Here is a 54,652-nt window from a genome sequence, read left to right on the forward strand (position 1 = left end):
GGACCGGTGGGCCTCATCGGGCACACCAAGTCCGACGCCATGGAGACGGTCGCGCACGTGCTCAACGACCAGGCGTCCTGGTGGACGCCCGAGCACCCCGAGGAGGCGGCCGTGGTCGCCCTGCTCGAGGAGCGGGAGATCGCCTACACGGATCTCGACGGCTGGCACCGGCTGGACGAGCACGAGATGGCGCTCGGCGAGCCCGAGGGCCGTGCGCGCGTGAAGGTCGTGCCGCGTGAGGACATGATCGCGATCTCGCGGGCGGAGCCGGCCGCTCTCTGACGCGCGCTCTCCGAACGGCCCTCCGGTGCGCTCCGGAGGGCCGTTCGTCGTTCCGGCGCGGACGCCGCGCGCCTCCTCTAGGCTTCGGGCACCGCTCTGGACGGAGACAGCATGACCACGGCCGCGCCCCACGACGTCATCCGGGTGCGCGGTGCGCGCCAGAACAACCTCCGGGGGATCGACGTCGACATCCCGAAGCGGAAGATCACCGTGTTCACCGGGGTCTCGGGCTCCGGCAAGTCGTCGCTCGTCTTCGGCACCATCGCGGCCGAGTCCCAGCGCCTCATCAACGAGACCTACTCCGCCTTCGTGCAGCAGTTCATGGGGTCGCCGGCCCGCCCGGATGTGGAGTCGCTCGACGGGCTGTCGGCGACGATCGTCGTCGACCAGGAGCGGATGGGGTCGAACGGCCGGTCCACGGTCGGCACGGCGACCGACGCGTACACGATGCTGCGCATCCTCTTCAGCCGTCTCGGCGACCCGCACGCGGGCACGAGCGGTGCGTTCTCCTTCAACCTGCCGGAGGGGATGTGCCCCCGGTGCGAGGGGACGGGCCGGGTGTCGAGCATCGACCTCGACGCGCTGATCGACCGCTCGAAGTCGCTCGAGGGCGGCGCTCTCGACGCGATCCCGAACTTCGTCGTCGGCGGCTGGTACTGGAAGGGCCTCGCCGAGTCGGGCCTGTACCCGGCCGATGTGCCGATCGCGGACTTCACGCCCGAGCAGATGGACGCGTTCCTCCACCGTCCGGCCACCAAGATGGCCATCGCTGGGATGACCATGACCTACGAGGGCCTCCTGGTCAAGGTCACCCGCCTCTACCTGGCGAAGGAGGCGGCGCAGCCGCACATCCGCGCCTTCGCCGAGCGGGTGGCCACCTTCGCCGCCTGTCCCGAGTGCGGAGGCGGTCGGCTGACTCGCGCGGCGCTGGGGTCGCGCATCGAGGGTCGGAACATCGCCGAGTGCGCCGCACTCCAGGCGACCGACCTCGCCGCGTGGCTCCGCGGGCTGCACGCGCCGTCGGTCGCTCCGATCGTCGAGACCCTCCTCGGGACGCTCGACGCCCTCGTCCAGGTCGGCCTCGGCTACCTCTCGCTCGATCGCGAGTCGGGCACCCTCTCGGGAGGGGAGGCGCAGCGGGTCAAGATGGTGCGGCATCTGGGGTCGAGCCTCACGGACGTCACCTACGTCTTCGACGAGCCGACGGCGGGCCTGCATCCGCACGACGTCTCGCGGATGATCGAGCTGCTGCGCCGCCTGCGCGACAAGGGCAACACCGTCCTGGTCGTCGAGCACAAGCCGGAGATCATCGAGATCGCCGATCACGTGGTCGACCTCGGTCCGAGGGCCGGTGCGCACGGCGGCGAGCTGCGGTTCGAGGGAACGGTGGCGGAGCTGCGCACGTCCGACACTCTGACGGGCCGTCATCTCGGTCACCGCGTCCCGCTGAAGGAGGCCGTGCGCCGTCCGACCGGGGCGGTCGAGATCCGCGGAGCCGCCACGCACAACCTGCGCGGCGTCGACGTGGATGTTCCGCTCGGCGTGCTGACCGTCGTCACCGGAGTCGCCGGGTCGGGCAAGTCGTCGCTCCTGCACGGCTCGCTCGCGGGTCGGCCCGGCGTGGTGGTGGCCGACCAGTCGCCGATCCGCGGCTCGAGGCGCAGCAATCCGGCGACCTACACCGGGGTCCTCGACGCGATCCGAGCGGCTTTCGCGAAGGCGAACGGCGTGAGACCGGCGCTCTTCAGCGCCAACTCCGCCGGCGCGTGCCCGGTCTGCAAGGGGGCCGGGATGATCTTCACCGAGCTGGGCCCCGCCGCGACGGTCTCATCGGTCTGCGAGGAGTGCGACGGCAAGAGGTTCACGGCGGAGGTGCTCGAGTACCGCCTCCGCGGGAGGAACATCCACGAGGTGCTCTCGATGCCGATCGTCGACGCCGCGGAGTTCTTCGCGACGGGACCGGCGCACACCGTGCTCGCCCGTCTCGTCGACGTCGGTCTCGGCTACCTCACGCTCGGACAGCCGTTGAACACGCTGTCCGGGGGCGAGCGCCAGCGCCTCAAGCTCGCGATCAACATGGCCTCGTCCGGATCGGTCTACCTGCTCGACGAGCCGACCACGGGCCTGCACCTCGCGGACGTCGACACGCTGCTCGGCCTGCTCGACCGGCTGGTCGACTCCGGGAACTCGGTCGTGGTGATCGAGCACCACCGCGCCCTGATGGCCCACGCCGACTGGATCATCGACGTGGGGCCCGGCGCCGGCCACGACGGAGGGACGATCGTCTTCGAGGGGACTCCGGTCCGGCTCGCCGCGGCCGACACGCTGACCGGACGCGCCCTCGCCGAGTACGCGCGCTGACGCTCCCGGAGCCGCGACTCCCGAGCGTCAGCGCGAGAACGGGCCGGACAGGGCCGCCCACTGCAGGAGCATGATCGTCTTCGCATCGACGATCTGCACGCCGATCTGGGTCAGCGCCTCGTCGAACGAGAGCTCGACGACCTCGATGTCCTCGCCCTCGTCGGCGAGTCCCGCGAACGCTCCTTCACGGGTGCCCGCGCGGTAGCGCCCGGCGTAGAAGTGCAGCTTCTCGGTGACCGAGCCGGGGCTCATGAACGCGTCGAACACGTGCTCGAGCCGGCCGACCTCGAGTCCCGTCTCCTCGGATGCCTCGCGGCGGGCGCCCTCCTCGGGCCCGTCCTCGTCGAGGAGGCCGGCGGGGACTTCGAGGAGCATCCCGTCCAGGTCGCCGTTCACGTACGCGGGGTAGCGGAACTGCCGGATCAGGACGACCGTCCGCGCCTCGGCGTCGTAGAGCAGCACGGCCGCGCCGTTCCCGCGGTCGTAGGTCTCGCGCTGCTCGCTGGTCCAGCTGCCGTCGCGGTGCCGGTAGTCGAAGCGGGTGGTGCGGAGGACGTACCAGTCGCTCGAGAGGAGGGTGACCTCCTTCACGACCACGTCGGGGTTGCCGACGAGGTCGAGGCCCTCCCGGTCGAGCCCGGTGCGGCCCCGCCGGTCGGGCTCGTCGACGCCGGCGGTCACGCGCGTGCTCCCGTGTGCGCCATCCCTCAGCGGAAGTTGACGAACTGGAGGTCGAGCTCGAGGTCGGCCCCGCGGAGGAGCGCCATGGTCGCCTGGAGGTCGTCGCGGCTCTTCGAGGAGACGCGGAGCTCGTCGCCCTGGATCTGCGACTTGACCGACTTCGGTGCCTCGTCGCGGATGAGCTTGTTGATCTTCTTCGCGTGCTCCTGGTCGATGCCCTCCTTGAGGGTGGCCTCGATCCGGTACTCCTTGCCGGACGCGAAGGGCTCGCCCGCGTCGAGGCTCTTGAGGCTGATGCCGCGCTTGATCAGCTTCGACTGGAAGACGTCGAGGATGGCGTTCGCCCGCTCCTCGGTGTTGGCCTTGATCAGGATCTTCTCGCCGCTCCAGGCGATCGAGGCGCCGACGTTCTTGAAGTCGTAGCGCTGCTCGACCTCCTTGTGGGCCTGGTTCAGGGCGTTGTCCGCCTCCATCTTGTCGATCTTGCTGACGACGTCGAACGTTGAATCTGCCATGACTCCGAGTTTAGCTTTCAGGCGTGGCGGAGCCCGGCCCCAGGCGTGCCTGGTACCTCTGAGGGGTGCGCCGCCTCCCCGTCCTCGTCCTCGTCCCGCTCGCAGGCCTCCTCCTCGCCGGCTGCGGCCAGCGGCCGCCCGCGCTGACGGTCGAGGAGGGCCTGTCCACCGTCCCTCCCGCGGCGACCGCTCCCGTCGCAGCAGACCCCGTCGTGCTGGAGGATCCCGAGCAGGCCGCAGCGACGCCTGTGCGCCTGCTCGCCGACGAGGCGTGGCTGGGCGCGGCGTCCGAGGGGAGCGGCATCCCTCTGCGCGCGCTCACCGCCTACGCGGGCACGGCCCTCCTCACGGCGTCGGTCGATCCCGACTGCCGGCTCGACTGGGCGACCCTCGCCGGCATCGGCTACGTCGAGAGCAGGCACGGCACGATCGACGGCGGCGAGCTGGGCGAGGACGGCCGGCCGACGGAGCCGATCTACGGCCCGCGCCTGGACGGCACGCGCTTCGACCGGGTCGCGGACAACGACGGCGGGGCGCTGGACGGCGACGCCGAGGTCGACCGGGCGATGGGTCCGCTGCAGATCATCCCGGCGACCTGGATGGCGTGGGCCTCGAGCGGATGGGATCCGCAGAACGTGGACCAGCAGGCGGTGACCGCGGCGCGGTACCTCTGCGACGCCGGCGGCGACCTCTCGACGGAGTCGGGCTGGCGGGCGGCGATCGCGGCCTACAACCCGGCCGGGAGCTACGCGGGGAAGGTCGCGGAGGCGGCCTCCCGCTACGCGGCGGAGGCGGACTGAGCCCTCGCGGCACCGATTTCCGATCCGCCCGTCGCGTGGGTATCCTTGCTGAGCGCCTCCGGTTGTGAACACGCGGTCGGGTGCGCCACGGCGAGTTACCCTAGCGGCCAAAGGGATCTGACTGTAAATCAGACGGCGTAGCCTTCGGGGGTTCGAATCCCTCACTCGCCACCGAGCAGGAGCACCGAGCAGACGCCCCGGCATCATCAGATGCGCGGGGCGTTCCGCATGTCGGGGGAGCGCCGTTCCGGGGGAGCGCCGGCGCCGGTCTCCTCTGCCCGATCAGCCCCGCGCCGTCGCCTCAGCCCCGCACCTCCTGCTCCAGGAACCCCGCGAGGGAGAGCGGCGGCCGTCCGGTCAGCCGCTCGACGTCGCCCGAGACGTGCTCCAGCTGCCCGGCGGCGATCGCGGAGTAGGTGCTGACCCAGGCGTCCAGCTGCCAGTCCGGTGCGTTCCAGCGACGGCGCGACGCGTACGCCTCCTCGAGGGTCTCGTCCACGAACACGGCGGGACGGACCGCCGCCGTCAGGGTCGCTGCGACCTCGTCGAGGGTGAGCGCCTCGGGCCCGGTCAGCTCGTAGACGGCTCCGCGGTGCTCCGCGGGGGAGCGGAGGACCGCGGCGGCGGCGCGGGCCACGTCCTCGCGCGCGACGACGGCGGCCCGGCCCGAACCCGCGGGTCCGCGGATCGCGCCGTCCTCGCCGAGCATCGCGGGCAGGAAGTCGAGGTAGAGGTTGTCGCGGAGGAACGTCCAGCCCATGCCGGAGCGGCGGATCGCGTCCTCGGTGGCCGCGTGGTCGCGGGCGAGGGTGAAGACCGCGTCGGGTGCGGCTCCGGCGAAGGAGGTGTAGACGACGTGCTCGACGCCGGCGGCGGCGGCCGAGTCGACGAACGCGAGGTGCTCGGCGCGGCGCTCCTCGTTCTCGGAGGCGGAGACCATCAGGAGGAGGCGCACCCCCTCGAGCGAGTCGCTCGCGTCGGCGAAGGAGGAGCGCACCACCTCGGCCCCGGGGAGCTCGGGAGCGCGGGACGGGTCCCGGACCAGCAGACGGAGGCCGTGACCGGCATCGGCGAGCTCGCGCGCCACGCGGCCGCCCACGGCTCCGGTGACTCCGGTGAGGGCGAGAGAAGTGCTCATCCCCCCATGATGGGCCCGATCCCTAGGCTGGGGCCATGAGCGACAACGCCCCCCTCCTCGCCATCGCCCGCTCGATCGCCGTCGAGGCGGCGCACCTCGCCCGCCAGCGGCGGCAGGACGGTGTCGAGATCGCCGCGTCGAAGTCGTCCCCGGAGGACGTGGTGACGGCCGCGGACCGGGAGGTCGAGCAGCTGATCCGCCGGCGTCTGGCCGAGGCGCGGCCGGACGACGGCTTCCTCGGCGAGGAGTCGGGATCGGGGGGCGGCACGAGCGGGCTGACCTGGGTCGTCGATCCGATCGACGGGACCGTCAACTACCTCTACGGCATCCCCTCCTACGCGGTGAGCATCGCGGTGGTGGAGGGGGAGCCGGATCCCGCGACCTGGACCGCGCTCGCCGGTGCGGTCGTGAACGGAGCGACGGGCGAGGTCACGACGGCGAGCCGCGGCGGGGGAGCCGAGCGGGACGGCGTCGCGCTGCAGGTCTCCGCCCCCTCCTCCCTCTCTCTCGCGCTGGTGGGCACCGGCTTCGGCTACGACGCCGGCCGGCGGATGCGCCAGGGCGCCGTGGTGCAGGAGCTGCTCGGCTCGGTCCGCGACATCCGCCGCATCGGCTCAGCGGCGCTCGATCTCTGCTCGGTGGCCACCGGGCAGCTGAACGCGTATTACGAGCGTGGCCTGAACCCGTGGGACCTCGCCGCCGGCGCCCTCATCGCCGAGGAGGCGGGCGCGCGGGTCGCGGGACTCGACGGCGCGCCCTTCGGCGCCGGGCTGCTCATCGCTGCGCCGGATCCCCTCTTCGCCGAGCTGGAGGATCTGCTGCGCCGCCTGCGCGCGGACGAGGTGTAACCGCTCTCCCGCACCGAGCCGGCACGGGTTTTGTGCGCCGGAGAGCGGATCGGCGCAGGATCCCTCCGTGGCTCGCCGCGCGCCGTGCCCCGATCGCGCCTGTGCGCGGCGGCCTCTGGCCGGATCCCGTCGGCCGTGGTTATCCTTTATGAATTCGTGATGTTCGCACAGGCTGCGCTCACGGAGCCGAGCGCTGCCTCTCCCCGGAGGCCCGCTCGTCCCCTGCCCCCGACGGAAGACATCGATTTCGTGAGCCCCGATTCGCCCGCCCCCGCTGCCCCTGCATCGACCCCCGGCGAATCGACTCCACCCCTCTCCCGTCGCGAGCTCCGTGAGCGCGAGCGCGCCCTGGCCCTCGCCTCCGACGTCTCGCTGGCGAGCGGCTCCGACGACCTCCTCGCGGCTCCCACGGCGGAGCAGCTGCGCGAGGCGGAGCGCCGCGTCGCCTCGGTCCGCAACGCCCCGGCACCCGTCCCCGCACCGCGCGCGACGCCGCTCCGGCCCGTGCGCCGCGCCCGGGTCGGCGGACTCGTCGCCCTCTCGTTCGTCGCGGCCATCGTGGCGGCGACCTCGCTGCCGGCCACGTCGCTCCTGACCGCGGAGGACGTGCAGGCGCAGAGTCTGACGACCCCCTTCGGCGCCGACGCGCGCCGCGGCGCGCAGTCCTTCGTCGCCGGCGAGGTCAGCGCCGAGACGATCGCCCGCGACGGCTTCGGCGTGCAGGAGCGCAAGACGCAGACCAATGTCGCCGACATCGTCCGCACCTCCGACACCGGCTTCACGAACGACCCGAACGCGTCGATCCAGTGGCCCTTCGCCGTCGGAGTGCCGGTGGGCGACCGCTTCGGCTACCGCAACTGCGCGGGCTGCTCGGTGAACCACGGCGGCACCGACTTCAACCCGGGCGACGGCTCGCCCATCCAGGCGATCGCCGACGGCGTCGTGCGCACGGTCATCGACGGCGAGGGCTCGCTCGGCGTCCACGTGATCGTCGACCACGAGATCGACGGGCAGCTCGTCTCGAGCGTGTACGCGCACATGCAGCACGGCTCGGCGGCCGTGAACGAGGGCGACCCGGTGAAGGTCGGCCAGCTGCTCGGGCTGGTGGGCACGACCGGCATGTCGACCGGCCCGCACCTGCACTTCGAGATCCGCCTCGACGGCGTGACGAAGGTCGACTCCTACCTCTGGCTCAAGGCCAACGCCGGGCGCTGACCCGGCGGCGGGACGCAGGAGCCGCCGGGCCGACCCCGCGGCCCGCTAGTCCGCGCGGAGCCAGACCGTGGTGTCGGCGGGCAGCGCCGGCTCGTGCAGCTCCTCCGAGGACAGCACCACGGAGCCCACGGGCAGCTCGACCGGAGCCTCGCCGAGGTTCGCGATCACGGTGACGGGACCGTTCCGGAAGGCCACCACGTCCTCCGGGTAGCCCTCGAGCCACTCGACGGAGCCCGAGCCCAGGTCCTCGGCGCGGCGCACCGCGAGCAGGGACCGGTACAGCTCGAGCGTCGAGCCCGCGACACCGCGCTGGCGGTCGCGGGCGAGCGGCGCCCAATCGCCGGGCTGCGGCAGCCAGGAGTCGCCGGTGCCGCTGAAGCCGTACGCGGGAGCGTCCGCCTCCCACGGGATCGGCACCCGGCAGCCGTCGCGACCGTAGCGCTCGCCGCCGGTGCGGAACCAGGTCGGGTCCTGACGCGCCGAGTCCGGCAGGTCGATCGCCTCGGGGAGCCCGAGCTCCTCGCCCTGGTAGACGTAGGCGGAGCCGGGGAGCGCGAGCATGAGGGCGGTCGCGGCGCGAGCGCGGCGCAGCCCCAGGACGGGGTCGGGGAGTCCGGGCGTGCGCGGGCCGATGCCGTAGCCCTGCGGGTTGTCGGACGTGAGCGCCAGGCGGCTCGCGTGCCGCACGACGTCGTGGTTCGACAGCACCCAGGTCGACGGGGCGCCCACGGCGGCGAAGGCCTCGACGGAGGAGTCGATGATGTCGCGCAGAGCGGGCGCGCTCCACGGGGTCTCGAGGTAGGCGAAGTTGAAGGCCTGGTGCATCTCGTCGGGGCGGACCCAGCGGGCGAGCTTCGAGAGCGGCTGCACCCACGCCTCGGCGCAGAGCACGCGGTCGTCCGGGTACTCGGCGAGGAGGGAGTGCCAGTCGCGGTAGATCTCGTGGACGCCGTCCTGCGCCCAGTAGGGGGCGGTGGCGGGCTCCTCGCCGTCGGCGGGCGCGACTCCGCCCATCGACCCGCTGTCGGCGGGCGGCGTGTAGTCGGGCAGCCCCTCGGCTTTGATCATCCCGTGCGCCACGTCGACGCGGAAGCCGTCGACGCCGCGGTCGAGCCAGAAGCGGAGGACCTCGCGGAAGCGCTCGCGCACCCACTCGTTCGTCCAGTCGAAGTCGGGCTGCGAGGTGTCGAAGAGGTGCAGGTACCACTGGCCGGCCGAGCCGTCGGGCTCCATGACGCGGGTCCACGCGGGACCGCCGAAGACCGACTCCCAGTTGTTCGGGGGCAGCTCGCCCGACTCGCCCCGGCCGTCGCGGAACAGGTAGCGCGCCCGCTCGGCGCTGCCCGCGGGAGCGGCGAGCGCCTCCTGGAACCAGCGGTGGGCGCTGGAGGAGTGGTTGGGGACGAGGTCGACGATGATCCGGATGCCCAGGGCGTGAGCGCGGGCCAGCATCGCGTCGAAGTCGGCGAGGGTGCCGAAGAGCGGATCGACGTCGCAGTAGTCGGCGACGTCGTAGCCCGCGTCCTTCTGGGGGGAGGTCATGAAGGGCGAGAGCCAGATCGCGTCCACGCCGAGCTCGGCGAGGCTCTCGAGGCGCGAGGCGATGCCGGGCAGATCGCCGATGCCGTCGCCGTCCGCGTCCGCGAAGGAGCGCGGGTAGATCTGGTAGATGACGGCGGTGCGCCACCACTCGGCTCCCCGGCGGTGCTCGGCCTCGGAGGCGGGGCCGGGGGAGTTCTCGGGCGCGCCGGAGAGAGCGGAGTCCAGGGTCATGCGGATGAGTTTATCGGGCGGCTCGGGGGCGCCGGGGGCGCGCCCTCCGCCGTCCCGTACAGTCGACGGGTGATCGATGAGACGCCGGACGAGGCCCGAGCCCGACGCCGACGGGCCCTGCTCTGGGTGGTGCCGCTCCTGGTGCTGCTCGTCGGCGGCCTGGTCGCCGCCACCCTCGCGATCGGCGGCTTCGCGCTGCGCAGCATGACCGGCGCCACCGCCGTGCAGCTCGTCCTGGCCGCCTAGGCGGTCGCGGCGGGGCCGTCCTCGTCCTCGGGCGCCGGCGTCGAGGAGGTGCGCGCCCGCTCCTCGGACGCGTGGCCGGTCTCGGGGCCGGTCGCGCGGGCCTGCTCATCCGCGCGGGTGACCGCCTCGGCGAGCTCGTCGGCGACGAGGCGGCCCATGGAGACGGCCTCGGCCCGGTAGGCGGCACGGCCGAGCATGTGCGCCGAGACGGGCACGGTCAGCAGCTGGAAGCCGATCACCAGCACGACCGTCCCGGCGGCGGCGAACCCGGGGTTCCGGATGGCGACCGCGAGCATCACGCAGATCAGTCCGAGCACCTGCGGCTTGGTGCCCGCGTGCATCCGGGACAGCAGATCGTCGAAGCGCAGCAGGCCGACGGCGGCGACCAGCGAGAGCAGCGCGCCGACGATGAGCAGCACGGCCGTCAGGACGTCGAAGAACAGGTCCATGTCAGTCCTCCTCGCGGTTGGCCATGAACTTGGCGACGCTGATCGAGCCGAAGACGGCGAACAGCGCCAGCCCGAGGGCGACGGGCAGGGTCCGCGCGTGGTGGTTCACGGCCATCTCGGCGCCGATCCCGCAGATGATCGTCGCGACGAGCACGTCGGCCGCGATGACGCGGTCGAGCACCGAGGGACCGCGCAGGATCCGCACGAGCGCGAGGAGGCAGGCGGCACCGAAGACGGGCACCAGGATCCAGATCAGCCAGTCGATCATCGGACCCTCCCCGCTCCGGCCTCGAGCGGCCGGTTCACGCGCTGCACGTCCTCACGCGAGCCGATGGCGCGGACGATGCGCGCTTCCGTCTCGAGCACCGTCCGGCGCACCTCCTCGATGCGCTCGCCCTCGTCGTGGAGGACTCCGAGCACGTGGAGGTAGAGCACGTTCTTCTGCGGATCGACGTCGATGACGAGGGAGCCGGGCACGAGGGTCACGGCCTCGGTCGTCCAGACCAGCATCCCCTCGGAGCGGCTGCGCAGGTGGACGGCGACGATGGCGTTGTGCACCGGCACCGGCAGAGTGAGGATCTGCCACGAGACCCGGACCGACGCGACCGTGATGTCGTAGAGGAGACGGAGCAGGAAGACCAGCACGAACCACGGATTGATGCGGTTCGAGAACTCGACCGGCGGCAGGTAGAACACCCGGGTGATCAGCAGGGCGACCAGGAAGCCGGTGACGATCGACAGCACCGAGACGTCGTCCCAGAGCAGCACCCAGATGCCGACGAGGGTCACGAACATCGCGACGCGGTTCCAGATGTCGACGCGGCGGCGGGGGCTCATCGGGGCCCCTCCTCTCCGAAGGACGAGTCGCGGTAGACGGTCGCGATGTAGGTCGCGGGATCGGCGACCGCGCTCGCCGCGCGCTCGCTCGCGTCGTAGAGGGGGCCGGCGCCGACGGTCAGCACGACGCCGACCACGACCATCCCCGCGGTGGCGAGCACCATCATCGGCGGCGAGTGGCGGGTGCGGATGCTGCCCGTGTCGTGGGGGTCCTCCTGCAGCTGGTCGATCAGCGGCGACTCGTAGCCGGGCACCTCCTCCTGGCGGCGCCAGAAGACCATGTTCCAGACCCGCGCGACGGCGTAGAGGGTCAGGAGCGAGGTCACGGCCCCGGCGGCGATGACGGCCCAGATGAGCCACGAGGGCTGGTCGACGGCCGACTCCGTGCCGGCGACGAAGAGCCCCACCTTGCCGAGGAAGCCGGTGAACGGCGGGATCCCGCCGAGGTTCATCGCGGGGATGAAGTAGAGCAGCGCCAGCAGCGGCGAGGCCTTGAGCAGCCCGCCGAGGCGCAGGATCGAGGTGGTGCCGCCGACGCGCTCGATCAGGCCGGTCGCGAGGAACAGCGTCGTCTGCACCGTGATGTGGTGGATGACGTAGAAGATCGTCGCCGCGTAGCCGGCCGGGGTGCCCACGGCGATGCCGAAGACCATGTAGCCGATGTGCGAGACCAGCGTGAAGGACAGCATCCGCTTGATGTCGGCCTGCGCGACCGCGCCGAGGATGCCGACGATCAGCGTCAGCAGCGCCACCACCAGCAGCACCTCGCTCAGCCTCCCGCCCGGGAAGAGCAGGGTCTCGGTGCGGATCAGCGCGTACACGCCGACCTTGGTGAGGAGTCCGGCGAAGACGGCGGTGACCGGCGCCGGAGCCGTGGGGTACGAGTCCGGGAGCCAGAACGACAGCGGGAACACGGCCGCCTTGATCCCGAAGCCCAGCAGCAGGACCACGTGGAGCACCAGCTGCACGTCGGCGGGGAGCTCGGCGATGCGGATCGAGAGCTGCGCCATGTTGACAGTGCCGGTGGCGCCGTAGAGCAGGCCGATGGCCGAGAGGAAGAAGACGCTCGAGACCAGGCTCACGACCACGTAGGTCGTGCCGGCGCGGATCCGCGGCGCGGTGCCGCCCAGGGTGATCAGCACGTAGCTCGCGGCCAGCAGGATCTCGAAGCCGACGTAGAGGTTGAAGAGGTCGCCCGCGACGAAGGCGTTGAGGATGCCCGCCGACAGGATCAGGTAGGTCGGGTGGAAGATCGTGACCGGCGTCTCGCGGTTGCCGTCGACCAGGCCCTGGCCGACCGAGAACAGCAGGACGCCCAGCAGGGTGATCGAGGTGATCACGAGCATCAGCGCGGCGAGCGGATCGACGACCAGCACGATGCCCCACGGCGGCTCCCAGCCGCCCACGTAGACGGCGCTGCCGCCGCCGTCGCCGGTGAGGACCAGCACGAGCATCACCGAGGAGATCACCAGCACGCTCGAGAGCGTCACGATGTTCACGGTGATCTGCGCGCGCCGGTGGCGTCCGAGGATCAGCGCGACGGCCGCTCCCAGGAGGGGGAGGGTGACGACGAGCGGGATCAGCGCGTTCATCGGTCCTCCTTCCTGTCGTCGGTCATGGCGCTCTCCCCGTGCTTGGCGGCGGTGCCCTCGTCGCTGGACTCGAGCAGGACGTCGAGCGCCCGGTCGTCGGCGGTGGTCTGGGCCGAGATGCCCGCCGCGTCCTCGCGGACGGAGGCGTCGGTCTCGTCGTCCTCCACCTGGTCGGCGTTGGCGAGGCGCCAGCGCCGGTAGATCATGGCGAGGAGGAAGGCGGACACCCCGAAGGTGATCACGATCGCGGTGAGGATCAGCGCCTGCGGCAGCGGGTCGGCCATCTCGGCGGCGATCTGCTCGTAGGAGCGCCCGTCGTCGGTGACGAACGGGGCGATGCCCGAGCGGCCGGCCATCAGCAGGATGAGGATGTTGGTCGCGTTCCCGACGAGCAGGAACCCGATCAGGATGCGGGTGAGGCTGCGCTCGAGCATCTGGTAGACGCCGGCCGCGTACATCACCGCCATCACGACGACCAGGACGAGGGTGATGCTCATGCGCCGTCCCCCCTGCCTGGTCCGCCGACGACCGTGGAGCCGGTGGGGAGCGAGGTCTCGAGCCCGTCGACGGTGCCCTGCCCGGGGCCGGGGGTGCTGTCCGTCGAGTGCGTGACGCCGTCGCCCGAGGGGGAGCCCTGCTCGGCCTCCTCGCCGTGGCGGTCGACCTCGCCGCCGAGGCTGCGGAGGATGTCGAGGGCGAGGCCGATCACGATCAGGTACACCCCGATGTCGAAGAGGGTGGATGTGCCCAGGTGGAGCTCGCCCAGCACCGGCACCTCGAGGTCGAGCCAGCTCGACTCGAGGACCTCGAGGCCGAAGGCGAGGGAGGAGACGGCGGTGCCGACGGCGAAGAAGAGGCCGAGTCCGAGGACCTTGCCGGCGTCGATCGGCGCGGCCTCGCCGAGCTCGAAGCGGCCGCCGGCGAGGTAGCGCGCGACGAGGGCGAGTCCGGCGAGCAGGCCGCCGGCGAAGCCTCCGCCCGGGGTGTTGTGGCCGGTGAAGAGCAGGTAGACGGACACGATCATCGCGGGGTGGAAGAGCAGGCGCACCAGCACCTCGAGCACGATCGAGCGGTTCTCCGGCCGGAGCGTGCGGCCGGCGACGAGCCAGGACCCGCGGTCGCCGTCGCGCTCGGCGTCGGCGGAGGAGGCGGTCAGGTCCATCGCGCGCTCGCGGCGGTCGTCCGCGCTCTGCGACTCGAGGCGGGGCGCGCCTCCGGCCCGGCTGGAGAGGAAGATCAGGCTCGCGACACCGGTGGCGACCACGACGAGGACCGAGATCTCGCCCATCGTGTCCCAGGCGCGGATGTCGACGAGAAGGACGTTGACGATGTTGCGGCCCTTGCCCTCCTCGTAGGCGAGGCGGGGCAGCTCGGCCGAGATCGGCGTCGCGGTCCGGGCGCCGAGGGCGATGGTGGCGGCGAGGGCCATGACCGCGCCGACCGCGATGCCGATGACGGCGCGCAGGCGCTTGCGCATCGGCTGGTGCTTCGCGGCGATGCGGGTCGGGAGGCGGCGCAGGACCAGGACGAAGACCACGAGGGTCACCGTCTCGATCAGCGCCTGGGTGAGGGCGAGGTCCGGCGCGCCCTGCAGGGCGAAGAGGGCCACCATCCCGTACCCGGTGGCGCCGGCGAGCAGCACGGCGGCGACGCGGTTGCGGGCGACGGCGCAGAGCACCGCCGCGAGGATCATCACGGCCGCGACCGCGAGCTGGCCCGGGCTGTCCCAGAAGACGAGATCGCCCGGCCAGGTGCGGTTGAGGGCGGCCGCACCGCCCACGCCGAGGACGAAGACCGCGAAGATCACCGTCAGGTAGCGGGGGAGCGAGCCGCGCTGCACGAACTCGGTGACCGTGCTGGCGACGCGGTCGAGCCAGCGGACCGTGGCCCAGTAGCCCTCGGCCGAGTCGATCCGGTTGGGCAGCATCGACTGGGCGCGCGCGACGGCGACGCGCTTGGCGAAGAGCAGGAGTCCGACGGCGATCACGAGGGCGCTGAGTCCCAGCGCGGGCTCGAAGCCGTGCCAGAGGGCGAGGTGGTAGCCGCCGTGGTCGGAGGCCTCCGCGGCGGCGGCGAGCTCGGGGTCGGCGTCCGGGGCGGCGTAGCGGAGGGTGTCCGCGTAGACGGCGACGAGGGGGTCGAGGACGGAGGCGGCGATCCCCCCGATCACGCTGGCGGCTGCCAGCAGCACCGGGGCGGCGGTGAAGGTCCACGGCTCGGCGTGCAGGTGCGTGTCCTCGAGCCCCTTCTTGCGGGCGAAGGCGCCCCAGAAGAAGCGGGCGGAGTAGGCCACGGTGAGGATCGAGCCGAGGACGAGGCCGACGAGCGCGACCCAGGCCCAGAACGAGCCCTGCTCGATCGCCGAGATCAGGCTCGTGAACACGGCCTCCTTGGCGACGAACCCCAGCAGGGGCGGGATGCCCGCCATCGACAGCACGCCGACGAGGGCGGCGCCCGCGAGCACCGGCGACTGCCGGCCCAGGCCGCTGAGCTTGCGGAGGTCGCGCGTGCCGGCGCGGTGGTCGACGATGCCGACGGTGAGGAAGAGCAGCGCCTTGAAGAGGGCGTGGGCGACGAGGAGGGTCAGCCCGGCCAGCGCGGCGTCGCGCGAGCCGAAGCCGACGGCGACGGTCAGGAAGCCGAGCTGGCTGACGGTGCCGTACGCCAGCACGAGCTTGAGGTCGTACTGTCGGAGCGAGCGCCAGCCGCCGACGAGCATGGTCCAGACGCCGACGCTCACCACCACGGGCAGCCAGACGGAGTCGTCGGCGAAGCCCGGCGCGAGCCGCGCGACGAGGTAGATGCCCGCCTTCACCATCGCGGCGGCGTGCAGGTAGGCGCTGACCGGCGTGGGAGCGGCCATCGCGGCCGGCAGCCAGAAGTGGAACGGCACCAGGGCCGACTTCGAGAACGCGCCGAGCAGCACGAGCACCAGCGCCGTCGACACGATCGGGCCGGAGGGGGCGGCGGCGACGATCCCGGAGAGGCTGGTGGTGCCGGCCTGCACGATCAGGATCACGATGCCGACCAGCATCGCCAGGCCGCCGAGGGTCGTGACCAGGAGCGCCTGGAGCCCGGCACCCCGGCTCTCCTTGCGCCCGCTGTAGTGGCCGATGAGGAGGTAGGAGAGGACGCTCGTCGCCTCCCAGAAGACGAAGAGGATGATCACGTCGTCGGCCGTGACCAGCCCGTACATCACTCCGGCGAACGCGGACAGGAGCGCCGCGAACCGGCCCAGCGAGGGCTCGTCGCGGCTGAAGTACGTCGCGCAGTAGGCGAGGACCAGGGCGCCGACTCCGCTGACCACGAGGGCGAGGACGATCGAGAGCGCGTCCAGGCGGAAGGAGAGGGCGATGTCCAGCGCGGGGATCCACGGCACGGTCTCGCGGATCTCGCCGCCGTCGAGGATCGTCGGCAGGGCGGTCGCGGTGGCGACGAAGCTCGCGGCCGGGATCAGCGCCAGCGCGTAGAACGTCTTCGGCCCGAATCGGTCCACCAGCCAGGGGGTTACCACGGCGATCGCGAACGAGATCACGAGGATGAGGAGCATCACATGTTCCTCCCAAGGTGTACCCAGCGCATAAGTCGGTCAAGAATAACGGAGGGCCCTCCCTCGGAACCTGAGTGCGCGGAGGCTTGACGGCCCCGTCACGATCCGCCAGGGCTCTACCGTGGGGAGCATGGCCCGCTCGCTCCTGCCCGACCAGCTCTGCCGACTCCGCGTCCACGACCTCGCGACGGGGGAGTCGACGACCGTGTTCGAGTCCGACTCCGTCCTCGTGGAGGCGCCGAACTGGACTCCGGACGGGTCCGCCCTGATCGTCAACGGGGACGGCGGCCTCTTCCGGCTGCCGCTCGAGGGGACGGCCGCGCTCGAGCCGATCCCGCTCGACGGGGTGCCGGCCGAGCTCAACAACGATCACGTGCTCGCCCCGTCCGGCCGGCTCGCCTACGTCTCGGCCCGCGACGGCCACCTCTACGCGGTCGAGCTCGACGGCTCCGCCCCCGCCCGCCGCCTGACCGCCGAGCGCGAGGGCGCGCGCTTCAAGCACTACCTGCACGGCGTCTCGCCCGACGGGGGGACGCTCGCGCTGATCGGCGGCGGCGACGCCTCCGGGCTGTGGCGGACCGACGTCTACACGATGCCGGCCGGCGGAGGCGCGCTGACCGCCCTGACCGACGACGAGCCGGCCGACGACGGGGTCGACGTCTCGGCCGACGGCCGCACCCTCGTCTTCAACTCCGAGCGGGCCGGAGGGGGAGCGCAGCTCTTCCGCATCGGCCTCGACGGCTCCGGGCTCTCCCGCCTGGTCGAGTCGGACACGGTCGACTGGTTCCCGCACGAGTCGCCCGACGGCGCGCACCTGCTCTACCTCGCCTATCCGGAGGGGACGGCCGGGCATCCCGAGAACGTCGACGTCGAGCTGCGGCTGCTCGACCTCCCGGGGCGCGCGACGCTCGAGCCCGGCCGGGTGCTCGAGCGCCTCCACGGCGGGCAGGGGACGATCAACGTCTCCGGCTGGGCGCCGGACTCGACGCGCTTCGCCTACGCCGACTACCCGCGGCGCTGACAGCCTGAGTCCTTGCCGCGCATGCGCGGGAGGGGGATCGATCGGGACGGGGAGCGGGTCTTGAATCAGGGGATGAGCATCGACAGCGCAGCATCCTCCTCCGTCACCCGCTCGCCGCTCGGCGACTCCGGCATCGACGTCTTCCCGCTCTCGCTCGGCGGCAACGTCTTCGGCTGGACCGCGGGGCGGCAGACCTCCTTCGACGTCCTCGACGGCTACACGGCCGCGGGCGGCGACTTCATCGACACCGCCGACGCCTACTCCGCCTGGGTCCCCGGCAACACGGGCGGCGAGTCCGAGACGATCATCGGCGAGTGGCTCGCTCAGCGCTCCGGGAACCGCGACGACGTGGTGATCGCGACGAAGGCGGGCCGCCACCCGCAGTTCACCGGCCTCGCGCCCGACACCGTGCGCGCGGCCGCCCGCGCCTCCCTCGAGCGCCTCGGGACCGACCGGATCGACCTCTACTACGCCCACTTCGACGACGAGGCCGTGCCGATGGCCGAGATCGCCGCCGTGTTCTCGGAGCTCGTCGACCAGGGCCTGGTCCGCGCGATCGGAGTGTCGAACTTCAGCTCCGAGCGCGTCGCGGAGTGGCTGCGCGTCGCGGGCGAGGAGGGATTGCACGCACCCGTCGCGCTGCAGCCGCACTACAACCTCGTGGAGCGGGGGATCGAGGCCGACCTGCTCCCCCTCGCCCGCGAGGCGGGGCTGGCCGTCGTCCCCTACTCCGCCCTGGCGTCCGGCTTCCTGACCGGCAAGTACCGCGACGGCTCGACGCCCGAGGGCCCGCGCGCCGACGGCGCCGCCCGGTACCTCGACGGCCGCGGCCGCCGGGTGCTGGCGGCTCTCGACGCGGCGGCGGAGGCGCACGGCGCCGAGGTGGCGACGGTGGCGCTCGCGTGGCTGCGCTCGCAGCCCGGAGTGGTCGCACCGATCGCCAGCGCCCGGGTGATGGAGCAGCTGCCGGCTCTGATCGCCTCGGCCTCCCTCGAGCTGAGCGCCGAGGACCTCGCCGCGCTCGACGAGGCGAGCCGGGCGTAGCCGCAGACGGGTGGCCGCGGGGCGCGTCCCCCGCGGTCATCGACGCTCCGCGGAGGTGCTATCGTCTAACGGTGCCAAATCGCGGGCACGCCCCGAGAGGGGCTGTCAGACCCGCAGGTGCGCCCCCTTAGCTCATTGGTAGAGCACTTCCTTGGTAAGGAAGAGGTAGTGGGTCCGATTCCCACAGGGGGCTCCGTTCCCCGCAGGCCAGGCCTGCGAAGAACGCGCGGCGGGGTAGCTCAGGTGGTTAGAGCACACGGCTCATAATCGTGGTGTCGCGGGTTCAAGTCCCGCTCCCGCTACAGCGAGAAGGCCCCGGTTCGCGCGTCGAGCCGGGGCCTTCGGCGTTCCCGGGCCCGCCGATCGCCCCGAGGAGTGGTCGCGGACGGTCCCCGGGAGAAGGTGCGGCGTCCGCGCGAAGTCGGCGCTCGATCGCCGGAGGCGCGCGGCGCGCGCCGCGTCACGGCCGGGCCGCGGCATCCGGCACCCCTCGTCCGCGGGAGAGGGGTCAGACCGCGCAGCCAGCGAACAGCACGTCGTCGGAGGAGACCAGGTCCTCCAGGGTCAGCAGGCGGTCGAGGTCGTGGCCGGCGGCCAGGGCGTTCGCGCGCTCCGGTGCGGTCTGCGGAGCGAGGCGGCCCTCCATCACGCCGCCGAGGGCGCGGACGGCGCACGCGGCGACCACTCCCTCCGGAGTGCCGCCCACGCCGAGGACGAGGTCGACGCGGCCCGCGGGGTCGGCCGCCTCGATCGCGACCGACACGTCGCCCTCGCCGCGCAGCTCGAGCGCGACTCCGGCCGCGCGCAGAGCCGCGATCAGCCCGGCGTGCCGCGGCTTGTCGAGCACGACGACGACCAGCTCGGCGACGGGCTTCCCGAGTGCCGCCGCCAGCCGTGCGGCGTTCTCGGCCGGAGGGAGGTCGAGCGAGACGGCGCCCCGGCCCGCCCCCGAGCAGACCAGCTTGTCCATGTAGAACACGTCGCGCGGGTCGAACAGCGTGCCGCGCGGGGCGAGCGCGATCACGCTCACCGAGCCGGGCAGCCCCTCCGCCGTGAGCCGGGTGCCGTCGAGGGGATCGACCGCCACATCGCAGGAGGGAGCGGCGGCGCGGCCGAGGCGCTCGCCGTTCGCGAGCATCGGGGCCTCGTCCTTCTCGCCCTCGCCGATCACGACGACGCCGTCGAACGGAGCGTCGGCCAGCACGGCGCGCATCGCCGCGACGGACGCCTCGTCCGCGGCGATCTTGTCGCCGCGCCCGTACCAGCCGCGCGCCGCCTCGGCCGCCGCGCGCACGGCGGCGGCCACCGCCTCCTGCAGCTCGGCCGGGTAGGCGGGCGACGCGATCCGCCGCAGGCCGCTCATGCGCGGGCGGGCTGAGCGGTCGCGGTGCGGACCAGCCGCTCCAGGGTGCGCAGGCCGTCGGAGGAGAGCACCGACTCCAGGTGCCCCTGCACCGACGCGACGTGCTCGCCCCGCAGCGCGTTCACCACTCCCGTCTCCGGGTCGACCGAGACCTCGAGCCCCAGCCGGGGCGTGCGCTCGACGCCGGGGGCCACGGAGGAGAAGGTGTTGTAGAAGCCGATCGCCGCGTCCTCGCCGAACACGTCCACCGCCAGCCGCACGCCCTGGCGGGGTGCGGGCAGCGGCTCGACCGGGAGCCCCGCCAGCAGCGACAGCATCTGGTGGCTGAGGCAGACGGCGAGCATCGGCCGCTCCGCCTCGAGGCGCGCGGTCATCAGCTCGCGCAGGTGCGCGATCCGCGGCTCGGAGGCGTCGCGCGGGTCGCCCGGGCCGGGGCCGAAGACGACGAGGTCGTCGCTCAGAACGTCGGCGACCTCGGACCAGCGCTCGACCCGGGCGTCCATCCCGAGGTGGCGCAGCTGGTGGGCGAGCATCGTCGTGAACTGGTCCTCGTTGTCGACGATCAGCGCGGTGTGCCCGGCGAGACCGGCGATGTGCTCGGGTGCCTGGGGCCGTAGCCAGAACGAGGCGAGCCGCTCGTTGCGCGCCTCGAGCGCCTCCTGCACGCCCGGCTGCGCGTTCAGGTCGATCGCCGGCGGCACGTCGCGGTGCGGCAGCAGGCCCAGGGCGGAGAGGACGCCCGACGCCTTCGCGCGCGTCTCGGCGACCTCGCCCTCGGGAGTGGAGTGGCGCACGAGCGTCGCACCCGCCGGCACGGTGAGCCGGCCGTCGGAGCGGAGGTAGGCGGTGCGGATCAGGATGGGGGCGTCGACCGTGTAGCCGTGCTCCTCCGGCTCGAACAGGGCGAGCACGCCGGAGTAGTAGCCGCGCGGCTCCTTCTCGTACTCGGCGATCACGGCGCACGCGTTCTCCATCGGCGAGCCGGTGACCGTGGGCGCGAACATCGTCAGCCGCAGGACCTCGCGCACGTCGAGGCCGGTGCGGCCCTCGAGCAGGTACTCGGTGTGGCTGAGCCGCGACATCTGCTTGAGGAACGGGCCGAGGATGCGGCCGCCGTCCGGGCAGACCGCGCTCATCATCTTCATCTCCTCGTCCACCACCATGAAGAGCTCCTCGCTCTCCTTGACGTCGGCGAGGAACGCGAGCACCTCCTCCCCGGTGGGCCCGGCCGCGGGGTGGCGGAAGGTGCCGCTGATCGGGTTCATCATGGCGACGCCGTCGCGCACCGAGACGTGGCGCTCGGGCGTCGCGCCGACGGCGGTGACCGTCTGCGCGCCGTCGACGCCGGGGGTGTGGATCGCGAAGGTCCAGTACGCGCCGGACTCGTCGGTGAGCAGGCGGCGGAACCAGGCCAGGACAGCCTCGACGGGCGGCGCGTCGGTCTGCGCGACGAAGGCGCGGTTGATGACGAAGTTCGCGCCCTCGCCGCGGCCGATCTCGTTCTCGATCACCCGGCGGACGATGTCGGCGTACTCGTCGTCCGGCACGTCGAAGCCGCGCTCCTCCACCGGGATCTCCCGCTCGGGCAGCAGCCGCAGCACCTCCGCCAGCGGGACGCTCTCGCGCTCGCGCACCACGAGGTTGCGCAGCGGGGCTCCGTCGTCCTTCGCCGCGAACCCGCGCTCGCGCACCTGCCGGTAGGGCACCAGGGTCAGCACGTCGTCACCGTCGAGCGGGATGTCGGCCAGGCCCTCGACGTCGAGCACGTCGCCCGTGAACACGTCGACGGCGTCGCGGCCCTGGCGGAGGACCACCGCGAACGGCAGCGTGCCGTCGGAGGCGAGGATGCGGGAGAGGAGCGAGGTCATCGTGGTCCTTGAATCGGGTCGTGCCCCACCCGGGCCCTGACATGCAGAACGACCGCCCGGAGGAGGCGGTCGCGTGCGAGGGGTCTGCGCGTCGGTCCGCCTAGGAGGCGGGCCACCAGGGGCTTCGGATCGACGTGCGCACGCGGCGAGTCTAGGGGAGAGCCGGGCGGCGGCCAAGCGGTGTCAGGCGGCCGGCCGCTCGGTCGGCTCGCCCCGCAGGGTCCGGAGCAGGAGGGTCGCGCCGGCCGTCGCAGCGGGGGTGGCGACGACCGCGCCCCCGGGGATCAGGAACGCCAGGTAGACGGCCATGCCGAAGCCGAGGGAGACCGCGCGGTGCTCGCCGAGGAGGAGGCGGCGGTCGCGGAGGGAGAGGCCCCGGGCGTCGCCCGCGAACCCGGTGAGTTCCAGCGCGAGGGCCCTCCCGCCGACCAGGGCGCCCGCGACGAGGCCGACGATCGAGCCGACCACCGGCACCAGGCCCAGCACCACCAGGACCACCCCGATCCCGAGGGAGGTGGCGACCAGCACGGCGGAGTCGCGGAGGCCGCGGCCGACCCCCTGCCAGAAGGTGCTCTCGCGCTCGTCGGGCACGCCGCCGAGGTCGTCCTCGACCCGTCGCCAGATCCGCTCGTAGAAGGGGTCGCCGACGAGCAGGGTCACCGCGGCGAAGAGGACCACCCCGAGGGCGAGCACCGCCCCGACCACCGCGATCGAGAGCACCAGGCGGACGGTGGAGGCCGTGCCCTCGTCCCAGCCGTCGGCGAACGGCGTGAGCGCGGTCACCGCGTCCTGCACCCGCGTGAGCACGAGGATCAGCACGCCGACGAAGACCAGGCCGACGATCAGGGGCGGGATCGCGCCGAGGAGCATCGCCCGCGGCGAGCGGACCCAGGTGCGGAAGCCGCGGAGGAAGAGCCGGGCACCGAGGCCGAGATCGCGGAGGACGCTCATCCTCCGATCCTCGCAGGTCGGCCCGGACCGGCGGACCGGCGAGACGCCCGACCGCACGGACCGGCGCGGAGCCTCAGGCCCGCTCGAACGGAGCGAGCAGCCCCGCCATCGCCTTCGTCCGCGGCGCCGCGTACTCGTCGCGCCGCGAGGTGCTGACGCCCATCGCGACGAGCCCCTCCACCAGGCGCACCGCTGATGCGACGCCGTCGATCACGGGCACGCCCAGCTCCCGCGAGAGGTCGCGGCAGAGGTCGGCCATCCCCGCGCAGCCCAGCACGATCGAGTCGGACCCGTCGACGGCCAGTGCCTCGGCGCACTCCGCCAGGATCGCGCGACGCGCGTCGGAGCGGGGGTCGTCGAGTTCGAGCACCGGGATGTCGCAGGCGCGCACCCGGCGGCAGGCGTCGCCGAACCCGGCGCGGCGGGCGATGTCCCAGGCGCGGCCGCTGGTGCGCGAGAGCGTGGTGACCACGCTGAAGCCCCGACCGACGAGCGCGGCCATGTGCATGGCCGCCTCGGCGATCCCCACCACCGGGCCGCTCGCGATCTCGCGCGCGGCGTCGACGCCCGGGTCGCCGAAGCACGCGATGACCGCGCCGTCGCTGCCGGCCGCCTCCGCCCGGGCGATCTCGTGCAGGACGCCGGGCACGGCGAGCGCTTCGTCGTAGTGGCTCTCGATCGACGCCGGGCCCATCGGCGGAGTGACGGCCGTGATCTCGGTGCCGGGTGACGCCGCGGAGCGGGCGGCCCGGCCGATCGCGGCGGTCATCGCGGTGCTGGTGTTCGGGTTGACGACGGTGATGCGCATGGTGGTTCCTCGGTTCGGGTGCCGGGCGGGGGAGGGGCCCGCCCGGCCGTCGGTCCGCGCGGTGCGGAGCGGCCGGGGCGGATCCCTCCTCCGTTCCGGCCGGATCAGACGGTCGAGCCGTCGCTGACGTGCTCGAGGTCCTCGTCGAGGCGCCCGATCCGCGGCGCGCGGCGCTCGAGCACGGCCATCGCGACGAACCCGAGCCCGCAGCCGAGGAACCAGCTGTAGTCGCCGAGCCAGGTGAACTCCGCGCCTCCCGCCTCCGCGATCCAGCGCGGAACGAGCACCGAGGCCACGGAGGGGACTCCGCCGATCACGGTCGCCCAGACGGCGTTGGGGTTGAAGCCGCGCGAGAACCAGTAGCGGCCCTTCTCGCTCATCGTGTAGAGGTCGTCCACCCAGACGCGCTGGCGGCTGATCAGGTAGTAGCCCGCGATGAGGACGCCGAACAGCGGTCCGATCAGCGCGCCGAGGATGCCGAGCGTGTAGTGGATGGCTGTGTCGTTCGAGTACCAGTTCCACGGGGTGAGCAGCACCGAGCCGACAGCGGCGATCATGCCGCCCATCCGCCAGCTGATCTTCTTCGGGTTGACGTTCGAGAAGTCGAACGCGGAGGAGATGAAGTTGGCGACGATGTTGATGCCGATCGTCGCGATGACGAAGGTGAGCCCGCCGAGGAGAACGGCGAACCAGGTGTCGATCCGCTCGACGGTCTCGATCGGGTCGGTGATCAGCTCGCCGAAGACCGGCACGGTCGCCGACGCGGTGATCACCGTGAGGAGCGAGAAGAACAGGAAGTTGATCGGGAGGCCGAGCAGGTTGCCGCGCTTCACGGCGCCGTAGCTGCGGGCGTACCGCGAGAAGTCGCCGAAGTTGAGCATCGGGCCCGAGAAGTAGGAGACGACCAGAGCGACGGCCGAGATCATCACCGGCACCGCGGCGGCGAGGTCGAGCGGCTCGCCGGAGCCGAGGGTGAGCGAGATGTTCTCCCAGCCCGCCTGCGACACCAGGTAGACGGCCAGCACGAGCATCACCACGTAGACCGCCGGTCCCGCCCAGTCGATGAAGCGGCGGATCGACTCCATGCCCCGCCAGAACAGCGCGGCCTGCGCGACCCAGAGGATCGCGTAGGAGAGGTAGCCCAGAGCCGAGAGGCCGAGGAACGACGCCTCGGGCGTGTTCAGGGCGGCCATGCCCGGGAAGAACTTGAGGAAGACGATGTTCAGCGACTGCGCCGCCAGGTAGGTCTGCACGCCGTACCAGGCGATCGCGATCAGTCCGCGGATGATCGCCGGGATGTTCGCGCCGCGGATGCCGAAGATCGCGCGGTTGATGACGGGGTAGGGCACGCCGGTGACCTGGCTGGGCTTGGCGACGAGGTTGCAGAAGACCTGCACGATCACGATGCCCACCACCAGGGCGACGAGCACCTGCCAGCCGGCCAGGCCCAGCGCGAAGAGGGAGCCCGCGGTCACGTACCCGCCGACGCTGTGCACGTCCGACATCCAGAACGCGAAGATGTTGTAGCTCGACCAGCGCTGCTTCCGGAGCGGGGCGAGGTCCTCGTTGGAGAGGCGGTCGTCGTAGCCGGCGCTCGCCGCGGCGGCGGGATCCGGATCGACGGGGGGTGCGGTGACTCGGGGTGCGGTGACGCGGTCGGACATGGGTGGATCCACCTCTCGGGCGGTCGTGCGCAGAGCGGCACGGAGCGGATGTGTCAGGGTGGTCGGGACGTCCGGCCGAGGTGGCGGGGCGTCGCGGAGAGCGTTCCGAGTGAAGTCATCGCTTCACGCGTGCCACGCTACGAGTCGGGAGACCGCCGCTCGTTTCGGCTCCGTTACGGCTGTGTGACGATCCGCGAGAGGGGACGGGCCATGCCCTCCGACAACACCGCGCCCGACGAGGCGGCCGCCCGCGCGAGCGCGGACGGGGCAGGCCTCGGCGCACGGCTGCGGGAGCTGCGGCTCTCGGCGGGCCTGTCGCTGAAGGCCCTCGCCGGACGCCTCGGCATCTCCGTGAGCGCCGTCTCGCAGATCGAGCGCGGAGCGATGCAGCCCTCGGTCGGCCGGCTGATCGCGCTCGTGGACGCGCTGGGGGTCCCGCTGTCCGCCGTGTTCGACCAGGGCGCGTCGGCACCGGTCGAGACCGCGGTCGTCCGGGCGCGAGAGTCGGCGCCCGTGGCGCTCGAGGGCGGCGTGCTGTTCCGCCGCCTGGCGCCGCGTCCGCTGGACGCCGTCGACTTCTTCGAGTCGACCTACCCGCCGGGCTCGACCTCGACAGCGCACCGGCAGCTGCTCCGCCACGACGGGTTCGAGATGGGGACCGTGACGCTCGGGGAGCTGACGGTGGAGTTCGAGGACGAGACGGTCGTCCTCGGACCGGGCGACGCGATCACGTTCCCGTGCGAGCGGCCGCACCGCATGGTCAACACGGGCTCGACCACGGCGATCGCGACCTGGCTGATCGTCCACCGCTGACACCGCGCCGGTGCTTCGCGCCGGACCCCGGACAGCACCATCTGCGTATGGGACCCTGGTCCCCGCTCCTCCACAGCGGGCGGACGACCGTCTCCTGTCCACACCCCGGTCGGGATCGGGGCGCGGCGGGCCCTCGGTGTCGGTACCGCCTGGTGGGCTGGTCTCCTCGACCGAGGGGTGCGGAATGTGGAGGAGCGGATGGACGGCAGGAACGACGAGGGGTGCCCGCGCTGGTGCGCGGGCGAGCACGACGAGCTGGTCGCGGTGGGGGAGCGGCTGCACCGCTCCGCGGCGAGCTCGCTCCCGGTGGTGCTCTGGGCGGGCGGAGGCGCGGCCGCGGGCGCGACGGTGCACGTCTCCCTGTGCCGCCCGGGGGAGTCGGGGGAGGACAGGCTCCGCCTGGAGGCCGACGGGCTCGGCGAGGTCGACCTCGACCTCAGCTCGGGGTCGCGGCTGGCCGGCGCGGTGCTGCGGCTACTCGGCGCTCCGTGAGGTGCGCGGCGGGTCGGGCGGCAGGAGGTCCGTCAGCTCGATCTCGAGCGCCTCGCAGAGCGCGAGGAGGGTGTGCAGCGTGGGGTTCGCGGGCGAGCCGGGCTTCGACTCGCCCTTCTCGAACTTCTGGTAGGTGTAGCCCGCGAGTCCCGCCGCATGGGCGATCCGCTCCTGGCTGGCGCCCTTGGCGATGCGGGCCCGGTGCATGTTGGTGCCGAGCTCGCGGGCGTAGGTCGCCCAGTCGCGCTCGGGAGTGGGTGTCGACATGACCGCCAGCTTCGGAGAACTTCGGCCGCGGGTCAGCCATACAGGGATGGGAAATTCCCGGTGGTCATACCCGGGTGACCACCGGCGGTGCGTCCGGAGCCCCGAGGGCCCCCTGGCGGCAGCGCCTAGTATGGCCGGGTGCCAGTGAACCCCGAACTCGTCGGGCGCGTCTTCGCGCCCACGGAGCCCTATCAGGTGGGGCGGGAGAAGGTGCGCGAGTTCGCCCGCGCCGTCTCCGCGACCTCCCCCCTGCACCACGACGTCGAAGCCGCCCGCGCCGCCGGGCACCCCGACCTCGTCGCTCCGCCCACCTTCGCCGTCGTCGTGCAGGAGTTCACGCTCCAGCAGCTGCTCGCCGAGCCCGACGGCGGGATCGACTTCAGCCGCGTGGTGCACGGCGACCAGCGCTTCGTGCTGTCCCGTCCGGTCGTCGCCGGCGACGAGCTGACCGCGACCCTCTCGGTCGCCTCCATCAAGAAGCTCGGCGCCCACTCGATGGTCACCACCGAGTCCCGCATGGTCGACGCGAGCGGCGAGCACGTCGTCACCGCGATCTCGACCCTCGTGGTCAGGGGAGACGAATGAGCACCGCACTGCCCGCCCTCGACGAGCTGAGCGTCGGCCGGGTCGTCGCCGAGGGCCGCTTCCCGATCGACCGCGGCACCCTGGTGCGCTACGCGGGCGCCTCGGGCGACTTCAACCCCATCCACTACCGCGATGACGTCGCCGCCGAGGTGGGCCTGCCCGGCGTGCTCGCGCACGGCATGCTCACGATGGGCACCGCGGTGCAGGTCGTCGTCGACTGGGTCGGCGACCCCGGACGCGTGGTCGACTACCAGGTGCGCTTCACCCGCCCCGTCGTGGTGGACCCGCGCGACGGCGCCGCGATCGACGTGATCGCCACGATCGGTGCCGTGAACGCCGAGGAGGGCTGGGTCCGCGTCGACCTCGCCGTCTCGGTCGAGGGCCAGTCCGTCCTCGGCAAGGCCCAGGCCCGGGTCCGACTCGCGTGACCTCCGCGCCGCTGCTCTCCGCCCTGACCACCCTCCGCGTCGGCGGACCCGCCGAGCGCCTCGTCGAGCCCGCCACGGAGGCGGAGCTGGTCGAGACGCTCGTCGGCCTGTGGTCGGACGACGAGCCGTGGCTGCTGCTGGGCGGCGGCTCCAACCTCCTCGTGGGCGACGACGGGGTCGAGGGCACGGTCGTGCGCGTGCGCACCACCGGCGTCGAGCGGCTCCCCTCCGGCGAGCCGGGGCGCGTGCTCCTGCGGGTGCAGGCCGGCGAGTCGTGGGACGGCCTCGTCGCGACGACCGTGGAGCGCGGCTGGGCGGGCCTCGAGGCCCTCAGCGGCATCCCCGGGACGGTCGGAGCGTCGCCGGTGCAGAACATCGGCGCCTACGGTCAGGAGCTCTCGGACACGCTGGTCGCGGTGGACTTCCTCGACGAGGGCGCCCGTGAGCCCGTCCGGCTGACGGCGGAGGAGCTGCAGTTCGCCTACCGCACCTCCGTGATCAAGCAGGGCCGACGGGGCGCGGTGCTGGCCGTCGAATTCGCGCTCGAGGAGGTCGGCGCCGAGGGCGACGGCACTCCCGTCGCCTACGGTCAGCTGGCATCGGCGCTCGGAGTCGCTCTGGGCGACCGCGTGCCGCTCGCGCGGGTGCGCGAGACCGTCCTGGCGCTCCGAGCGGGCAAGGGCATGGTCCTCGATCCGGAGGACCCCGACACCGCGAGCGCGGGCTCCTTCTTCACCAACCCCCTCGTCACGAGCGCGTTCGCGGACTCCCTGCCGCCCGAGGCGCCGCGCTGGCCGGTCGAGCCGACGGCGGAGGCTCCCGTCATCACTCCGCTCGCCGCGGTCGAGGCCGGAGCGCCCGTCGGGCTGCCCGTCCCTCCCCGCGCCGACGGCCTGGTGAAGCTCAGCGCCGCGTGGCTGATCGAGCACGCCGGCGTCTCGCGCGGCTTCGCCCTTCCCGGCTCGCGGGCCGCCGTGTCGAGCAAGCACACGCTCGCCCTGACCAACCGCGGAGGAGCGACGGCCGAGCAGGTCGCCGAGCTCGCCCGGTACGTCCAGGGGCGGGTCCTGGCGGAGTTCGGCGTGCTGCTGCACCCCGAGCCCGTGGTGGTCGGCACCACCGTCTGAGTCCGCGGGGCCTGAGAGCGCAGGCCCTGAGAGCGCGCGCCCCGCGGCACTGAGGACGCGAGCCCTCCGGACGCGTGCCCTCCGGCCGCGGCCCCACCCGGCTCAGCTGTCGCGGCGGATCCAGCGGAAGCCGAAGCGGCAGGCGATGAGGCCCACGACGAGCCAGATCCCGAGCACGAGCGCGACGCCGCCGAGGTCCCACGATCCGTTGACCTCCGCCTCCTCGAAACCGCTCGGCAGGAACACGGCGCGCATGCCCTGCGCGATCCACTTGAGCGGGAAGACGCTCGCCGTGTTCTGCAGCCAGTCCGGCAGCGTGGTGAACGACAGGTACGACCCCGAGATGAACTGCAGCACGAGCAGCGGCGGCACGATCACGGCGGTCGCGCTCTTGCCCGAGCGGGGCAGGGCTGAGATGGCGATGCCGAGGATGGCCGACGTCGCGACTCCCGCCAGGTAGACCCAGGAGAAGGTCGCCCAGCGCCCGCTGTCGGTGGGCAGCTCGACCGAGAAGACCGTGGCCGCGATGAGGAGCAGCAGGGCGGTCTGCGCGAGGCTCGTGACGAGCACCTGGCCGAACTTGCCGATGAAGTAGCTGAAGACCGGCAGAGGTGACCCGGCGAGGCGCTTGAGCGTGCCGTCGCCGCGCTCGACCGCGATGTCGGTGCCCAGGTTCTGGACGCCCGAGAGCAGGATCCCGGCCGCGGCCAGGCCCGGCACGTAGTACTCCGCCATCGGGATGCCCGGGTCCTGCGGGTTCGCCTGCATCACCGCGGTGTCGCCGAACGCGACCGAGAAGATCGTCAGGAGGAGCACCGGGAAGAGGAAGGTGAAGAACACCTGGTCCGGAGCGCGGAAGTACGAGCGGATCTCGTAGCGGGCCCGGGCGAGTCCGAGGCGGACGGTGCGTCCGGGACCGGTGGAGAGGGTGCGGGGGCGGGTGGCGACGGCGGTCACGCGGGCTCTCCGATCAGATCGACCGCGTCGCGGTCCTCGCGGATGAGGTCGAGGTAGATGTCCTCGAGGCTGGGGCGGACGACCTCGAGGGCCGTCGGCTCCCCGATCCGGGAGTGCAGCTCGGCGACGGTACGGGCGGGCTCGGTGGTGCGCAGCCGGTGCAGCGCGCCGTCCTCGCGCCACTGCACGATCGGGACGCGCGCCTCGTCCCCTCCGATCGTGCTCATCGGGCCGATCGCCAGGAGCCGCCCGCCGGAGATCACGGCGGCGCGGTCGCCGAGGCGGGCCGCCTCGTCGAGGTAGTGCGTGGTGAGCAGGATGGTCGTGCCCTCGCTCTTGAGCAGGGCGATCAGGTCCCAGAACGAATGGCGGGCCTCGGGGTCGAAGCCGGTCGTGGGCTCGTCGAGGAACACCAGCTCGGGGCGGCCGATGATGCCGAGGGCGACGTCGACGCGACGGCGCTGTCCTCCCGAGAGGCGGCCGATGCGCGAGCGGGCCTTGGACGTCAGCCCGACGGCCTCGATGGTCTCGTCGACGTCGCGCGGTCGGGGGTAGAGGCCGGCGAAGTGCGCGATCTGCTCGCGGACCGTCGCATTGCCGGACTCGCCGCTGGACTGCAGGACGATGCCCAGACGCGCCTTCCACGCCAGGTCGCCGTGGCGCGGGTCGACGCCGAGGACCGACACCTCGCCGCCGGAGCGGTCGCGGTAGCCCTCGAGGATCTCGATGGTCGTCGACTTGCCGGCGCCGTTCGGGCCGAGGAGCGCGAAGGTCTCGCCCCGGTGGATGTCGAAGGAGACTCCCGCGACCGCCGGAGCGCCCCCGTAGTCCTTCCGCAGGTCGCGGACTCGGACGGCGTGGTCTTCGCTCATCCTCACAGCGTGCACTGTCGCACCCCTCCGGCGACAGTGATCCCCGATTTCCGCCTCCCTCTTGCCCTCCCCGCCCCGAGATGCCAGGCACCCCTCAGCTGTCGGACAGGCCGCAGGGTGCCGGATCTCCGAGGACGGCCGGGACGGCGCAGGAGGGAGAGAGGCTACGCGGTCCGGAAAAGCTGCTGCAGCCGCCGCACGCCCTCGAGGAGCGCGTCGTCGCCGAGGGCGTAGGAGAGGCGGAGGTAGCCGCTCGGTCCGAAGGCCTCGCCGGGGACGGTGGCGACCTCGGCCTGCTCGAGGATGAGGTCGGCGAGCTCGAGGGAGGTCGTCGGGGTGGTGCCGTTCCACTCGCGGTTCAGCAGTCCGTTCACGTCGGGGTAGACGTAGAACGCGCCGCCGGGGGTGGGGCACTCGATCCCGTCGATCGCGTTCAGCTCGGCGACGATCGTGCGACGGCGGCGGTCGAAGGCCAGGCGCATCTCCTCGGCCGGCTCCTGCGGGCCGGTGAGGGCGGCGATCGCGGCGCGCTGCGAGATGTTCGAGACGTTGCTCGAGAGGTGCGACTGCAGGTTCGAGGCGCCCTTGATCGCATCGGCCGGGCCGACCATCCATCCGACCCTCCAGCCGGTCATCGCGTAGGTCTTCGCGACGCCGTTGACGAGGATCGTGCGGTCGCGCAGGGCCGGCACCGCCTCGACGATCGAGGTCGCGCGCTCCAGCGGGCTCGCGTCGTCCTGGTCGCCGGTGGAGTAGACGAGGTTCTGGTAGATCTCGTCGGCGATGATCCAGAGACCGTGCTCCTCGGCCCACTCGCCGATCTCGCGGGTCTGCTCGGCCGAGTAGACGGCGCCGGTGGGGTTGGAGGGGGAGACGAACAGGAGCACCTTCGTGCGCTCGGTGCGCGCGGCCTCCAGCTGCTCGACCGTGACGAGGTAGCCCTGGTCGGCTCCCGCGAACACGTCCACCTGCACGCCGCCGGCGAGCTTGATCGCCTCGGGGTAGGTGGTCCAGTACGGCGTCGGCACCAGCACCTCGTCGCCGTCGTCGAGGAGGGTCTGGAACGCCTGGTAGACGGCCTGCTTGCCGCCGTTGGTGACCACGACCTGCGAGGGGTCGACGGCCCATCCGGAGTCGCGCGCCGTCTTCTCCGCGATGGCCGCGCGGAGGTCGGGGAGGCCCGCGGCGGGGGTGTAGCGGTAGTTCCTCGGGTCGAGCACGGCGGCCGAGGCGGCCTCGACGATGTGCTCGGGAGTGAGGAAGTCGGGCTCGCCGGCGGCGCAGGACACGACCGGGCGGCCCTGGGCCTGGAGGGCCTTCGCCTTGGCGTCGACCTTCAGAGTGGCGGACTCGGCGATGGCGGCGATGCGGGCGGAGATGCGCGTGGTGGAGGACACGACGGCCAGCGTATCCTGCGCGCGCACGGGGCTCCGAGGCCCCCCGCCGCTCGGCTGGACACGCCCTGCGGGTCCACGTACACTCGTCCGAGGTAGTCGATCTCTGCCCTCGTCCACAGCGCCCGCGAGGGTCGCGTCGGCGGGGCGGCGGGTCGGTCTCCTCCTCGGATGCTCGCAACGGCATCCATAGGGCGGTGGCTCAATTGGTAGAGCAGCGGTCTCCAAAACCGCAGGTTGCAGGTTCGAGCCCTGTCCGCCCTGCACATCGATGCCCGTCGCACGCGGTCCCCGCGACGCTGCGGTCATCGGTCCAGGGCCGCCCATGACGGGCGGTCGGCCACACCGGAGGTTCCGGTGCGGGAAAGGTGCGTGCAGGTGGCCGGGAAAGCAGTCGACGAGCCGAGCGAGGACGTCGTCGCGATCGCCAATCAGCAGCGAGCCGCGCGGCGCAACCCGTTCGCGCGCATCGCCCTCTTCATCCGGCAGGTCATCGCCGAGCTGAAAAAGGTCGTGACGCCCACCCGCAAGGAGCTGGGCAACTACGTCGTGGTCGTGCTGATCTTCGTCGTCATCATGATGGCGCTGGTGTCCTTCCTCGACTGGGTGTTCGCCCTGGCCGTGACGTACGTGTTCGGCACACCCGCCGCCTGACCCGAGAGCATCCGGGCCGCGCGAGCGGAGGGTGCCGGCGACAGCGGGACGCGCCCCGAGGGGTGCGACCGATCGATCGAGAGAGAGTTGTGACGAGTGTCTGACAGAAACCGCGACGACGTCGACTGGGCGACGGCTGCCGAGCAGTCGTCGGAGGTCGAGGAGGAGCAGGAGGGCGACGTCCAGTCGCAGGCTGAGGACGCCGTCGAGCCCGCCGAGCAGGGTGCGCTGAGCATCATCGACGAGAACGAGTCCGAGGACGACCTCGCCTCCGACCTCGAGGCCGCGCTGGACGCCATCGGCTCCATCGACGACCCCGAGGCCGACTCCGCGGTCGACGAGGCCGCGCACATCGACACCGTCGAGGAGGCCGAAGCGGCCCTCGAGGCCGTCGAGGACGAGGCCGAGGTCGCCGCCGAGGACGCCGAGGCCGCAGGCGAGGACCTCGCCGACATCGACCCGTACGAGGCCTTCCGGACCGAGCTGCGCGGCAAGCCGGGCAAGTGGTACGTCATCCACTCCTACGCCGGCTTCGAGAAGCGCGTGAAGTCCAACATCGAGAACCGCAAGGTCTCGCTCGAGGCCGAGGACTACATCTTCGAGGTCCAGGTCCCGATGGAGGACGTGGTCGAGATCAAGAACGGCCAGCGCAAGATGGTCACCCGCGTGCGCATCCCCGGCTACGTGCTGGTGCGCATGGACCTCAACGAGGACTCGTGGTCGGTGGTCCGCCACACCCCGGGCGTCACCGGCTTCGTGGGCAACGCCCACAACCCGACTCCGCTGCGCTTCGAGGAGGCCTTCACGATGCTGAAGAGCCTCGTCGAGATCAAGGACGTCGCCCCCTCCAAGACCGCCGGCGCCAAGGGCCAGAAGCAGGCCCAGCGCGTACTGCCCGCCGAGGTCGACTTCGAGATCGGCGAGACCATCACGATCAAGGAGGGCTCGTTCGCGGGTCTTCCCGGCTCGATCAGCGAGATCAAGCCCGAGAGCGGCAAGCTCACCGTGCTCGTCTCGCTCTTCGAGCGCGAGACCCCGGTCGAGCTGTCGTTCGACCAGGTCACCAAGCTCTGACGCGACGCGTCCGCGCCGCGTGAACGCCCCCTCCGCACGTCGGAGGGGGCGTTCGCCGTTCCGGGCGTCGTGGCCGGGGGCGCCTGCGCGACCTGCGACGAGTGCGATCTGCAGGTGTTCCGCGCGACCGGTGCGATCTGCAGGCGTCCCGTGCGTGGGAGCGCTCTCCTCCGCCTGAACGGTCGGCCGTGGTCGAGATCCCCTGCAGACGGCACAGCCAGCCCCCTGCATAACGCACATACCCCTGCAGATCGCACGCACCCCTGCGGATCGGACAGGTGCCTGCGGAGGGCGCCGCGGGCGGACGGTGCCCGCGCCCTGTCGGGGGTGGCCCCGCTCGTGTAAGCTCGTACGGGTTTTCGTGTCGGCGCCCGCCTCTGTGCGCGCCGGACGACCCTCCTCCACCGCGATCCGGCACCGTCGGATGCGCGGGAGAGCGGCCGGGAGCCCCCGACCGCTCGAACCCTGAGAAAAGGAATCAGAATGGCCCCCAAGAAGAAGGTCACCGGCCTGATCAAGCTCCAGATCAAGGCCGGCGCGGCCAACCCCGCGCCCCCGATCGGTCCGGCGCTCGGTCAGCACGGCGTCAACATCATGGAGTTCTGCAAGGCGTACAACGCGCAGACCGAGTCGCAGCGCGGCAACGTCATCCCCGTCGAGATCACCGTCTACGAGGACCGCTCGTTCACCTTCGTGCTGAAGACCCCGCCCGCGGCGGAGCTCATCAAGAAGGCCGCCGGCGTCGCCAAGGGCTCCTCGACCCCGCACACCGTGAAGGTCGCGAAGCTCACCCAGGCGCAGGTCCGCGAGATCGCCGAGGCGAAGCAGGTCGACCTGAACGCCAACGACATCGACGCCGCCGCGAAGATCATCGCCGGCACCGCCCGCTCGATGGGCATCACGGTCGAGTAGCGCGGAGCGCTGCTCGGCGGCGGCAGCCCGCGCTCACCAGCGCGGACTCACCGCGGAAGCCTCGAGAACGCAACGGCGGCCCCTCACCGGGGTCGCACGATGCACCTCGAGAACCTCCCGCGAGCAGCACTCACGGCCGCGATCGCGGCACCACCAGAACTCCATCACCCCCGTGGGAGAGCCCGCCAGGCTCTAGAACCACATTCTCGTTTCAAGGAGAAACAACATGGCACAGAAGTCGAAGGCCTACCGGGCCGCCGCGGCCAAGCTCGAAGAGGGCAAGTTCTACACGGCCGACGAGGCCGTCGCTCTCGCCCGCGAGACCGGTTCCGCCAAGTTCAACAGCACCGTCGAGGTCGCCCTCAAGCTCGGTGTCGACCCCCGCAAGGCCGACCAGATGGTCCGCGGCACGGTCATCCTGCCCCACGGCACGGGCAAGACCGCCCGCGTCATCGTGTTCGCGACCGGTCCGGCCGCCGAGGCCGCGCTGGCCGCCGGCGCCGACGAGGTCGGCGGCGCCGAGCTCATCGAGAAGGTCGCGGGCGGGTACACCTCGTTCGACTCCGCCGTCTCGACCCCGGAGCTCATGGGCCAGGTCGGCCGTCTCGGAAAGGTGCTCGGCCCCCGCGGCCTCATGCCCAACCCGAAGACCGGCACCGTGACCCCGGACGTGGCGAAGGCCGTGACCGAGATCAAGGGCGGAAAGATCGAGTTCCGCGTCGACAAGCACGCCAACGTGCACCTCGTCGTGGGCAAGGCCGCGTTCACCGAGGAGCAGCTCCAGGAGAACTTCAAGACCGCGCTCGACGAGATCCTCCGCCTCAAGCCGTCCTCCTCGAAGGGCCGCTACATCCAGAAGGCCGCCGTCTCGACGACCTTCGGCCCCGGCATCCCGCTGGACGTCAACGTCCTGGCCTGAGCCGGGTACGCACTGACGAAGGAGGGGGTCCGCTTCGGCGGGCCCCCTCCTTCGTCGTCCCGGCATACTGGAGCGGTGATCCGCCGCTCCGCTCCGCCGCGTCTCCCGTGACCGTCCGCAGGTCGTCCCCAGCCGATGCCGCCGCTCTGGCCGAGCTGGCCGCCGCGACCTTCCCGCTGGCCTGCCCGCCGCACACCACCGCGGAGGCGAAGGCCGAGTTCGTGCGCACCGTGCTCTCGATCGAGCGCTTCCGCGACCACCTCGTCGATCCGCTCCGCTCGCTCCTGGTCGACGACGACTCCGGCGCGCTGACCGGCTACGCGATGCTCGTGCGCGGGGAGCCCGCCGACGCCGACGTCGTCGCGGCGATCCGGTTGCGACCGACCGTCGAGCTCAGCAAGTTCTACCTCCTCCCCGGCCGGCACGGCTCCGGAGCGGCCGCCGGGCTGATGGCCGCGACCCTCGAGGAGGCGCGGGCGCACGGAGCCACCGGCGTCTGGCTCGGCGTCAACGAGGAGAACGCGCGCGCTCAGCGCTTCTACGCCAAGCACGGCTTCGCGGTCGTCGGCCGCAAGCGCTTCCTCGTCGGCGACCGCTGGGAGGACGACTTCGTCCTCGAGCGCCCGCTCGCCTGACCCCCCCCCGCAGATGCCACTTCGGTACGCGACACGCCGCGCGTCGCGTACCGAAGTGGCATCTCGCGGGGGGTCAGCCCTCGGAGACGGTGAGGACGATCTTGCCGCGGGTGTGGCCCGTCTCGAGCTGCTCGTGCGCCTCGCAGGCGCGGGCGAGCGGGAAGATGCCGTCGATGAAGACGCGGACGTCGCCCGACTCGAGCAGGCGCGAGACCACGCCGAGGGTCGCCCCGTCGGGTGCGACGCGGTAGGTGGAGGCGCGCACGCCCGCAGCGGCCGCCTCCTGGAAGAACCCGGGCCAGCTCCCGGTGGGCGCGTTCACGATCAGGCCCCCGGGACGGAGGACCGTCAGGGAGCGCGAGCCCGTGTCGTCGTGCACGTTGCCGACCAGGTCGATGACCACGTCGACGCCGGACAGCAGCTCGTCGAAGCGCTCGGCCGTGTGGTCGATCACCTGCGCGGCGCCGAGCTCGCGCAGCCACTGCAGGTTGCGGGTCGAGCCGGTCGCGATCACGGACGCGCCGAAGTAGGCGGCGAACTGCACCGCGAAGTGGCCGACTCCGCCCGACCCGGCGTGGATCAGGATCCGCTGGCCCTCGTGCGCCTTGGCGAGCTCCACGACCATGCCCCAGGCGGTGAGCGCCGCGAGCGGGACGCCGGCCGCCTCTACGTGCGAGAGCGTCGACGGCTTCCGCGCGATCGAGACACTCGGAACGCTGACGTACTCGGCGTAGGAGCCCGAGTAGCGCGGCACCATGACGAAGCCGTACACCTCGTCGCCCGGACGCAGCGGATGCGCCGGGTAGGGGCTCGAGACGACGACGCCCGAGAAGTCGTGGCCGAGGACGGCCGGGTAGGAGGCGATCTGCGAGGCGACCCCCTGGCCCGCCCGCGTCTTCGCGTCGAGCGGATTCACGCCGGCCGCGACCACCTTCACGGTGAACTCGGCGTTGATGGCGGCGGGGGTCGGCACGGTCGCGAGGTGCAGGGCGGAGGCGTCGCCCGGCGCGTCGATCACCGCCGCCGTCATCGTGTCGGGGAGGACGACCTCCTCCGGGATCTCGCCGATCGCGAGGCCGTGCCCGAGCGCGCTGGTGTGCATCGTCGCCTTTCCTGTCGCTGAGGCGTGCGGGTGGAGCGTGCCGAGGACGTCGCCCCCGATCCCGCATCCGACGCCGCGACCAGTCAACCGAGGCAATGAGTCGGCGCTGTTACGGGGGTGTCACCCTCGGGAGAAGATTGGCGAGCGGAGGCGCGGGCGCCCGGTCTGGCACGATGAGGGGATGCGACGCCGACGATCCCTGCTGGTCGGCGGTGCCCTCCTGGTCCTGGCCGGGCTCGTGGTCCTCCTGGCCGCGCGGATCAGCATCGGCACCAGCCGCTGGGTCTACGTCAGCGAGATGGGTGCGCCGGACCTGCCGACGGCCGGCGCCTTCGAGGCCGCTCTGCTGCTCGTGGCGGCCGGCGGCGCGCTGATCGCCGCGGGCGCCTGGGCGGTGCGCGCCCGCCTCCTGCCCGCCCTCCGCCCGGCCGGAGCGATCCTCCTGGCGGCCGCCTGCTTCGCGCTCGCCTCGCAGGTGACCTGCACGGCGGGCTGCCCGCTGCCGGTCGGGCCGGCCTTCCGCTGGCAGGACCTCATCCACACCTCGGCCGCCGTGCTCGGCTTCGCGGCCGCCTGCGCCGCGATGCTCCAGCTGGCGACGGTGCGGGGGCGCCCGGCGGTCGCGCGGCTCTCGCTCGCCGCCGGGATCTCGGTGGCGGTCGTCGCCGGGACCGGCGGGATCCTGTCGCTCCTGCGCGTGTGGCTGCGGCTCGGCGGGACGCTCGAGTTCGTGGCGACCGCGATCGCGGTGCTCTGGCTCGCGTTCGTCGGCCTGGTGCTCGCGCTCGAGGACCTCAGCGCCGAGCGAGCCAGCCGCGGACGTGCCCGCGGATCCGGTCCTGCTGAGCGGCGAAGCCCGCGTCCCGAGACGGCACGCGCTCGTAGTCCGCATCCGGAAGAGCCCTAGCCCACGCCTCCGCGACCTCGACCGGATGCACGGGGTCGCGCTCGGCCGCGATCACCAGGGTGCGCGCGATGACCTCGCTGAGCTCTCCGGAGTCGCGGTAGGCGGCGTTCCGGGGGATCTGGGCGAGCCGGACGGCGCGCTCGGCCGCCCGCGGGGAGCGGAACTGCTGCGTCAGCGCCTCCGCCGACGCGGGGGACACCTCGGCGGCGCGCGCGAACAGGCCCGAGGCCCGGAACATCCGCTCGCCGCGCTTCGCGCCGTGGTCGTGCAGCATCTGCGCGATGACGGGGAACACGGTGAGGTTCTCGGGCAGCGGCTCGGCGGTGAAGGCGGGGCGCACGAAGACGGCGCGGTCGATCGGAAGCACGCGTCGCACGGCGAGGCGCAGGGCGATCGCGGCGCCCATCGAGATGCCGAGCACCGTGAGCGGCTTGTGCGCGGCTCCGGCCCGCACGACCTCCTCCGTCACCTCGTCGGCCAGCGCCTCGAGGGCGAAGTCGCCGGGCGCGCCGAGCAGCTCGGAGGCGCCGTGGGCGCGGACGTCCGGGGCGATGACCTCGCTGCCGGCGGGGAGGGCGGAGCGCAGCAGCCCGAGCGGCTGGGAGCGGTCGCCGCCCAGGCCGTGCAGGAGGAGGACCGTCACCGCGCGCGCGTCCGCTCGTGCAGCTCGGCCATCAGCATCCCCGCCAGCCGCACGAGGATGTGGATCTCGTCCTCGTCGCGGTCGACCCAGCGGGAGTGGGGCTCGCCCTCGATCGGCACGAAGTCGCGGTGCTGCTCCCAGACGACGAGCGTGCGCTCGGCGCCGAGGACGTACTGCTGCCAGAAGACCTGCCGCAGGTAGTGGCGCGGGATGCTCCGCCACGGCTTCGTCGTGGTCTTGATCTCGCAGAGCTCGAGCCGGCCGTCCTCGCGGAGGCCGATGCCGTCGGGAGTGGCGAGGTGGCGCCGCTCCTGGCTCGCGTGGAAGAGGGTGCTGCTGGGCTCGATCGCGTGCTCGTTCCGCACCCAGGCCGCGATCTCGGGCTCGCGGGCGCGGCCGTGGTCGGTGAAGGCGTTGCCGCCGAAGCCGGTGCCGTAGAGCTTGTCGAGCGCGGCCTTGCCGATCGCGGCGGGGGAGGAGAGGCGGGCGACGTCGGTCGCGGTGATGCCGCGCGAGCGGGCGCGGAGCCAGGCGACGCGGTCCGAGGAGTCGGCGACGACCCTCCGGAGGTGCGGGGGCTCGGCGTCCGTGAAGACGGGCTGCGTCTCCCAGGGGAAGGAGAGCTGCAGGTCGGGCACCGATTCATTCTCTGCCCCCTGCGGCGCCCGGTCGAATCGGCACGCCGACCCGCGGCGTCTCGCCAGGGCGCGATCGCACGTGCCGACGGCTCAGGCGTCGAGGAAGGCGTCGACGTGCGCGGGGGAGAGGAGGTGGCGCCGGACCATCAGGGCGGCCCCGCGGACGCCTCCGCCGTGGGCCGCGGCCTGCACGATGTCGAGCGCGCGGGTCGCCAGCGGGAGGGAGCGGCGGTAGACGACCTCGCGGACCCCGGCGAGGACCTCGTGGCTGGCCTGGGCGATGCTGCCGCCGACGACGATGACGGAGGGGTTCAGCAGGTTCACGCAGGTGGCGAGCACCTCGCCGATATCGCGGCCGGCGGCGCGGGTGAGCTCGACGGTGGTGGGGTCCCCCTCCGTCAGCAGCGTGACGACGTCGGAGGTGCTGGCGGCGTCGATCCCGGACTCGGTCAGCCGGCGGGCGATCGCCGAGCCGCTGGCGATCGCCTCGAGGTCGGCCTCGCCGCGGTCGCCGGGGACCTGCACGTGGCCCAGGTCGCCCGCGGCCCCGAGGGCTCCGCGCTGCAGGGAACCGCCGCTGACGATCCCGGCTCCGATTCCGGTGGACACCTTCACGTAGAGGAGGTCGTCGACGTCGGCGTAGTGGTCGGCGTGCTCGCCGAGCGCCAGCAGGTTCACGTCGTTGTCGACGAGGACGGGCACGGGGAGGCGGCGGCCGACGAACTCGGGGATGTCGAAGCGGTCCCAGCCGGGCATGATCGGCGGCTTCACCGGACGGCCGGTCGCGTGCTCGACGGGGCCGGGGACGCCGACGCCGACTCCCGCGAGCGGGCCGGCCGCCGGGGTCCGGCCGAGCAGGGCCGCGGCGACGTCGAGGGCGTGGCCGAGGACGGCGAGAGGGCCGTCGGCGATGGCGATCCTCTCGCGGCGGCGGGCGAGGACCGTGCCGTCGAGGTCGGTCAGGGCGACGACGGCGTGCGCCGCGCCGAGGTCGACGGCGAGCAGGCTGCGCGCCCGGGGGTCGAAGGCCACGCGGGCGGCGGGGCGGCCGCCGGACGAGGGGGCGTCGTCCTGCCGGGCGACCAGGCCGGAGGCGGTCAGGACGTCGAGCTGGGCGGAGACGGCCGCGCGCGGCAGGCCCGTCTCGGCGACCACGTCGGCCCGTGTCCGGGGCGCCCCGTCGGCCAGCAGGAGCAGCAGCTCGCCGACCGCGCTGACGGTGATGCGGCGGCGCGGGGACATGGCCAGAGTCAACCACAGCGCCCGTGCTTCTGTGCGGCGGGCGCCCGACTTGACGGGCGTTCAGGGCTAGTTTTGCTTGTCCGTGAGCAAAAGTCCGCGTAGGGTTCGAGGCACACCTTCCGATGCGATCAGGAGCCCCACCGGTGGCCACACCCCCAGACCTCTCTGTCCAGCTGTACTCGGTGCGCGAGCCGCTCGCGGCCGATCTGCCCGCCACCCTCGACCGCCTCGCGGCGATCGGCTTCACCACGGTCGAGCTCTTCGGGTTCGTCGACCTGGCCGACGCCTACCGCGCGGCGCTCCCGGCCAGCGGACTGCGCGCTCCCAGCGCACACGCGCGCCTCCTCGGCCCGCAGGGGGACGCCACCGTCGACGAGATCCTCGACACGGCCGTCTCGCTCGGCGTCGAGACCGTGATCGACCCCTTCGTCGATCCGACCCGCTGGACCACCGCGGACGACGTCGCCCGCATCGCCGACGAGCTGAACGCGCTGGTCGACTCCGCCGCCGCGCGCGGCCTGGTGCTCGGCTACCACAACCACGCCTTCGAGTTCGAGAACCGCGTCGACGGCCGCAGCGCCTTCGAGCACCTCGCGGGCCTCCTCGACCCGCGCATGGTCCTCGAGCTCGACACCTACTGGGCGGCCGTCGGCGGCGACGACCCGGTCGAGGTGCTCGGCCGCCTCGGCGACCAGGTGCGCTTCCTGCACGTGAAGGACGGTCCGATCTCGGCCGACACCCAGGAGCAGCTGCCCGCGGGCGAGGGCGCGATGGACGTCCCGGCGATCCTCGCCGCCGCTCCGCAGGCACTGCCCGTGCTGGAGTTCGACGCCTACGCCGGCGACATCTTCGAGGGCCTGGAGTCGGCCCACCGCTACGTCTCGGGACTCGGCGCATGAGCGGCACCGGCCGCGTGGGCGTCGGCGTCATCGGCGCCGGCAACATCAGCACGCAGTACCTGACCAACCTCACCGTCTTCCCCGACCTCGAGGTGCTCTTCGTCGCCGACATCGACCTCGAGCGGGCGAGGACCCAGGCCGAGGCGTTCGGCGTCCCCGCCTCCGGCACCGTCGAGGAGCTCTTCGCGCACGAGGGCATCGAGATCGTCGTGAACCTCACGATCCCGGCCGCCCACGTCGAGGTCGCGCGCCGCGCGGTCGAGGCGGGCAAGCACGTGTGGACCGAGAAGCCCTTCTCGCTCGACCGCGACAGCGGGATCGAGCTGCTCGCGCTGGCAAAGGAGAAGGGGCTGCGCGTCGCGACCGCTCCCGACACCTTCCTCGGCGCGGGCCTCCAGACCGCTCAGCGCGTCATCGAGAGCGGAGCCATCGGCACGCCGCTGTCGGCCCTCACCCTCTTCCAGGGTCCCGGCCCCGAGTCGTGGCACCCGGACCCGGAGTTCTTCTTCGCCGAGGGCGGCGGACCGCTGCTGGACATGGGCCCGTACTACATCACGACGCTCGTGCAGAACCTCGGCCCCGTCGAGAGCGTCACCGCCGTCTCGTCGCAGGCCCGCGCCACCCGCGTGGTGGGCTCCGGCCCGAAGGAGGGCACCGAGTTCCCGGTGACCATCCCGACGCACATCGGCGGACTGCTCCGCTTCGAGTCCGGGGCCTCGGCCCAGGGCGTGTGGAGCTTCGAGTCGAGCCTGCCGCGGACCGGCTTCGTCGAGATCAACGGCTCCGAGGGCACCCTCGTCCTCCCCGACCCGAACCAGCACGACGGCGAGATCACCCTGCACCGCCGCGGGTCCGCCGAGCCGGAGGTCATCGCGGCGACCGGCTCGACCGCCTCCCGCGGCACCGGCGTGCTCGAGCTCGCCCGCGCGATCCGGGCCGACCGCCCCGAGGCCGCCTCCGGGGACCTGGCGTACCACGTCACCGACGTGATGCTCTCGCTCCTCGAGGCCGCCGAGACCGGCGAGAAGGTCCTCGTCACGAGCTCCGTGACGCCCCGACCCGCACTGCCCGAGAGCTGGGACCCGACCGAAGCGACCCTCTCCTGATGCCCGCGCCCCTGCGCGTCGGCGTGCTCGGCGGCGGCTTCATGGCGGCCGTGCACAGCCGCGCGGCCCGCAGCGCCGGAGCGGTGCTCGCCGGAGTCGCCTCCTCCACCCCGGAGAAGGGCGAGCGGGCGGCGGCCGAGCTCGGCGTCGAGCGCGCCTACCCGGACGCCCGCGCCCTGATCGAGGACGAGAGCATCGACCTCGTGCACGTCTGCACCCCGAACGCCACGCACGCCGCACTCGCGCTCGCGGCGATCGAGGCGGGCAAGCACGTGGTCTGCGAGAAGCCGCTCGCCGCGACGCTGCGGGAGGCGGAGTGCCTCGCCGCGGCCGCGTCCTCCGCCGGCGTGGTGGCGACCGTCCCGTTCGCCTACCGCTTCCACCCGATGGTGCGCGAGGCCCGCGCCCGCGTCGCCTCCGGCGAGACCGGCCGCCTGGTCACGGTCCGCGGGAGCTACCTCCAGGACTGGCTGCTGGGCGCCTCCGACGACAACTGGCGCGTCGACCCGGCCGCCGGCGGCCGCTCGCGCGCCTTCGGCGACATCGGCTCGCACCTGGTCGACCTGCTGGAGTTCGTCACCGGCGACCGGATCGACTCGCTCGCCGCGATCACGAGCACCGTCCACGCCGAGCGCGGCGGCCGCCCGGTGAGCACCGAGGACGTGGCCGGCCTGATCGTCCGGCTCGAGGGCGGCGCCGTCGGCACGCTCCTCGTCTCGCAGGTCACCGCGGGCCACCGCAACGAGCTGGTGCTCGAGGTCTCCGGGCTGGAGGAGTCGCTCCGCTTCGAGCAGGAGCTCCCCGAGACGCTGTGGGTCGGCCGGCGCGACAGCGCCCTGCTGGTGCCGCGCGACGCCTCGATCCTCGCGCCCGACGCGGCCCGGCTCTCGATCGTGCCGAGCGGTCATCCGATGGGCTACCAGGACGCCTTCGCGGCGTTCGCCCGCGACACCTACGCCGCCGTGGCGGGCGCCGACGTGGAGGGTCTGCCGACCTTCGCCGACGGCCTCCGCGCGGCGCGCATCACCGAGGCCGTGCTCGACGCGGCCGAGACAGGCGCCTGGGTGGCCGTGCCCGCCGCCGACGACCGGACGGAGATCGCCGCATGAGCGATGAGAAGACGTACCCCGCCACTCACCCCGTGACGCTGTTCACCGGGCAGTGGGCCGATCTGCCCTTCGAGGAGGTCGCCCGCCTCGCCGCCGAGTGGGGCTACGACGGGCTCGAGATCGCGGCCTCGGGCGACCACCTCGACCTCAAGCGCGCGGATGAGGACGACGCCTACGCCGCCTCGCGCCTGGAGATCCTCGACCGCTACGGCCTCGAGGTCTTCGCGATCTCGAACCACCTCACCGGCCAGGCCGTCTGCGACGACCCGATCGACTTCCGCCACAAGGCCCTCGTGCGCGACTACACCTGGGGCGACGGCGACGCGGAGGGAGTGCGGCAGCGCGCCGCCGAGGACATGAAGCGCTCCGCGCGGGTCGCCCGCAAGCTCGGCGTCGACGTCGTGGTCGGCTTCACCGGCTCGAAGATCTGGCCGTACGTGGCGCAGTTCCCGCCGGTGCCGGCCTCGGTCATCGACGAGGGCTACGAGGACTTCGCGACGCGCTGGAACCCCATCCTCGACGAGTTCGATGCGAACGGCGTGGTCTACGCGCACGAGGTGCACCCGTCCGAGATCGCCTACGACTACTGGTCGAGCGTCCGCACTCTCGAGGCGATCGGGCACCGCCCGGCCTTCGGCTTCAACTGGGACCCGTCGCACATGATGTGGCAGGACATCGACCCGGTCGGCTTCATCGTCGACTTCAAGGACCGGATCTACCACGTCGACTGCAAGGACACGCGCCTGCGCCCGAAGAACGGCCGCGCGGGCGTGCTCGGCTCGCACCTGCCCTGGGGCGACCCCCGCCGCGGCTGGGACTTCGTCTCGACGGGTCACGGCGACGTCCCGTGGGAGGACGCGTTCCGGGCGCTGGAGTCGATCGGCTACTCCGGCCCGATCTCCATCGAGTGGGAGGACGCCGGGATGGACCGCCTGCACGGAGCGAAGGAGGCCGTCGGCTTCATCCGCTCGCTGCTCTGGAGGACCCCGACCGCGTCGTTCGACGCCGCGTTCTCGAACCAGTAGCCGCGCGGGTCTCCTCGGCGGGAGCCCGCTCCGGTCCGCGGCGCACGTCGCGCGCACCGGAGCGGGGTCCCGCAGGCGGGAGAGCGGTCAGTCGGCGGCCTTGGCGGCGCGCTCGGACTTGATGCGGGCCTGCTCGCGGCGGACCTCCGCGTAGCGGTTCTGCTCGACGCGCAGCCACTCGGGGACCTCGTCGAGCAGGGCCTGGATCTCGGGAGTGGTCAGCGCTTCGGTGACGCCGCCGCGGGCGAGCCCCGAGATGGAGACGTTCAGCCGGGAGGCGATGACGGAGCGGGGGTGCGGCCCCTCCTCGCGCAGCTGCACGAGCCAGGCGGGCGGGTTCGCGGCGAGCTCGTCGTACTGCTCGCGCGTGATCGCCGACTCCTGGAACTCCTCCGGGGTCGCGGGCAGGTAGACCTGCAGCTTCTTCGCCGCGGTCGCAGCCTTCATCGTCTGTGTCGCCTTGGCCATGCGGCAACCCTACCGGCGCGGCGCGGACCACCTACCCTGAGGGGATGAGCGAGCAGCCCGAGACCGTCGACCCGCAGGCCGCTCCCGAGGCGGAGGGGCGTCCGGAGGGTGAGGCGGACGCGGCGGCGGAGGACGCGTCGGCCGGATCGGGCGCGATCGGCGTCGGAGCCGAGTCGGACGACACCGGGGACGACGACTCCGACGACGACGACGACCAGAACACCGACGGCGGAGACGCCGCCGACGACGCCGCCGTCCCCGCCGGCCCCGTGCTCGCCGTCGCCCTCGTGCCCGGCGTCACCCCCACCAAGTGGACCCGCGTCTGGGGCCAGCGCCGCTCCGATCTCCCGCTGCGCATCACCGTCGTCGCCGAGCGCGAGCAGGAGCAGGCGCTGCTCGACGGCCGCGCGCAGCTCTCGTTCGTCCGCGGCGACGTCTCCTCCTCCGCGCTCAGCTCCATCCACCTCTACGACGAGCAGCCCGTCGCCGTCCTCGGCCGCGAGCACGCCCTGGCCGCCGCGGAGGAGCTCGACGTCGCCGAGCTGGCCGCCGAGCACCTCCTCCAGGACCCGGAGGACGTGCCGGAGTGGGCCGCGGTCGCCGAGGAGGTCGCGGACGGCTCACGGCGCCCGCTGCCGCGCATGGCCGGCCTCGACGACGCGGTCGAGCAGGTGGCGGCCGGAGTGGGCGTGCTGATCGTGCCGCAGTCGGTGGCCCGTGTGCACAGCCGCAAGGACGTGACCGCGGTGCCGGTGACCGGCGTCGCTCCCTCCTCCGTCCGCCTCGCCTGGGTGACGGACGACAAGGGCGACGACGTCGAGGACTTCATCGGAGTCGTCCGCGGGCGCAGCGCGAACACCACCCGAGGGACCGCTGCGACACCGAAGGTCGAGTCGCGCGCGAAGGCGGCCAAGGCGAAGGCGCGGGAGGCGCGCGAGAAGGCGGAGAGGGCCGGCGGCGGCAAGAAGAAGCCGGCTCGCGCCAAGGCGTCCGCGCCGGCGGTGCGGCGCACCCGCAAGCCCCGCGGCCGCTGACCGTGGCCGACGACGCCGACTGGTCGCTCCGCCCCGCGACCGCGGAGGACGCCGCGGCGATCGCCGAGCTGCGCGCGGTCGTCATGCGCCCGTCACTCGAGACGCTCGACCGCTACGACGAGCACCGCGTGCGGCACCGCTTCCTCGACGGCTTCCGGCCCGAGCTCACCCGGGTGATCGAGCTCGACGGCGCCTTCGCAGGGAGCATCGCCGCGCGGGTCGAGCCGGACGCGGTCTGGATCGAGCACTTCTACCTGGCGCCTCACGCGCAGGGCCGCGGAGTCGGCGGCGCCGTCCTGCGCCGGGTGATGGCGGAGGAGGCGCGGCCGGGGCTGCACTTCCGCCTCGACGTCCTGAAGCGCAGCGACGCCCGCCGCCTCTACGAGCGGCACGGCTTCCGGTTCGAGCGCGCTCTGGAGTGGGACGACATCCTCATCGCGCCGCCCGTGTCCTGACCCCTGATCGGGGAGGGGGACGGGGCGCGGGCCGCCGCTAGCATGAGCGCGATCCCCTCCGCCGGGTCGGCCGCAGGGCGACCTCCTCCTGGAAGCAGGCACTCCGCCGTGTCCCCGCTCGTCCTCCGGTCCGCCGCCTCCGCGGTCCTCGTCGCCGCCCTGGCGATCACCTCCAGCCCGCTCGCCTCCGCCGCACCGGTCGCCGCGCCGTCGACCGCTCCCGTCGCCGCGTCCGACGCGCCCCGCTCGATCGTGCTCCCCGCGGGGCAGCCGCTCTGGCAGCCCAGCGCCGAGTCCCCCCTGCCCGACGCGCCGGACCAGGCCCCGGGCGCCGCCCGCGCGAACGCTGCCGCCTCGATCAGCGGCCGCGTCGTGGTCGAGGAGGCCGACGGCTCGATCGCGACCACCACCCCTCGCGGCGCGCTCCTGAACGTCGAGGTCTGGTCGAGCGAGGCGGGGCTCCTCGGGAACCACTCCGTCGCCGCCGACCTCACCTTCAGCATCGACGGGCTCACCGCCGGGCAGACCTACTACCTGCTGATCAAGGACAACGCCGACCTGTACGCCGACCTCTGGTCCGGCGGCAGCGCCGTCGCCCGCAGCGCCGAGCCGCTCCAGGCTCCGGCCGCGGGCGTGCAGCTCCGGACCGCGCGGTTGGGCTCGCTCGAGGGCCGCCTGAGGGGAGTCGCGGGCGACCAGCGCGTCGACATCTGGTACCGCGACCCGGGCACCGACGGCTACTTCCGCACCGGCGAGCTCGACCTGATCACGGGCGGCGACAACCCGTACTCGTTCCAGCAGGTGGTCCCCGGCGACTACCTCGTCCGCGCGTCGAGCCGGAACGACGTGATCGACGACAGCTACTGGGACCACGTCCTGCGCTCCGGCGACGCGAGCGACGTGCGCGTCCCGGTCGGCGGATCGGCCGCCGGGATCGACCTCTCGCTGAGCAGCGACTACCAGCAGTACACCGGCCGCCTCGCCGGATCGGACCGCTACGCGACGTCGGTGGAGGCGACGGGCTACTTCTCCCCGGGCATCCCGGTCCTCTACGTGGCGAGCGGGGCGAACTGGCCGGACGCGCTGAGCGCCGGCCCGGCCGCCGCCGCCCTCGGAGGCGCGCTCCTGCTCACCGATCCCGACCGCCTGCCGCGGGTCGTCTCCGACGAGATCCGCCGCCTCCGCCCGGAGCGGGTCGTGGTCGTCGGCAGCGAGCTGAGCGTGAGCCCCGGGGTCTTCTCCGCGATCCGCTCGATCGTCGGCGGCACCGAGCGCATCGGCGGGACGGACCGCTACGACACCTCCCGCCGGATCGTCGCGGACGCCTTCGGCCCCGGCCCCTACTCGAACATGTTCGTCGCGACCGGCACCAACTTCCCCGACGCCCTCTCGGCCGCGCCGATCGCCGGCTGGCGTGCGCAGCCCGTGCTGCTGGTCGACGGAGCGACCTCGGGCGCCGACTCCGCGACCGAGACGGCGGTGCGCGAGCTGGCCCCGGAGCACGTGGAGTTCCTCGGCGGCGACCCCTCGATCCGGGACGCGTACGTGGCGGACTTCGCCCGTCGCGGCCTCACGCCCTCGATCTCGAGGATCGCCGGCCGCGACCGCTACGAGACGAGCGTCGAGCTGAACAGCGCCTACCCCCAGTCGCTGCTGCAGGACAGCGTCTTCCTCGCCGCGGGGTCCTCCTTCGCCGACGCCCTCTCGGGAGCGACGACGGCGGCGGCCCTGGGCTCGTCCGTTCTGCTGACCGAGCGCGACTGCGTGCACGACTCGACGCTGCGCTTCCTGGCCTCCAACTCCAAGAACTACGCGTTCCTGCTCGGCGGGGAGCCGACGCTCACCGAGGACGTGGCGAACCTCCGCAACTGCGAGTACGACTTCTGAGACGCGTGCTCCCGGGGTCCGGGGCTAGGGTGCGATCATGCCCACGAGCGATGAGATCTGGACCCTGGCCGAGCACGACGTACCGGTGTACCGCAGCGGTGAGGGCGGCCGGGCGCTGATCCTGATCCACGAGGTCTGGGGCGTCGACGGCCACATCCGCTCGGTCGCCGACCGCTACGCCGCTGAGGGCTACGCCGTCGTCGCCCCCGAGCTCCTGGCCGACAGCGGTCTGCTCGAGCAGCTCGACGAGGAGCAGCGCGCCGACTACGACCACCCGGTGCGGCGCCTGCCGCGCCAGGTCGAGCTGCGCACCTTCTTCGCCCCCGTCTTCACTCCGGAGCACGCGACGCGCACCGTCGCGATCCTCCGTGCCCTCGTCGAGCGGCTCCTGCGCCAGGAGGGCGCGACCAGCGTCTCCGTCACCGGGTTCTGCTACGGCGGCACCTTCTCGTGGGCGCTCGCGCTGGCCGAGCCGCGTCTGGCCGCTGCCGTGCCGTTCTACGGACACGTCACAGCGTCCGCCGAGGAGCTCGGCGCGCTGCAGGTGCCGGTGCTGGCGTTCCTGGGCGACCAGGACGCACCCCTCGTCGAGCAGGTGCCGCGCATCCGCGAGGCGACCGAGGGCAGGGACGTCGAGGTCGTCGTCTACCCGGGGGCGGGCCACGCCTTCTTCAACGACGCGAACGAGCAGACCTACCAGGCCGAGGCGGCGACCGACGCCTGGCCGCGCGCGCTCGCGTTCCTCGGCGCGCACGCGGGCTGAGCGGGCTCGGCTCCTCCTCCGGGAGCGCCCGCTCTTCCCGGGGCGGTGCCCGCGGTCGTAGGCTCGCGCTCATCCGCAACGGGAGGGGCCGACGATGACCGCCACGAGAGAGACGTCCGCCCCGCCCGAGCTCAAGCGGGTGCTCGGCCCCAAGCTGCTGCTGCTGTTCGTGGTCGGCGACATCCTCGGCACCGGGATCTACGCCCTCACCGGGCAGGTCGCGGCCGAGGTGGGCGGGGCCGCGTGGCTCCCCTTCGTGATCGCGTTCGTCGTCGCCACGCTCACCGCCTGCTCCTATCTGGAGCTGGTGACGAAGTACCCCCAGGCGGCGGGAGCCGCGCTCTACGCGCACAAGGCGTTCGGGATCCACTTCGTCACGTTCCTGGTCTGCTTCACCGTGATGGCGAGCGGGATCACCTCGGCCTCCGCCGCCTCGGGCGCCTTCGCGAGCAACTTCGCGATCGGGTTCGGGCTCGGGGACGGCGCGGGGACGCGGCTGAGCATCGCGCTGGTGTTCATGGTCTGCATCGCCCTGGTGAACCTGCGCGGTGTCGCCGAGAGCGTCGGGCTGAACGTGGTGCTCACCCTCATCGAGCTCTCGGGCCTGCTGCTGGTGATCTTCGTCTGCTTCTTCGCGGTGTTCGGCGGGCAGGCCGACTTCTCGCGGGTGGTCGCGTTCGAGGCGCCGGAGGACAAGTCGCTGCTGCTCGCGGTGAGCACCGCGACCTCGCTGGCGTTCTTCGCGATGGTCGGCTTCGAGGACTCGGTGAACATGGCGGAGGAGACGAAGGAGCCCAGCCGCATCTTCCCGCGCGTGATGCTCACGGGTCTCGGCATCACCGCCGTGGTCTACGTGCTCGTGTCCACACTCGCCGTCGCGATCGTGCCGGTCGGGGAGCTGGCCGGCAACGACACTCCGCTCGTCACGGTCGTCGAGGCCGCGGCACCCGACTTCCCGATCTCGACGCTCCTGCCCTTCATCTCGCTCTTCGCCGTGGCCAACAGCGCCCTGATCAACATGATGATGGCCAGCCGCCTGCTCTACGGGATGAGCCGCCAGGGCGTGCTGCCGCCGTTCCTGCAGAACGTGCTGCGCGGACGGCGCACGCCGTGGGCCGCGATCCTCTTCACGACGGTGATCGCCCTGCTCCTGACCGCCTACGTGTCGCGCGACCCCTCCGACCCCATCGCGGTGCTCCTGGGCGGGACCACGTCGCTCCTCCTGCTGGCGGTCTTCGCCGTCGTCAACGTCTCCGTGCTGGTGCTGCGGCGGCAGCCGGTCGAGCACCGGCACTTCCGGACCCCCACCGTGCTGCCGGTCCTGGGCACGATCGCCTGCGTCTACCTGGTGCTGCCGATCACCTCGGGGCGCGACACGGCCCAGTACGGGATCGCGGGGGTGCTGCTCGTGATCGGCGTCCTGCTCTGGGTGGCGACCTTCATCGACCGGCGGGTCCGCGGCTACGCGCGCACCGCGGCGATCGATCCGGAGGAGCTCGGCGCCGATCCGGCCGACGACGCATCGGGAGCGCACAGCGACGGCATCGGCCGGTCATAGCCGATCCATAGGGAACTCCCGATACTGGAGTCATGAGCACCCCGGCCCCCTCGAAGCACCTCGCCCCCGCGCAGCGCACCCGCCTCAAGCGCGCCGACGGGACGCCGATCCGCGTTCTCGTCGTCGACGATGAGAGCACGCTCACCGACCTGCTCCAGATGGCGCTGCGCTACGAGGGCTGGGAGGTGCGGACCGCCGCCGAGGGACGCGCCGCGATCACGATCACCCGCGAGTTCCGGCCCGACGTGATCGTGCTCGACGTGATGCTCCCCGACATCGACGGCCTCCAAGTCCTCCAGCGGGTCCGCGCCGACGGCAGCGAGACCCCGGTCCTCTTCCTCACAGCGAAGGACGCGCTCGACGACCGGATCGCCGGGCTCACGGCCGGCGGCGACGACTACGTCACCAAGCCCTTCTCCCTCGAGGAGCTGGTCGCCCGGATGCGCGGCCTCATCCGCCGCAGCACCCTGCTCGCCAACGACGCGGACGACCCCGAGGTCGTCGTGGGGGACCTGGTGCTGAACGAGGACAGCCACGAGGTCCGCCGGGGCGGCGACGAGATCGAGCTGACCGCGACCGAGTTCGAGCTGCTGCGCTTCCTGATGCGCAACCCGCGGCGCGTGCTCAGCAAGGCCCAGATCCTCGACCGGGTCTGGTCGTACGACTTCGGCGGCAAGTCGAGCGTCGTCGAGATCTACATCTCGTACCTGCGCAAGAAGATCGACGCCGGCCGCTCGCCGATGGTCCACACCGTGCGCGGCGCCGGCTACCTCCTGAAGCCCGCCGACCAGTGAGCCGCTCCGGCCGCCCGTCGCTCGGCGACTTCGCGACCCGCTCCGCCCTCCGCAGCTCCCGGCACGGTCGACGCGCGCCGTGGACCCTGCAGCGGCGGATGGTCGTCGCCGTGGTCGTGCTCGTCGCGGTGACGGCGGGCGTCGTCGGAGCGGTCAGCGTGCTCTCGGCGCGCTCGATCCTCTACGGCAGCACGGACGCGTCGCTCAGCCAGTCGGTCAAGCGCCTCCAGGACTTCGACGGGCCGAGCCGCTTCGGCGGCTCGAGCGCGATCGAGCAGGCCACGACCTGCCCGAGCGGATCCTTCGGGAGCGGCCCGAGTCAGAACCTCAGCACCATCACCGCCGTCCAGGGCTCGGACGGCTCCTTCATCGGCGCCTACGTCGATGCGGACGGGGTCTGCCGGCAGTTCTCGGACCCGGCCGACTCGGTGCTCGCGGCCGCCGTCGCCGCGGGGGGCGAGGAGGCGACCATCGAGCTGCCCGGGAGCCTCGGGACCTACCGCGTGCGCGCGGCGGCGGTCGAGGGCTCGGTGGTCGTCGTCGGCGTCCCCCTGGGCGAGGTGGCCGAGACGCTCGCCTCCCTCACCTGGGTGGTCGTCGTGGTGGTGCTGCTGGCGATGCTGCTGGTCGCCCTCCTCGCCACCGCGATCATCCGCGTGGCCCTCCGGCCCCTGGAGCGGGTGGAGGCGACGGCGACGCGAGTGGCCGAGCTGCCGCTGGACCGCGGCACCGTCGAGCTGGTCGAGCGCGTCCCGGAGGAGGACGCCGACACCCGCACCGAGGTCGGCCGGGTCGGCGCCGCCTTCAACCGCATGCTCGACCACGTCACGGGTGCTCTGGAGTCGCGGCAGGCGAGCGAGAACAAGGTGCGGCAGTTCGTCGCCGACGCCTCGCACGAGCTGCGGACCCCCCTCGCGGCGATCCGCGGCTACGCGGAGCTGCCCCGGCGCGGCGGGGCCGAGCTGCCGGAGTCGGCGGCGTACTCCCTCGACCGGATCGAGTCCGCCGCCACCCGGATGACCTCGCTGGTCGAGGACCTCCTCCTGCTCGCCCGTCTCGACGAGGGCCGCGACCTCGAGAAGGAGCCGGTCGACCTGACGCTGCTCGTGATCGAGGCGCTCTCGGACGCGCACGCCGCGGGCCCCGACCACGAGTGGGACCTCGAGCTCCCCGAGGAGCCGATCGAGATCCGCGGCGACGGCTTCCGGCTGCACCAGGTGGTCGCCAACCTGCTGCGGAACGCGACCGTCCACACGCCCCCTGGCACCCGGGTCGTGGCCGCGCTCGCCGAGGAGGTGTCGGAGGGGCGGCCGATCGCGGTCATCACGGTCACCGACTCCGGCCCGGGCATCGCGCCGGAGCTGGTGCCGGTGCTGTTCGAGCGCTTCGCCCGCGGCGACTCCTCCCGAGCGCGCACGACCGGATCGACGGGGCTGGGCCTGGCGATCGTGGCGGCGGTCGTCGACGCCCACGGCGGACGCGTCCTCGTCGGGTCCGAGCCGGGGCGCACGAGCTTCCGTGTCGAGCTGCCGGCGGGCTGAGGGCCGGCTGCGCGCTGTGCGAGCGACCGTGCCGTCCGCAGGGGCCCGTGCCGTCTGCAGGGGACCGTGCCGTCTGCAGGCGACCGTGCCGTCTGCAGGGGACCGTGCCGTCTGCAGGGGACCGTGCCGTCTGCAGGGGATCCGAGCGAGATGCCTCCTTCTGCGAGCAGGACGTCTCCGGACGCGGTCGATCCCCTGCGAATCGCCCCTGCGAATCACCCAGCGTCCTGCAGATGGCACGCGCTCCTGCAGATTGCACGCCCGCAGATCGCACGCGCGCCCGCAGATCGCTTGAGCCCCTGCAGATGGATCGAGCCCCTGCAGAAGGATCGAGCCCCTGCAGATGGATCGAGCCCCTGCAGAAGGATCGAGCCCCTGCAGACGGATCGAGCCCCTGCAGATCGATCGAGCCCCTGCAGATCGCACGCGCCTGCGCCGAACCGCACCGGCCCCGGCAGTCCGCGCTGAGACCTCCGCCCCGCCCTAGACCGAGACGCCCAGCCGGCGGCGCGCGTCGTCGAGGGTCCGCACCACGGCGACCACCTCGTCGAGCGGGTGCAGCGGCGACTCGGTGCGCCCCTCCGCCACGTACTGCGCGACGTGCAGCGCCTCCCAGGCGAGGCCCTCGCCGCCCTGGAGCGGCGTCCCGTCGACCCACGACCCGCTCTCGGAGCCGCGGGTGAGCGTCACGCCGCTCGGCGTCCAGAACGACGGGTGCACGTCGATCCGCCCCGCCCGCCCCGCGACGCTCGCCGAGTGGCGGGTGTCGGCCAGCACGGTCGAGGTGGCCACCGACTGCACCCCGTGCGCGTGGCTGCCGACGATCGTCGCCGTCGCGTCGACGCCGGTCGAGGTCAGGCTGCCGGCGACGACGGTGCTCTGCGGGGTGCCCGCCACCATCGAGACGAAGGAGGAGGCGTAGACGCCGACGTCCAGCAGGCCGCCGCCCGCGAGCGCCGGGTCGAAGATGCGGCTGGAGGGGTCGAAGTCGAAGGCGGCGCCGAAGTCGGCCGAGACGACGGCGGGCGCGCCGACCGCCCCGTCGGCGAGCAGCTGCCGCACGACGTCCATGTGCGGCAGGTAGCGCATCCACATCGCCTCCATCGCGAAGACGCCGGCGTCGCGCGCGGCGTGCACGATCATCTCCGCCTCGCCCGGCGTCGGCGCGAACGGCTTCTCGACCAGGATGTGCTTGCCCGCGGCGATGGCGAGCAGCGCCTGCCGGGCGTGCTCCGAGTGCGGGGAGGCGATGTAGACGACGTCGACCTCCGGGTCCTCGACGACCGCCTCGTAGCCCGCCGAGGCCCGCTCGATCCCGAACCGGCTCGCGAACCGCTCCGCGCGCT

55 protein-coding genes and 4 tRNA genes (2 of these 59 cut by a window edge) are annotated in these 54,652 nt (G+C 72.8%); 34 read left to right on the forward strand and 25 right to left on the reverse strand.

Going from position 1 to position 54,652, the window contains the following annotated elements:
- On the forward strand, window positions 1-282 hold the 3' end of the coding sequence (locus GSU45_RS03830; RefSeq protein ID WP_159912859.1) for an FAD-dependent oxidoreductase. The gene continues 1,086 nt to the left of window position 1, outside the view; the window shows 282 of its 1,368 coding nt (coding positions 1,087-1,368); its start codon lies beyond the left edge, outside the window; the stop codon is at window positions 280-282.
- Between the two features lie 111 nt (window positions 283-393).
- A complete protein-coding gene (locus tag GSU45_RS03835; protein WP_159912861.1) occupies window positions 394-2,643 on the forward strand; it encodes an excinuclease ABC subunit UvrA in 2,250 nt (749 codons plus the stop codon).
- 27 nt (window positions 2,644-2,670) lie between these two features.
- On the opposite strand, the gene GSU45_RS03840 is transcribed toward GSU45_RS03835, so the two are convergent.
- Together GSU45_RS03840 and GSU45_RS03845 are read right to left on the reverse strand one after the other, a co-directional pair.
- Window positions 2,671-3,324 carry an NUDIX domain-containing protein gene (locus tag GSU45_RS03840; protein ID WP_159912863.1) on the reverse strand — a complete coding sequence of 218 codons (654 nt, stop codon included), beginning with the start codon at window positions 3,322-3,324 and terminating at the stop codon, window positions 2,671-2,673.
- Between the two features lie 26 nt (window positions 3,325-3,350).
- Window positions 3,351-3,839, reverse strand: coding sequence for a YajQ family cyclic di-GMP-binding protein (locus tag GSU45_RS03845; RefSeq protein ID WP_104223606.1), 489 nt, complete (start codon window positions 3,837-3,839; stop codon window positions 3,351-3,353).
- Window positions 3,840-3,904: 65 nt separating this feature from the next.
- Here GSU45_RS03845 and GSU45_RS03850 point away from each other — a divergent pair, with 65 nt between their 5' ends.
- Window positions 3,905-4,639, forward strand: a complete 735-nt coding sequence (locus GSU45_RS03850; protein ID WP_159912865.1) for a hypothetical protein — start codon at window positions 3,905-3,907, stop codon at window positions 4,637-4,639.
- A gap of 89 nt (window positions 4,640-4,728) precedes the next feature.
- Window positions 4,729-4,810, forward strand: a tRNA-Tyr gene (locus GSU45_RS03855).
- A gap of 130 nt (window positions 4,811-4,940) precedes the next feature.
- On the opposite strand, the gene GSU45_RS03860 is transcribed toward GSU45_RS03855, so the two are convergent.
- The gene (locus tag GSU45_RS03860) at window positions 4,941-5,777 is read right to left on the reverse strand and encodes an SDR family oxidoreductase (RefSeq protein WP_159912867.1); all 837 of its coding nucleotides are present in this window, start codon (window positions 5,775-5,777) and stop codon (window positions 4,941-4,943) included.
- A 35-nt stretch (window positions 5,778-5,812) separates the two neighbouring features.
- Here GSU45_RS03860 and GSU45_RS03865 point away from each other — a divergent pair, with 35 nt between their 5' ends.
- Together GSU45_RS03865 and GSU45_RS03870 are read left to right on the forward strand one after the other, a co-directional pair.
- Entirely contained in the window at window positions 5,813-6,625 is an 813-nt protein-coding gene (locus tag GSU45_RS03865) for an inositol monophosphatase family protein (RefSeq protein ID WP_159912869.1), read from the forward strand.
- 249 nt (window positions 6,626-6,874) lie between these two features.
- Window positions 6,875-7,840: a M23 family metallopeptidase gene (locus tag GSU45_RS03870; RefSeq protein WP_159912871.1), complete on the forward strand. Its 966-nt coding sequence runs from the start codon at window positions 6,875-6,877 to the stop codon at window positions 7,838-7,840.
- A 45-nt stretch (window positions 7,841-7,885) separates the two neighbouring features.
- Here the strand turns inward: GSU45_RS03870 and GSU45_RS03875 are convergent, their stop codons facing one another.
- Window positions 7,886-9,613 (reverse strand): glycoside hydrolase family 13 protein, encoded by a 1,728-nt coding sequence (locus GSU45_RS03875; protein WP_159912873.1) that lies wholly within the window; start codon window positions 9,611-9,613, stop codon window positions 7,886-7,888.
- 69 nt (window positions 9,614-9,682) lie between these two features.
- On the opposite strand from GSU45_RS03875, the gene GSU45_RS03880 reads away from it, so the two are divergent.
- Window positions 9,683-9,859, forward strand: coding sequence for a hypothetical protein (locus GSU45_RS03880; protein WP_159912875.1), 177 nt, complete (start codon window positions 9,683-9,685; stop codon window positions 9,857-9,859).
- Here the strand turns inward: GSU45_RS03880 and mnhG are convergent.
- From mnhG to GSU45_RS03910, 6 genes are read right to left on the reverse strand one after another with little or no spacing between them, the layout of a single operon-like run.
- Window positions 9,856-10,308 (reverse strand): monovalent cation/H(+) antiporter subunit G, encoded by a 453-nt coding sequence (gene mnhG, locus GSU45_RS03885; protein WP_244248206.1) that lies wholly within the window; start codon window positions 10,306-10,308, stop codon window positions 9,856-9,858. The genes GSU45_RS03880 and mnhG overlap by 4 nt on opposite strands.
- 1 nt (window position 10,309) lies before the next feature.
- On the reverse strand, window positions 10,310-10,576 hold the full coding sequence (locus GSU45_RS03890; protein WP_159912877.1) for a monovalent cation/H+ antiporter complex subunit F: 267 nt from the start codon (window positions 10,574-10,576) through the stop codon (window positions 10,310-10,312).
- Window positions 10,573-11,145 (reverse strand): Na+/H+ antiporter subunit E, encoded by a 573-nt coding sequence (locus GSU45_RS03895; protein ID WP_159912879.1) that lies wholly within the window; start codon window positions 11,143-11,145, stop codon window positions 10,573-10,575. Before GSU45_RS03895 ends, GSU45_RS03890 begins: the two co-directional genes overlap by 4 nt.
- Window positions 11,142-12,737 carry a Na+/H+ antiporter subunit D gene (locus tag GSU45_RS03900; RefSeq protein ID WP_104223613.1) on the reverse strand — a complete coding sequence of 532 codons (1,596 nt, stop codon included), beginning with the start codon at window positions 12,735-12,737 and terminating at the stop codon, window positions 11,142-11,144. The genes GSU45_RS03895 and GSU45_RS03900 overlap by 4 nt, the downstream gene beginning before the upstream one ends.
- Window positions 12,734-13,234 carry a Na(+)/H(+) antiporter subunit C gene (locus GSU45_RS03905; protein ID WP_104223614.1) on the reverse strand — a complete coding sequence of 167 codons (501 nt, stop codon included), beginning with the start codon at window positions 13,232-13,234 and terminating at the stop codon, window positions 12,734-12,736. The genes GSU45_RS03900 and GSU45_RS03905 overlap by 4 nt, the downstream gene beginning before the upstream one ends.
- Entirely contained in the window at window positions 13,231-16,287 is a 3,057-nt protein-coding gene (locus tag GSU45_RS03910; protein ID WP_159912881.1) for a Na+/H+ antiporter subunit A, read from the reverse strand. Before GSU45_RS03910 ends, GSU45_RS03905 begins: the two co-directional genes overlap by 4 nt.
- A gap of 130 nt (window positions 16,288-16,417) precedes the next feature.
- Here GSU45_RS03910 and GSU45_RS03915 point away from each other — a divergent pair, with 130 nt between their 5' ends.
- The 4 genes from GSU45_RS03915 (at window position 16,418) to GSU45_RS03930 (ending at window position 18,654) form a co-directional block, all read left to right on the forward strand.
- Entirely contained in the window at window positions 16,418-17,308 is an 891-nt protein-coding gene (locus GSU45_RS03915; RefSeq protein ID WP_159912883.1) for a PD40 domain-containing protein, read from the forward strand.
- Between the two features lie 72 nt (window positions 17,309-17,380).
- Window positions 17,381-18,352, forward strand: coding sequence for an aldo/keto reductase (locus GSU45_RS03920; RefSeq protein ID WP_159912885.1), 972 nt, complete (start codon window positions 17,381-17,383; stop codon window positions 18,350-18,352).
- Between the two features lie 121 nt (window positions 18,353-18,473).
- A tRNA-Thr gene (locus tag GSU45_RS03925) sits at window positions 18,474-18,545 on the forward strand.
- 35 nt (window positions 18,546-18,580) lie between these two features.
- A tRNA-Met gene (locus GSU45_RS03930) sits at window positions 18,581-18,654 on the forward strand.
- Window positions 18,655-18,860: 206 nt separating this feature from the next.
- Here GSU45_RS03930 and GSU45_RS03935 read toward each other — a convergent pair.
- The 5 genes from GSU45_RS03935 to GSU45_RS03955 form a co-directional block, all read right to left on the reverse strand.
- Window positions 18,861-19,715, reverse strand: coding sequence for a fructose-bisphosphatase class II (locus GSU45_RS03935; RefSeq protein ID WP_159912887.1), 855 nt, complete (start codon window positions 19,713-19,715; stop codon window positions 18,861-18,863).
- The gene (locus tag GSU45_RS03940) at window positions 19,712-21,583 is read right to left on the reverse strand and encodes a chorismate-binding protein (protein WP_159912889.1); all 1,872 of its coding nucleotides are present in this window, start codon (window positions 21,581-21,583) and stop codon (window positions 19,712-19,714) included. Before GSU45_RS03940 ends, GSU45_RS03935 begins: the two co-directional genes overlap by 4 nt.
- 183 nt (window positions 21,584-21,766) lie before the next feature.
- Window positions 21,767-22,534 (reverse strand): EI24 domain-containing protein, encoded by a 768-nt coding sequence (locus GSU45_RS03945; RefSeq protein ID WP_159912891.1) that lies wholly within the window; start codon window positions 22,532-22,534, stop codon window positions 21,767-21,769.
- A gap of 73 nt (window positions 22,535-22,607) precedes the next feature.
- Window positions 22,608-23,342 carry an aspartate/glutamate racemase family protein gene (locus GSU45_RS03950; RefSeq protein ID WP_159912893.1) on the reverse strand — a complete coding sequence of 245 codons (735 nt, stop codon included), beginning with the start codon at window positions 23,340-23,342 and terminating at the stop codon, window positions 22,608-22,610.
- Between the two features lie 104 nt (window positions 23,343-23,446).
- A complete protein-coding gene (locus GSU45_RS03955; protein ID WP_159912895.1) occupies window positions 23,447-25,006 on the reverse strand; it encodes an NCS1 family nucleobase:cation symporter-1 in 1,560 nt (519 codons plus the stop codon).
- Window positions 25,007-25,216: 210 nt separating this feature from the next.
- On the opposite strand from GSU45_RS03955, the gene GSU45_RS03960 reads away from it, so the two are divergent.
- Together GSU45_RS03960 and GSU45_RS03965 are read left to right on the forward strand one after the other, a co-directional pair.
- Window positions 25,217-25,819, forward strand: coding sequence for a helix-turn-helix domain-containing protein (locus GSU45_RS03960; protein ID WP_159912897.1), 603 nt, complete (start codon window positions 25,217-25,219; stop codon window positions 25,817-25,819).
- A 198-nt stretch (window positions 25,820-26,017) separates the two neighbouring features.
- Window positions 26,018-26,311 carry a hypothetical protein gene (locus tag GSU45_RS03965; protein WP_159912899.1) on the forward strand — a complete coding sequence of 98 codons (294 nt, stop codon included), beginning with the start codon at window positions 26,018-26,020 and terminating at the stop codon, window positions 26,309-26,311.
- Here the strand turns inward: GSU45_RS03965 and GSU45_RS03970 are convergent.
- Window positions 26,294-26,578, reverse strand: a complete 285-nt coding sequence (locus GSU45_RS03970) for a helix-turn-helix transcriptional regulator (protein WP_104274301.1) — start codon at window positions 26,576-26,578, stop codon at window positions 26,294-26,296. The two genes, GSU45_RS03965 and GSU45_RS03970, sit on opposite strands and share 18 nt — an antisense overlap.
- Window positions 26,579-26,716: 138 nt before the next feature.
- On the opposite strand from GSU45_RS03970, the gene GSU45_RS03975 reads away from it, so the two are divergent.
- The 3 genes from GSU45_RS03975 to GSU45_RS03985 are packed head-to-tail and all read left to right on the forward strand — an operon-like array spanning window position 26,717 to window position 28,718.
- On the forward strand, window positions 26,717-27,163 hold the full coding sequence (locus GSU45_RS03975; protein ID WP_159912901.1) for a MaoC family dehydratase N-terminal domain-containing protein: 447 nt from the start codon (window positions 26,717-26,719) through the stop codon (window positions 27,161-27,163).
- Window positions 27,160-27,591 carry a MaoC/PaaZ C-terminal domain-containing protein gene (locus GSU45_RS03980; RefSeq protein WP_159912903.1) on the forward strand — a complete coding sequence of 144 codons (432 nt, stop codon included), beginning with the start codon at window positions 27,160-27,162 and terminating at the stop codon, window positions 27,589-27,591. The genes GSU45_RS03975 and GSU45_RS03980 overlap by 4 nt, the downstream gene beginning before the upstream one ends.
- Complete coding sequence (locus GSU45_RS03985; protein ID WP_159912905.1) at window positions 27,588-28,718, forward strand: UDP-N-acetylmuramate dehydrogenase; 1,131 nt, start codon at window positions 27,588-27,590, stop codon at window positions 28,716-28,718. The genes GSU45_RS03980 and GSU45_RS03985 overlap by 4 nt, the downstream gene beginning before the upstream one ends.
- Before the next feature lie 102 nt (window positions 28,719-28,820).
- On the opposite strand, the gene GSU45_RS03990 is transcribed toward GSU45_RS03985, so the two are convergent.
- The 3 genes from GSU45_RS03990 to GSU45_RS04000 form a co-directional block, all read right to left on the reverse strand.
- A complete protein-coding gene (locus tag GSU45_RS03990; protein ID WP_159912907.1) occupies window positions 28,821-29,675 on the reverse strand; it encodes an ABC transporter permease in 855 nt (284 codons plus the stop codon).
- Window positions 29,672-30,547, reverse strand: a complete 876-nt coding sequence (locus GSU45_RS03995) for an ABC transporter ATP-binding protein (RefSeq protein ID WP_159912909.1) — start codon at window positions 30,545-30,547, stop codon at window positions 29,672-29,674. Before GSU45_RS03995 ends, GSU45_RS03990 begins: the two co-directional genes overlap by 4 nt.
- A 164-nt stretch (window positions 30,548-30,711) precedes the next feature.
- Window positions 30,712-31,944 (reverse strand): pyridoxal phosphate-dependent aminotransferase, encoded by a 1,233-nt coding sequence (locus tag GSU45_RS04000; protein ID WP_159912911.1) that lies wholly within the window; start codon window positions 31,942-31,944, stop codon window positions 30,712-30,714.
- Between the two features lie 188 nt (window positions 31,945-32,132).
- Here GSU45_RS04000 and GSU45_RS04005 point away from each other — a divergent pair.
- The 6 genes from GSU45_RS04005 to GSU45_RS04030 all read left to right on the forward strand — a co-directional run bounded on the left by GSU45_RS04005 (window position 32,133) and on the right by GSU45_RS04030 (window position 36,135).
- Window positions 32,133-32,205: transfer RNA gene (locus GSU45_RS04005), tRNA-Trp, on the forward strand.
- A 114-nt stretch (window positions 32,206-32,319) separates the two neighbouring features.
- Window positions 32,320-32,595, forward strand: a complete 276-nt coding sequence (secE, locus tag GSU45_RS04010; RefSeq protein WP_068208793.1) for a preprotein translocase subunit SecE — start codon at window positions 32,320-32,322, stop codon at window positions 32,593-32,595.
- Between the two features lie 96 nt (window positions 32,596-32,691).
- The gene (nusG, locus tag GSU45_RS04015) at window positions 32,692-33,669 is read left to right on the forward strand and encodes a transcription termination/antitermination protein NusG (RefSeq protein WP_159912913.1); all 978 of its coding nucleotides are present in this window, start codon (window positions 32,692-32,694) and stop codon (window positions 33,667-33,669) included.
- Between the two features lie 483 nt (window positions 33,670-34,152).
- A complete protein-coding gene (gene rplK, locus GSU45_RS04020) occupies window positions 34,153-34,581 on the forward strand; it encodes a 50S ribosomal protein L11 (RefSeq protein ID WP_104223632.1) in 429 nt (142 codons plus the stop codon).
- A gap of 226 nt (window positions 34,582-34,807) precedes the next feature.
- Window positions 34,808-35,500, forward strand: a complete 693-nt coding sequence (gene rplA, locus GSU45_RS04025; RefSeq protein ID WP_104223633.1) for a 50S ribosomal protein L1 — start codon at window positions 34,808-34,810, stop codon at window positions 35,498-35,500.
- Window positions 35,501-35,607: 107 nt separating this feature from the next.
- The gene (locus tag GSU45_RS04030) at window positions 35,608-36,135 is read left to right on the forward strand and encodes a GNAT family N-acetyltransferase (protein WP_159912915.1); all 528 of its coding nucleotides are present in this window, start codon (window positions 35,608-35,610) and stop codon (window positions 36,133-36,135) included.
- Window positions 36,136-36,208: 73 nt separating this feature from the next.
- Here the strand turns inward: GSU45_RS04030 and GSU45_RS04035 are convergent, their stop codons facing one another.
- The gene (locus GSU45_RS04035; RefSeq protein WP_159916851.1) at window positions 36,209-37,165 is read right to left on the reverse strand and encodes an NADP-dependent oxidoreductase; all 957 of its coding nucleotides are present in this window, start codon (window positions 37,163-37,165) and stop codon (window positions 36,209-36,211) included.
- Between the two features lie 253 nt (window positions 37,166-37,418).
- Here GSU45_RS04035 and GSU45_RS04040 point away from each other — a divergent pair, with 253 nt between their 5' ends.
- Entirely contained in the window at window positions 37,419-38,144 is a 726-nt protein-coding gene (locus GSU45_RS04040) for a DUF998 domain-containing protein (RefSeq protein WP_159912917.1), read from the forward strand.
- Here the strand turns inward: GSU45_RS04040 and GSU45_RS04045 are convergent.
- From GSU45_RS04045 to GSU45_RS04055, 3 genes are all read right to left on the reverse strand, one after another.
- The gene (locus GSU45_RS04045) at window positions 38,032-38,787 is read right to left on the reverse strand and encodes an alpha/beta fold hydrolase (protein WP_159912919.1); all 756 of its coding nucleotides are present in this window, start codon (window positions 38,785-38,787) and stop codon (window positions 38,032-38,034) included. The two genes, GSU45_RS04040 and GSU45_RS04045, sit on opposite strands and share 113 nt — an antisense overlap.
- A complete protein-coding gene (locus GSU45_RS04050) occupies window positions 38,784-39,416 on the reverse strand; it encodes a YqaJ viral recombinase family protein (RefSeq protein WP_244248277.1) in 633 nt (210 codons plus the stop codon). The genes GSU45_RS04045 and GSU45_RS04050 overlap by 4 nt, the downstream gene beginning before the upstream one ends.
- Before the next feature lie 99 nt (window positions 39,417-39,515).
- Complete coding sequence (locus GSU45_RS04055) at window positions 39,516-40,667, reverse strand: ROK family transcriptional regulator (protein WP_159912921.1); 1,152 nt, start codon at window positions 40,665-40,667, stop codon at window positions 39,516-39,518.
- A gap of 143 nt (window positions 40,668-40,810) precedes the next feature.
- Here GSU45_RS04055 and GSU45_RS04060 point away from each other — a divergent pair, with 143 nt between their 5' ends.
- From GSU45_RS04060 to GSU45_RS04075, 4 genes are read left to right on the forward strand one after another with little or no spacing between them, the layout of a single operon-like run.
- Window positions 40,811-41,566, forward strand: coding sequence for a sugar phosphate isomerase/epimerase (locus tag GSU45_RS04060; protein WP_244248207.1), 756 nt, complete (start codon window positions 40,811-40,813; stop codon window positions 41,564-41,566).
- Window positions 41,563-42,672 carry a Gfo/Idh/MocA family oxidoreductase gene (locus tag GSU45_RS04065; protein ID WP_159912925.1) on the forward strand — a complete coding sequence of 370 codons (1,110 nt, stop codon included), beginning with the start codon at window positions 41,563-41,565 and terminating at the stop codon, window positions 42,670-42,672. The genes GSU45_RS04060 and GSU45_RS04065 overlap by 4 nt, the downstream gene beginning before the upstream one ends.
- A complete protein-coding gene (locus GSU45_RS04070) occupies window positions 42,672-43,781 on the forward strand; it encodes a Gfo/Idh/MocA family oxidoreductase (protein ID WP_159912927.1) in 1,110 nt (369 codons plus the stop codon). Before GSU45_RS04065 ends, GSU45_RS04070 begins: the two co-directional genes overlap by 1 nt.
- Window positions 43,778-44,806 carry a sugar phosphate isomerase/epimerase family protein gene (locus tag GSU45_RS04075; protein WP_167299019.1) on the forward strand — a complete coding sequence of 343 codons (1,029 nt, stop codon included), beginning with the start codon at window positions 43,778-43,780 and terminating at the stop codon, window positions 44,804-44,806. Before GSU45_RS04070 ends, GSU45_RS04075 begins: the two co-directional genes overlap by 4 nt.
- Window positions 44,807-44,893: 87 nt before the next feature.
- Here the strand turns inward: GSU45_RS04075 and GSU45_RS04080 are convergent, their stop codons facing one another.
- Window positions 44,894-45,274: a DUF5997 family protein gene (locus tag GSU45_RS04080; protein WP_104223641.1), complete on the reverse strand. Its 381-nt coding sequence runs from the start codon at window positions 45,272-45,274 to the stop codon at window positions 44,894-44,896.
- Window positions 45,275-45,318: 44 nt separating this feature from the next.
- Here GSU45_RS04080 and GSU45_RS04085 point away from each other — a divergent pair, with 44 nt between their 5' ends.
- From GSU45_RS04085 to GSU45_RS04115, 7 genes are all read left to right on the forward strand, one after another.
- Window positions 45,319-46,308 (forward strand): LysR substrate-binding domain-containing protein, encoded by a 990-nt coding sequence (locus GSU45_RS04085; RefSeq protein ID WP_159912929.1) that lies wholly within the window; start codon window positions 45,319-45,321, stop codon window positions 46,306-46,308.
- 2 nt (window positions 46,309-46,310) lie between these two features.
- Window positions 46,311-46,763 (forward strand): GNAT family N-acetyltransferase, encoded by a 453-nt coding sequence (locus tag GSU45_RS04090; RefSeq protein WP_244248208.1) that lies wholly within the window; start codon window positions 46,311-46,313, stop codon window positions 46,761-46,763.
- Window positions 46,764-46,871: 108 nt separating this feature from the next.
- Window positions 46,872-48,650 (forward strand): cell wall-binding repeat-containing protein, encoded by a 1,779-nt coding sequence (locus tag GSU45_RS04095; protein ID WP_159912931.1) that lies wholly within the window; start codon window positions 46,872-46,874, stop codon window positions 48,648-48,650.
- Between the two features lie 37 nt (window positions 48,651-48,687).
- Window positions 48,688-49,413, forward strand: a complete 726-nt coding sequence (locus tag GSU45_RS04100; protein WP_159912933.1) for a dienelactone hydrolase family protein — start codon at window positions 48,688-48,690, stop codon at window positions 49,411-49,413.
- A 94-nt stretch (window positions 49,414-49,507) separates the two neighbouring features.
- On the forward strand, window positions 49,508-50,971 hold the full coding sequence (locus GSU45_RS04105; protein ID WP_159912935.1) for an APC family permease: 1,464 nt from the start codon (window positions 49,508-49,510) through the stop codon (window positions 50,969-50,971).
- Between the two features lie 32 nt (window positions 50,972-51,003).
- A complete protein-coding gene (locus GSU45_RS04110) occupies window positions 51,004-51,765 on the forward strand; it encodes a response regulator transcription factor (protein WP_159912937.1) in 762 nt (253 codons plus the stop codon).
- Window positions 51,762-53,306 carry a HAMP domain-containing sensor histidine kinase gene (locus GSU45_RS04115; protein ID WP_244248209.1) on the forward strand — a complete coding sequence of 515 codons (1,545 nt, stop codon included), beginning with the start codon at window positions 51,762-51,764 and terminating at the stop codon, window positions 53,304-53,306. Before GSU45_RS04110 ends, GSU45_RS04115 begins: the two co-directional genes overlap by 4 nt.
- A 483-nt stretch (window positions 53,307-53,789) precedes the next feature.
- Here the strand turns inward: GSU45_RS04115 and GSU45_RS04120 are convergent, their stop codons facing one another.
- A protein-coding gene (locus tag GSU45_RS04120; RefSeq protein ID WP_159912939.1) for a Gfo/Idh/MocA family oxidoreductase crosses the window boundary here: on the reverse strand, window positions 53,790-54,652 show its 3' portion. 160 nt of this gene lie beyond the right edge of the window; the window shows 863 of its 1,023 coding nt (coding positions 161-1,023); its start codon lies beyond the right edge, outside the window; it ends in the stop codon at window positions 53,790-53,792.

The sequence above is a fragment of the Rathayibacter sp. VKM Ac-2801 genome (genome assembly GCF_009834245.1).
Taxonomy (GTDB): Bacteria; Actinomycetota; Actinomycetes; order Actinomycetales; family Microbacteriaceae; genus Rathayibacter.

Excerpts from the sequence above, each read along its gene's own strand:
- GSU45_RS04110 (WP_159912937.1), top strand. The coding sequence starts at position 51,004 with ATGAGCACCCCGGCCCCCTCGAAGCACCTCGCCCCCGCGCAGCGCACC.
- GSU45_RS03835 (WP_159912861.1), top strand. The coding sequence starts at position 394 with ATGACCACGGCCGCGCCCCACGACGTCATCCGGGTGCGCGGTGCGCGC.
- GSU45_RS04105 (WP_159912935.1), top strand. The coding sequence starts at position 49,508 with ATGACCGCCACGAGAGAGACGTCCGCCCCGCCCGAGCTCAAGCGGGTG.
- GSU45_RS03940 (WP_159912889.1), bottom strand. The coding sequence starts at position 21,583 with ATGACCTCGCTCCTCTCCCGCATCCTCGCCTCCGACGGCACGCTGCCG.
- GSU45_RS03935 (WP_159912887.1), bottom strand. The coding sequence starts at position 19,715 with ATGAGCGGCCTGCGGCGGATCGCGTCGCCCGCCTACCCGGCCGAGCTG.
- GSU45_RS03875 (WP_159912873.1), bottom strand. The coding sequence starts at position 9,613 with ATGACCCTGGACTCCGCTCTCTCCGGCGCGCCCGAGAACTCCCCCGGC.
- GSU45_RS03910 (WP_159912881.1), bottom strand. The coding sequence starts at position 16,287 with ATGCTCCTCATCCTCGTGATCTCGTTCGCGATCGCCGTGGTAACCCCC.
- GSU45_RS04070 (WP_159912927.1), top strand. The coding sequence starts at position 42,672 with ATGCCCGCGCCCCTGCGCGTCGGCGTGCTCGGCGGCGGCTTCATGGCG.
- GSU45_RS03920 (WP_159912885.1), top strand. The coding sequence starts at position 17,381 with ATGAGCATCGACAGCGCAGCATCCTCCTCCGTCACCCGCTCGCCGCTC.
- GSU45_RS04035 (WP_159916851.1), bottom strand. The coding sequence starts at position 37,165 with ATGACGGCGGCGGTGATCGACGCGCCGGGCGACGCCTCCGCCCTGCAC.
- GSU45_RS04100 (WP_159912933.1), top strand. The coding sequence starts at position 48,688 with ATGCCCACGAGCGATGAGATCTGGACCCTGGCCGAGCACGACGTACCG.
- GSU45_RS04085 (WP_159912929.1), top strand. The coding sequence starts at position 45,319 with ATGAGCGAGCAGCCCGAGACCGTCGACCCGCAGGCCGCTCCCGAGGCG.
- GSU45_RS03865 (WP_159912869.1), top strand. The coding sequence starts at position 5,813 with ATGAGCGACAACGCCCCCCTCCTCGCCATCGCCCGCTCGATCGCCGTC.
- GSU45_RS03950 (WP_159912893.1), bottom strand. The coding sequence starts at position 23,342 with ATGCGCATCACCGTCGTCAACCCGAACACCAGCACCGCGATGACCGCC.
- GSU45_RS03900 (WP_104223613.1), bottom strand. The coding sequence starts at position 12,737 with ATGAACGCGCTGATCCCGCTCGTCGTCACCCTCCCCCTCCTGGGAGCG.
- GSU45_RS04080 (WP_104223641.1), bottom strand. The coding sequence starts at position 45,274 with ATGGCCAAGGCGACACAGACGATGAAGGCTGCGACCGCGGCGAAGAAG.
- rplK (WP_104223632.1), top strand. The coding sequence starts at position 34,153 with ATGGCCCCCAAGAAGAAGGTCACCGGCCTGATCAAGCTCCAGATCAAG.
- mnhG (WP_244248206.1), bottom strand. The coding sequence starts at position 10,308 with ATGGACCTGTTCTTCGACGTCCTGACGGCCGTGCTGCTCATCGTCGGC.
- GSU45_RS03860 (WP_159912867.1), bottom strand. The coding sequence starts at position 5,777 with ATGAGCACTTCTCTCGCCCTCACCGGAGTCACCGGAGCCGTGGGCGGC.
- GSU45_RS04065 (WP_159912925.1), top strand. The coding sequence starts at position 41,563 with ATGAGCGGCACCGGCCGCGTGGGCGTCGGCGTCATCGGCGCCGGCAAC.
- rplA (WP_104223633.1), top strand. The coding sequence starts at position 34,808 with ATGGCACAGAAGTCGAAGGCCTACCGGGCCGCCGCGGCCAAGCTCGAA.
- GSU45_RS03960 (WP_159912897.1), top strand. The coding sequence starts at position 25,217 with ATGCCCTCCGACAACACCGCGCCCGACGAGGCGGCCGCCCGCGCGAGC.
- GSU45_RS03945 (WP_159912891.1), bottom strand. The coding sequence starts at position 22,534 with ATGAGCGTCCTCCGCGATCTCGGCCTCGGTGCCCGGCTCTTCCTCCGC.
- GSU45_RS03995 (WP_159912909.1), bottom strand. The coding sequence starts at position 30,547 with ATGAGCGAAGACCACGCCGTCCGAGTCCGCGACCTGCGGAAGGACTAC.
- GSU45_RS04075 (WP_167299019.1), top strand. The coding sequence starts at position 43,778 with ATGAGCGATGAGAAGACGTACCCCGCCACTCACCCCGTGACGCTGTTC.
- GSU45_RS03905 (WP_104223614.1), bottom strand. The coding sequence starts at position 13,234 with ATGAGCATCACCCTCGTCCTGGTCGTCGTGATGGCGGTGATGTACGCG.
- GSU45_RS03890 (WP_159912877.1), bottom strand. The coding sequence starts at position 10,576 with ATGATCGACTGGCTGATCTGGATCCTGGTGCCCGTCTTCGGTGCCGCC.
- GSU45_RS04040 (WP_159912917.1), top strand. The coding sequence starts at position 37,419 with ATGCGACGCCGACGATCCCTGCTGGTCGGCGGTGCCCTCCTGGTCCTG.
- GSU45_RS03955 (WP_159912895.1), bottom strand. The coding sequence starts at position 25,006 with ATGTCCGACCGCGTCACCGCACCCCGAGTCACCGCACCCCCCGTCGAT.
- GSU45_RS03970 (WP_104274301.1), bottom strand. The coding sequence starts at position 26,578 with ATGTCGACACCCACTCCCGAGCGCGACTGGGCGACCTACGCCCGCGAG.
- GSU45_RS04055 (WP_159912921.1), bottom strand. The coding sequence starts at position 40,667 with ATGTCCCCGCGCCGCCGCATCACCGTCAGCGCGGTCGGCGAGCTGCTG.
- GSU45_RS03965 (WP_159912899.1), top strand. The coding sequence starts at position 26,018 with ATGGACGGCAGGAACGACGAGGGGTGCCCGCGCTGGTGCGCGGGCGAG.
- GSU45_RS03895 (WP_159912879.1), bottom strand. The coding sequence starts at position 11,145 with ATGAGCCCCCGCCGCCGCGTCGACATCTGGAACCGCGTCGCGATGTTC.
- GSU45_RS03845 (WP_104223606.1), bottom strand. The coding sequence starts at position 3,839 with ATGGCAGATTCAACGTTCGACGTCGTCAGCAAGATCGACAAGATGGAG.
- GSU45_RS03980 (WP_159912903.1), top strand. The coding sequence starts at position 27,160 with ATGAGCACCGCACTGCCCGCCCTCGACGAGCTGAGCGTCGGCCGGGTC.
- GSU45_RS03915 (WP_159912883.1), top strand. The coding sequence starts at position 16,418 with ATGGCCCGCTCGCTCCTGCCCGACCAGCTCTGCCGACTCCGCGTCCAC.